A 57,671-nucleotide genomic window follows, 5' to 3' on the forward strand; every position below is an offset into this window, starting at 1 on the left:
ATCGTAAGAGCCAATTGCTCGACAAACTCCATAGTCAGCAGAAGCAACTCACAGATGCGGGCGAATTACCGATTGCCCACATACTCTTGTTAGAACGCGAACTGGTGGATATTGCACTGGAGCGGGTCGATCTTAATCAGCAACAGGCTGAGGCGCTTGCCCTCTATCAACAGCTGACAGGACAAGAGCAAATACCGCAGGACATAACCGAAACGGCACGGCCGCTTTCAGCCAGCAGCCAACCCAATGACATTCTCGCGCAGCATCCATTATGGCAATTATTAAGCCTACAGAAGCAGCAACAGCTAATGATCATCCAGAGTCAGCAAGCGGGGGATAAAGACCCTTGGACAGTGTCACTCACGGCCAAAAATACCGCCGATAACCAAGTTGATGATCAACAGCTTGGCATCGCCGTTTCTGTGCCACTGACTTTGGGTTCGGCCCTATCGCAAACCGAATTATCCCAATGGCAACAAGCCAATACCGAGCACACGCTCAACCTCGACCGTACTTATATCGAGCTAAAAACCCAGCTTAAAAAGCTAGAGCAACAGCAACAAAACTTACTCGACCAACAGACATTGCTAACCCAAGCCTTACACCTTAGCCGCACCATTACTGAAGAGCTGGCCAAGGTCAAAGACCAAAATCAAGTTAGCTACGAAGTCTGGCTGCGCCGCTATATGGATGCACTCGATACCGAATCCCGCTTGGCACTGAACCAAGTCGCGCAGCAACAACTGCACTCCCAACAACTGCAAGCCTTAGGAATTTCATTATGATGGCCAAGTACGGCGCATGCCTTTTCTGTTTATCCGCCAGTGTTGCCACCTTAGTGCAGGCTGAATCCCTAACGATAAGTTCCCTCGGTAATTTAGACCTGAGCTATGTGCAACCACAGAAAGTCGCCAGTTATGAGGGCAGCCCTTTGCCCGCACAGGTTGAAATCCTCCCCGGTAATGATTACTGGATCAGCACGCCGGAGAATATCCAGCAGATCAGCTTCCTCGTCGGCCAAGGCCAACTCGTTACTAAGGGCCAAGCGATAGTCAAACTGACAGGGCCAGAAGTGTCCCACTACCTCGCCCAAGTCGAAGCCGCAGGCAGCTTATATCAACTGGCAAAAAGCCGTTATGAGCGTAATAAACCCTTATTAAACAATGGCAGTATCAGCGCCGAAAAGTGGCGCGAGATCAGCCAAGACTACTTCAGCACTCACCTAGAATACGAGCACATGCAGCATTTTATGGAGATAGTCAAAAGCACAGATGCCACCACAGACTCGCTAGTGGTGGGCACGCCAGTGGCGGGGATCGTTAAACTCAACCAAGTAAATGGACCTTATATGGCGGGTTCACAGCTATTTTCACTGGTGCCTAGCGACAGTATTCGCGTCAAAGTCAGTGTGCCTATGAGCCAGTCACATTCGCTCTCGGCGGTAAACATCAATCAATGCCATATCGCCATTGAGTCCGTGTCGGCCATCGCCGAAGGTGCCTTCGTGACCGCTTGGTCATCACCCGTGCCGCAGGAATGTAACTTACTGTTAGGACAACAGATCACTGTGATACCCGAGTATCAAAAGGCGGTGTATTTATTGCCTAAAAATAGTGTTTTTAGTTGGGAGCAAGATAGCCAAGTCTTCACTAAAACCGCCGACACGCTCACCTCGATTACGATCGATATTCTCGGTTCAACCCCTGAGCAATATATCGTTGAAAGCGATCAAGATCTGAGCCAAATCGAAGTGTTATCCCAATCTGTTGCCGCAGTTAAAGGCATAATGCTTGGCCTAGGAGGCGAATAAGATGTTGACCTCAGTCATCCGCTTTTCGCTCACGCAGCGCCTATTTGTGCTGATTGTGGCGCTGATTATTATGTTAGCGGGAGCGCGAGCCTGGTTTTCCATTCCCTTGGATGCCTTTCCCGATATTTCGCCCACCCAAGTGAAGATCATCCTCAAGGCGCCCGGCATGACGCCGGAGGAAATTGAAGCGCAAATTACCGTGCCGATTGAAACCGAACTGTTAGGTATTCCCCATCAATCGATTCTGCGATCGACCACTAAATACGCCATCAGCGATATCACCCTCGATTTTGACGAAGGAACAGATATCTATTGGGCGCGCCAACAGGTGAGCGAGCGCATCGCCGCCGTGTGGGACAGTTTTCCTGAAGGCGTGACAGGTGGTGTTGCGCCAATGAGTACACCACTCAGCGAAATCTTTATGTTTTCACTCGAAAATCCCAATCTATCGCTGATGGAAAGACGGCAGTTACTCGAATGGGAAATCCGCCCACTGCTGCGCACCGTTGCGGGTGTCGCCGATGTGAATATCCTCGGTGGTTATGCTAAAAGCTTTAGTGTGACCCCTAAACCTGCGGCCATGGCAGCTGCAGGCGTGAGCTTTGCGGCGCTGCAACAGGCGATCGTTGAGAATAATCACAACGAAGGTGCAGGCAAGCTCACCATTGGCACAGATACCATCATAGTGCGCGCCGAAGGTCGCATCGATGACATCGACGAGCTAAAACAATTAGTGATCAAGGCCGATGATGCCAGAGTGTATCGACTGCAGGATTTGGCCGATATTCAAATTGGCCACTTAGCCCGTTATGGCGCAGTCACGAAAGACGGCAACGAAACCGCCGAAGCGTTAATCATCGCCCTGAAAGACGCTAATACCGCACAAGTGGTCAAAAATATTAAGGAAAAGCTCGATCAAATCAGCCTAACCTTGCCAGAAGGCAGTCAGATAAACACCTTTTACGACCGCGCAAATCTGATCAATACCGCGATTGATACCATCTCCAATGCCTTGTTCGAAGCTGTAGTGCTAGTGATCATCTTGCTGGCGTTGTTTTTAGGCAACGTGCGCGCCGCATTAGTCGTGTCACTCTCGCTGCCACTCGCCGCGCTGATGACGTTTTTGATGATGGATTACTTTAATCTTTCTGCGAACTTAATGAGCCTAGGCGGGCTAGTTATCGCCATAGGCATGTTAGTGGATTCATCTGTGGTCGTGGTCGAAAACATGGTGAATCTCATCGCGACTAAGCAGAGATTACCCCGGCTGCATTTGATTTTTCGCGCGACCAAGGACGTTGCCATTCCCGTGGTGTCGGGCACAGTGATCGTCATGATAGTGTTCTCGCCCTTGCTGACCTTGAGCGGGCTTGAAGGCAAACTCTTCACCCCAGTTGCGGTCACTATCGTGTTTGCCATGCTGTCGGCGCTGGTGTTGTCGTTAACTGTTATTCCGGTTATCGCCTCTTACCTCGTCAACGAAAAAGCCGCCAAGGAACCTAAGGCGATTGAAAAGCTTAAACAGCTTTATCTGGGCAGCCTCAAGGGCACGTTTAGCCATCAAAAACGCTTTATAGTGATCGCCTTTAGCTTGCTTATCGTCAGCTTAGGCTTGTTCGGGTTAGTGGGAAAAACCTTTATGCCGACCTTAGATGAGGGCGACATTATTCTGCAGCTAGAGAAATCCCCGTCGATTTCGCTCGAGGCTTCGATTGCCATCGACAAGCAGATTCAGCAAACTTTGCTGGCTAAAGTTCCTGAAATCAAACAGATGGTGGCGCGTACTGGCGCGGATGAAATCGGCTTAGATCCCATGGGACTCAATGAAACCGATGTGTTCTTAGAACTTTTGCCCCGCAGCGAATGGCGCTTTGCAAATAAAGAAGCGCTTATCGATGCGATCCGCACTGTGTTATTGGACTATCCCGGCGTTAATTTTAACTTCACTCAACCGATACAAATGCGCGTGTCGGAAATGCTCACCGGCAGCATTGGCGACGTGGCGATCAAGGTCTTTGGTAACGATATCGACACCTTAGGTCAGCTCACGAGCCAAATCCAACAGCTGGTTAATGCCACCAGCGGCAGCGTCGATGTGAAAATGGCGATGATCGAAGGCAGTCCTTTTATCAACCTCACCTTAGATAACGAGCTCGCCCGAGGCTTTGGCATGAGCACCATGGAGTTTGCCCGCTACCTGAAAAGCCAGCTCGAAGGCGTAATCGTGACCGAAGTGCTACAGGGTAAAAAGCGCACACCCGTGCTGATTGCTAACAATCAGAGCCACTTAAGTAGCATTAATGAACTTAAAAATCAGTTACTGGTGATGCCAGATCACTCCTTAAAACGCCTGAGTGATGTCGCCACCTTAAGTTATAAACAAGGCCCCATCCTGATCGAGCGTGAGCAAGGGAATCGCTTTTCAGTGATCACCACTAACGTGCAAGGCCGCGATATCGTGAGTTTTGTAGAAGAACTCAACGCTAAAATCACAAAGGAAATCAAACTCCCGAGCGGTTATAGCGTGAGTTTTGGTGGCGAGTTTGAAAACCAACAGCGGGCCACCAGCAATTTACTACTAGTGATCCCCATTGCTATCGCACTGATCACCCTGATTTTATTTACGACATTTGGCTCGCTTGCCAAAGCGGGCTTAATTCTCGCCAACGTTCCCTTCGCTATGATGGGCGGCATAGTTAGCCTGTATTTGTCAGGGGAATATTTGTCCGTGCCCGCCTCGGTTGGCTTTATCGCCCTACTCGGCGTCGCTGTACTCAATGGCGTGGTGATGGTCAGCTATTACGAACAAACCAAGCACATGTTCAGCAACCTGCGCGAACGGGTGGAACAAGGTGCGGTGCGGCGTTTACGCCCTATTTTGATGACGGCGACAACGGCGATGTTTGGTCTTATGCCGCTAGTGTTTGCCTCGGGCCCTGGGGCTGAAATTCAAAAACCTTTAGCGATTGTGGTGATTGGCGGTCTGCTCACTTCAACCATTACCACACTGTATTTACTGCCAATTCTGTATTTTTGGCTGGAGAAACGTAAATGAGCACAGAACAACTGTTAGTACTGATCGCCCAAAATGATATTAAGGACGACATAGTCGATACCTTGATAGAGCTGGAGTTTCTGTCGGGTTTTAGCCTAGGGAATATTTGTGGTTTTAGCCGTGAACACAGCCATTTTAATATCAAGGAACAAGTAGAAGGTTATCGGGAGTTTTGTAAATTCGAAATCATGCACCCCGCTGCGCAACAAGCGGCGCTGCTCGCAGCGCTGGCTTTGGTCTGCAAACATAATCCCTGCCGCTATTGGATTATGCCCATTTATCAAAATGGCACTTTGTCCTAACTCGCGGCGCCATTAACCGCGTTAAATCTCGGCATCCGGCCTTATCGCTAAGGTCGGCATGCTTGATAAACTCGCTACAAAATTGGCGTTGGACGACGCACTAAAAAACCACTCAAAATCGATAAAATACAGTAAGCGGTAAAAAAGTAAAAACCGTTTTCAAATTGCGCTTGGGTTTTTAGCATTTCACCCATACCGCCTGAGGCGTTCCCCGCCATAAAGGTGATGATCAGCGCCACCACAAACACATCGGCCATCGACCACTTCGCGAGTGCGTTGACGACGGCATTAATCCTCAGTTTCAGACCAATCGAGCTAACACATTGCTGTGCCAGCATTAAACTCAATTTTAATGCTGGCACTACTACACTGAATAACATGACTAATCCCGCGACGAGCCCGTTCCCAGAGTGATAAAGTTCGGTTACCGTTCCCCAAATACTGCGGGTTTTCTGTAGCACTTCAACTTCGCCCTTAAGGCTATTGAGCCCCAGCAAACCACTGACCATACTCAGCATGCCGCGAGCGCTGTCGCGCCCCGAGTCTTCATCGAAACGTTGAGCAACTTGCTCTATGCCTTGCTCGGTCAGCTTGGCCTTATCGATAGTGCCGCTGATACTCAAAATAGGTTGAGTCACCCCAGGGATTAATAAAGCCAAAGATAAGAGAATGATAAAAATAGAAAATAATGATTTCATAGCACTGTTCATCGCATTGCCAGACAGGAGAAGACATTCAGTTTACGGTTTTTAGCGCAGGCTCTGCAATCGTTCGCACCAGCCATCGACTTAGATGACCGGCATTAGAGACAAGATTTGAGGATTAATAGAAAGGCGTTGGATCAATATCCAATGAACTCGGTGACACGCCGCGCTCGATATACAGCTCAGATTTTAATAAATCCACCATAGCGACATCTGTGTAACGTTTTACTTTTAAAGAATAAAAGCACTTTACGATTGGATGCAGTGCATCTCTGTCCTTCGAGGCCCAGACAATACCAATTCGGCCGTCCGATAATTCAACTAAGGAACCCACAGGGTAAACACCAATACAACGAATAAACTCATAGACCAATCCTTGATCCAAGTGAAATGGCGTCAGACTGAGTAAAATTTTAAAGGCCGCGGCTGGGCTCATGGCCTCTTTGTAACAGCGCGTTGCAGTTAACGCATCGAAGATATCGACGATACAGCTCATACGACCGTGGCGAGGGATTTCATCACCCTTCAAGCCCCTTGGATAACCACGGCCATCTAACTTTTCGTGGTGCATCAAGCAGATATCTTTACTGATCTGCGACAGACCAGTAGTTTCGTTCATAATTTCAAGCGCATACACTTGATGCAGCTTCATATGTTCGAACTCTTCTGGTGTCAGTTTACCCGGCTTGTGCAGCACTTTATTGTCGACTTTAATCTTGCCAATATCGTGCAAAATCCCACCGACCGCCATTTGCCGCAGCATATCACGATCGAGCTGTAGGTATTTGCCAAAGGTTACCAGCAGAAAGGCGACATTCACTGAATGTTCGAGTAGATAGGCATCTTTTGAACGGAGCGCAGACATACATTTAAGCGCATCAGCATCTAACATGACAGACTCAATCATGGTATCGGCTAACGCTTCGAAGGGCGCTACTTCGATGGCTTTGCCTTCGAAGGTTTCGGATAACACTTTACGAATAAGATCTTTCGCTTCGGTCAGCATGACCTTAGCTTGAGCTTGTTGCTTATCGCGACTCACTGGCGCTTTTCGATTGTCGGTTTGACTATCGTTAGTGGCTTTTTTCTTTAAACCGCAATGCTCTGCCGAACGCTCGGCGTCTACCCAAACAAATTTAATACCGCTTTTGGCCAGTTTTAAAATCGCATCCTTGTGCTTAATTTGTCCAGCATTTGCAATAGCAAGTTGACCTTTATCATTTTTGTCTATGGCACTGACAAACATACCTAATGTCAATTGCGACACAGGTAATTTGATAAGCTCAACTGATTCTGCCGACTCACTCATATCTACAACCCCAAGGATGATGTGCCCGAATAAAATATCAACTTAACCATACGACATAAAAGCGACCTACGCTCAAATGTTCTGTTGTTATTCTTGATTATTATAGAACAGACGTGAGGGGCATTCTAAGCCGCGCATTAGAAAATCACCATAGACTTTATTGGTAAACAAAATGCCCTAAACAGGATGCGATGGAATAAGGGCCTAAGGCTCAAGCAAGACCCTTTCACACTCTCACTTTTTCAATAAATGCTTAAGGGCTAGGCATTCAAAACCGGCGACCATCCAGCGGCGATATTGGCAGTTGTAACAGGAGCGGAGCTCATCGTCGATCTGCTCGTCTTCATCATCTGGGATAAAACGAGTGCACAGTTTGGCAACTTGCCTCGCCCGTGGATATTGAGCTAATCCCGCCTTAAAAATCCAGCGGTCATCCTTTAATTCAAATGCATGTTCGACCAAGTTGAGATTCATTTAGCACTCTCTTTTTAAACTCTTTCACTAAACTTGCTCTAGTAGGCTTGCAGGGCTTGCTTACCCGCATTGCGCCATTGTTCTGTCTCTTGATGAACGAGCAATACAAACTGGTGATCAAGGTATACGGCTTTCACTTTGCCCTTCAGCTGCACTCGCTCATCAAGCGCAAGTCGATACTTGTCCATGCTCATCACAGCATCAAGTCCGGTTTGTTCGAGGATATCGGCAACGCTGAGTTCGAGTGAAACATCCTCAAATTGGCCAAGTTTAATCTGGCCTTTTACCCGACCGTCGCAGCCCATCAAACGTAGCCCTAATCCCGCTAACGCACCAATCACACCTTGGCCTGTGCCGCCATGTTCGGTCAGCTGAATATTAAGTTGTTCAGCCAAATCATAGGCCGCCGCTTTCGTGATCACTTCAACCTTGGCTCTGCGACCAAAATCCATTAAAGCCGCGGCATCATAGCGAGAGTCAACATCGAGTATGGCGATGCCAGGATCGGCAGCGGGAGCCGATTCCGCAACCAAGTGCGCAACGGCATATTGGTGGATCTCGGCCTGCGTCAGTGGCGAGCGCAGCGCAAAACACATGGCACTATTATGTGAGGTATAAGGAATATCAGGGTGCACAAACAATTGATGCCGCGTCACAAAGGAAGCATGGCCGCCCGACATATTCGCGAGCAGATGGGCGATTTCCTCGGCAATTTCGCCCGTGCCCTTAGTGCCTATATCATCGGTATCGTCGATACAAATCAGCCAATTTTTCATCTGCATTTCCTAAAGCTTTAAAAAGGTTTTTAAAATTTGTCACGGTGTAACAGGTCGTGGGCTTTTAATCGCGTCAACACAGGCGGTACAAGCAAGGCGCCCAGAGTGGCAAAAAAGCCGCCTTTTAATACACTCAAGCCCCATTGAATCATCACTACATCCAGCGCCATGCCCGCGAGCATATTGGTGAGTGCCACTTTACCTGCCCAAGCGATACAGCCTGCAATGCCTAAGATCACGCAGCGCCAATGCAAGTTCATACTGAGCGGCAAGAGTAAGGCGACGAGATCCATTGCTATGGCAGGCAAGGCAAACTTCAGTAAAATCATAGGCCCGCCTTTACCTACGCCTAAAGCCATAGCCACTATGCCCGCGATAGCACCGCATGCCGTCATACTGCCGAAACGACCTAACACGCCGTAACAGATCAGATAAAAGAAGCTCATCAGGAACATGCTGTGTCCAGACAAGCCCAACTTAAGCCTTAACATGCCCGTTAATGCCACCAGCAAGGTGGCGCAAAAGCCGACAAATAAGGAGTCTTGTAGACTCAGCGGGATTTTTTTAGTCATTTTTGTCTCTCGGTGAATGCCAATGTGTTGGCCGTTGCGCTAAACCAAAGTGACGGCTCTGCGCTGCAACGGCCATTTGGCGAGATAATTTAAGCAATTGGATTAAAACGGGAAACAACACGCAATACACCAACTCGGACCAATTTTTAGGGTTACGCAGCGCCTTAGGTGTAATGCGTGCCCCGCGCAGACACTGGATCTGATATATCTCGCGAATTTCATCTGCCATATAGGGCAATAAACTTAAGGATGCCGCGACCACAAAGGCCCACTTGGTCGGTAAAAACGCACTTAACACTTCACCAATCCGCTCGGGAGCCGCCGTAATACACAACCACCAACCGGGAATGGTCGCCAAAATAATACGCGCAACCACCACGGCGCCTTGGGCTAAATGTTCAACGCCATAGAGGATTAAATACAGACTCAAAGTAATGCTCAATTGCACTAAACCTAGCTTTAGCACGCCCCAAATACTGCCGCGCCGCAGCAAACCGTGGATAACAAGCAGTCCATTAAGCCCTGCTAATGGCAAGAGTAAAGCAGCAGGCAATACAAAAGCACAGGCTGAGAGCACGCACACCAATAGCAGCGACAACGCACAAAGTGCCGTTTCCCGCCGCTCATAACTCCAATGCCGCAGCGCGCGTAGGCGCCGACAACTAGCCCACATAACGCTCTCCTGTTTCAATCAATTCCTCCACCAATAAACCATTACGCAAACTCAATTGCCGTGATACAGCGCTGTGTTCAATGCTTCTGTGACTGCTGAGCAAAATAGCGCAACCTTGCGAGCTTAACCGCTTCAGCAAGTACCACACTTTGCCGTAGTAATGCTTATCCATCCCCGCCAATGGATCGTCCAAAAGCAATACTTTAGGGCGTAAACAGGCGAGTGACGCTAAGGCAATCAAGTGCTGTTGACCGTAGGATAATTTGTGTGGCGACAGCTGAGCTAAGCTAAATAAATCCAATTCATCCAACATCTGCGCCGCGCGTTCTTTGGGAAGTTCAAAACGCCTAAGGCTAAACTGCATTTCGGCCAGCACGCTGGTCTCGAATAATTGTCGACTCGGCCTTTGCATCAGCAGACCCAGCTCAGCGCCATAAATCCCCAGCTTAGGTCTTCGCCCGAGCACTTTAAGCGGAAGACGCTGTCTTGAACTAAGTACGCCAGCTATGGTTTTCAACAAACTAGTTTTACCTGAGCCGTTATCTCCCACTAAGGTCACTATCTCACCCGCCTGCAATTGGAATCCGTGCGGACACGCAAATAATGTAGGACAAGCATCGAACCCAAAATCAAAGGCTTCGGCGCTGACCAAGACTTTACCTAAGTGCTCAAACTTAGGCTGATTACGCCACGCAGGCGCCTCAGTTTGCGGCGCATCGGTCACGGTATAGACGCCTTCGGATAGCTTGCCGGCCTCTAACTGCCAGTAATGCTGAATAATCTCAGCGAAGGCCGAGGCGTTATGTTCAACCAACACTAGCGCCATGCCATCTTGGATAAGATTGCGGAGCACGACCAGCAGCTCACTCACACCGTGATCATCGAGTTGTGCCCAAGGCTCATCAAGCAGCAGTAAATGCGGCTCGCACACCAGTTGAGCGGCTATCATTAAACGATATTTTTGACCAAGGGAAAGCGTGCTGACTTGGGTATCGAGACGCAGATACAAGCCCACGCGTCGCAGAGCCAATTGCACTTTAGGTAGCATTTGCTCAGCGGGAATGCTGAGATTTTCTAAGGCGAAAGCCACTTCGGCGCCAACGGTTTGCCGAAGGAGCTGAGTTTGCGGGTCCTGCATCACCAGACCCGTAACCAGTTGTGGGTAACGCCAGATGTCACCTTCATGCGGGCGATTTAACACGCCCGCCAGTAGGTTTAGCAGACTCGATTTCCCAGAGCCCGTAGGACCGCTCACGCAATGGCATTGGCCGGTGCCAATCGCCAAGTTAACCTCCTGCAATACAGTCGGTAACTGGCTGCCATAGTTGAAGCTAACGCCTTCGAGCGCTAGGAGTTTCATCTTAGATCTGCCAGTTCACACCGATGAAGATCTGTCGTCCCGCCTGTGGCAGGGCTTCACTCTGGTAGTAGTTTTCATCCAGCAAGTTAGTCGCACGTAGGTAAACATCTAACTTGTCACGAATTAATGGTTGTACCAGATTTACGTCCACTAAGGTGTAGTTGTCTAACGACTGCTGTTGATATTGGGTCTGACCGCCAACCTTCACCTGCGTCGCATAGACTTGGTCTAAAATACGCTCCACGTTGAGGTGAACTTGAGTCTCGAAGGGAAACTCGTAACTCATCTGCCAACGTAACTGGTGACGTGGACGATATTGCAAAGCATCTAAGGTATCGTCGCCGTCTATCTCTTCTGAATCGAGAAAACTATAAGAGAAGCTCAGATCTAAGTGCTCAATCGCATGGTTATTGATTTGAAAATCCACCCCTTTGAACTTATAACGCCCCATATTTTGGTAGAAACCATCGACATCCTTGGCGATGTAATTTTTCGCATCCGTGTAATAACCATAAAGGGAGAAATCGTTACTCGCTGGCAGATTCTGCTCTAAACCCAGCTCCACATGCTTAGACTCTTCGGCTTCTAAATCACGATTACCAGATAGCTGCGAATACAAGTTCACCATAGAGGGGAAGCGCACTTTACGTGCCACACTTAAACTTAAGCGAGAATCCTGCGCCGCCTGCCAATAACTGGAGGCCATGGCCGAATAGTTACCATCGGTACTATCTGTGGTGTCGAGTGAATGGTAAGCGCCACCTAAGGTAAAGCCGTACTGCAGCTCAGATTGGTACTGATACTCAGCCGCGGCTGTATATAACCAGGCAGAATCATTTAAGTTCTCGGCGCCACCTGTACCTGTTCCACCACCTGTACCTGTTCCACCACCTGTACCTGTTCCACCACCTGTGCCTGTTCCACCGCCTGTGCCAGTTCCACCGCCTGTGCCAGTTCCACCACCTGTGCCTGTTCCACCACCTGTGCCTGTTCCACCACCTATGCCTGTTCCACCACCTATGCCTGTTCCACCACCTATGCCTGTTCCGCCGCCAGAACCTGTAGTGCCACCATTATTGCTGCCTGTATTAGGCGTATAAGTATCGACGACTGACTTCCAGCTTTGTTTCTCGGCAATGACTGAGGTCGTGAATAAACCCGCGGTATGCAAGTCTGTGATTAACTGCAGATTGACGCCTTGCACAACCGAGCGCCCATCTTGCGACAGCGTCACTGCCTGATAGGTTTCATCGGCATAGGAGGCTTCTAAGGTATCGCTTTGATTGTGATAGCCAAAGCCACGTAGGGTGAAAGTGTCATCAAATTGATGCGCTAACCCCAGTTGGAAAGTATGCGCGTCATAGTCATCGGTACGTTCGAATTTCAACTTGCCGCTCCCAGTACCGTCACGGGCAGGTTTTCCCCATTCGCCACTGCGCAGCGCCATATTGGCAATCAATTGTGTCTTGTCGGATAACCAGTAACTGCCTTGGGCATAAACGTTAGTGACTTCTTTATCCGAGTTAACGCGCAACTCACCATCTTGGTATTGTGTCGGCTCAAAGTCATTCGACATAGGGAAACCGTCGGTTTGCTGCCGACTGACACTGACCAAACCTTGCCAGTCGTCACCCGAACCTGCGGCGCTGATATCGCCATTAAATGTATTGTCTTTGCCCGCTTCGAGGCGCCCAGCCAGTGCTGGCGCCGTACTGCCCTGCTTGGTAATAATGTTGATCACGCCGCCCGCACCACTTGGGCCATAGAGCACAGATGTGGGGCCGACAGACACTTCTACCGAGGCAATTTGGCTTGTGGGAATGATACTTGGGTCGAACTGACCATCGTCGGCGCTGCTCATAGGCACACCATTGACCAACAAGGTCACATGGCGAGTTTTAAAACCACGAATATCGACCCTTGGCGTTCCGTCGCCACCGACGCGAATGTACACACCCGGCACATTCTTTAAGACTTGATCTAGGCTTTGCGCTCCGGTTGCGCGGATCTCTTCTTCACTAATGCTCCAATGGGTCGTCGCCATTTCACTGGCTTCTCCGCCGTCACCATGCACGACGATCACTTCATTGATATTGAGTCGCGGATCACGGGCGATTTCATCGGCTTGAACAGTAAAACTAAGACCAATAGCTAAGGCTAAAGATGACACTCTAAAGAGGGTATTCGTGGTAATCATATTATTGTTGTCACGTCGAAAATTTAAGATGTGCCCGCTATTGTGAACCGCGATGATTCTGTCTCAACCGGAAAACGTTTAAAAACCAACCCAGATCGACAAATTGAAACAAAGGGAAAGCGCATGGCGTAACCAAGAGACAAAATGTCCACCAAGGGTGACTTATCCGACAAAAAGACCCACTCAAGTCACATTTTTTAGCAGCGTAAAATGAGACTATGGCGAAAGTCACACGCTGGGGGCTTACATCTTGACACTCTAGACCTTGGCCTTTAATTTGAGCGAAAGATTCTTATTTACAGGCTGAATCAACTAAAGGTAATGACTTGAAAAAGAGTACATTAACCTGAGTCGAATTCATTGACGCTGACAGAGTGACCTTCAGCTTTCGCCTTCATCCCTTATCTTTACTTTGGAGTTCTATTTGCCCGTTCATGCCCTGTCTGAAGACCTTAAGTCTCTCATCGACAAACTCATTCAATTAAAGCAAGTTCCGCCGACGGAGCCGATAGTGCAGTTGTCGCTTAATACTGTCGCTATGCCTTTAATTTCATGGTTGGCATCGCAGACGCAATTTCCGCGTATCTACTGGCATGGGCGCGACAGAATCGAAGAAGTCGCGGCGATTGGGGCATGTAAAGACTTCAGATTTGAAACCGGCATTAACGATCAACAACTGGCCATGGCCTACCAAGAGCAGCGAGCCTTATCGACGAATCAAAATATTCGTTACTACGGCGGCGTTGCCTTCGATCGCACCATAGAATCTTGGCCAGAGTTCGGTAATAGTCGCTTTATCCTGCCGCGCATTGAATTTAGACGCAGCGGTAGCAAGTTTAGTCTGTTGGTGAATCTTAATTTTGCCGAGAATGATCACCATAGCGAAATCGACAAGGCCATTGCCGCTATCGAAGCTGTGATGCCCGCGAAACCACTCTCGCCGCCGAAGAAAATCGTTCCTCTTGGCCGTAGTGACAAGCCCGATTTTGAACGCTGGAAGACCTTAGTGGAGCAAGTGGTCGAGCCAAAGTTCAATCAAGACACCCCAAAAGTGGTGTTATCCCGCTTAACTCAGCTTGAAGTGAACGAACCTATCGATCCTTGGATGGTACTGGCGTGCTGGCAGGGACGTAATCCCAACAGCTTCCAATTTGGCTTTCAATTCAGCCCAGAACGCACTTTTATCTCTTGCTCACCGGAGCGTTTATTCCGCCGCCGTCAGCAAGAATTATTCACTGAGGCGCTAGCAGGCACAACGGTACGCGGTCTGAGCCAAGAAGAAGATATTGCGCTGGCGAATGCCTTGTTAGAAGACAACAAGAATAGCGTTGAGAACCAACTCGTTCGTAGCCACATAGTAAATATGCTCACGCCGCTGAGCAATTATGTCGGCGCCGATGAATTAGCGACCATCTTTAAACTGAATCATATTCAACATTTGCACCGCGCGATTCGAGCCGAGTTAAAGCCGGGCGTAAATGATTTTCAACTGTTGCAAGCTCTGCATCCAACCCCTGCGGTGGGTGGCTTACCGCGGCATTCGGCATTGAACTTTATTCGTCAGCGTGAAGGTTATACTCGCGGTTGGTACGCTGGTGCCTGCGGTTACTTCAATAAGTATGAGAGTGAGTTTTCGGTGGCTATCCGCAGTGCGTTGATCGAACCGGGTCGGATTAACCTATTTGCGGGGGCGGGAATTATTGCAGGTTCTGAGCCCGAAGCTGAGTGGCAAGAGCTTGAAAATAAACTCGCGACTATCATGTCGATTCTGTTCGAAATGTAATAAGCCTAAGGTCTATTTTTCACCATCACCCCTGCGTTTTTCAAGCGTTTCAAGGTAAAGCCTGTCCTGTTCACCCGAATCGATTAAACGCTTATGTACAAGGTCAAAGTGTTGTTTCAGCATCTGACCTTTTTCAGTATTAGCAAAGGCGAAATAGGTTTCGGCCTTGAGTACGCCTTGAATAATCACAAAATTTTGTGGCGCCTTCAGCTTAGGCACATACATAAGCAAATTAGATTTATAATCCAGCACGGCATCTATGCGCCCTGCATTTAAGCTATTGAGCATAGTCAGCATATCGCTACTTTCTTCGTAGTACATGGGCACGGGAGTCAACATATTGTATCGATAGGCCAACATGGCCTGAACCCTCTTATGGGATAGACTCTCAAGTCCTGTCCAAGTCGCCGCTAACTCGGCGGTCACCGCTACATCGATAGAATCCACTTCAACCGTATTCTCAGTTAACAGCGCCTTTTTAGTATCTCCCTTATAAACGCTGAGGGTGATATCGGTACGATTATGCTCAACCAGATAAAGGCTGCGGGCAAAGGGCATAAACTGCACTTTGAGTTGCCATTCTGGCTCAGGGAAAACCCGCTGAAGTAACTCGAAGTAATAGCCCGTTTCATCACGATTGGCAAAATCATCCCACGATGCCGTCGCTACATTGACGACAATCGGCTGGGCGGCGCAAATGGATACAGGTAACACGGCTAAAAGTAAGCAAAAAATAGCAAAGAATCGTCTCATGGCTATCCTCCTTCGACGTACACAAAGTGTAGAAGAGTTTTCATTCTATGCGTACATTTAAACAGCAGGCTTGCATCTTAAAACTCGACCACTATAATGGCGACCCGATTTCGCCTCGCTGCGATCGGTAATGTTCGGTGATATTGTCGTAAACATAATAAATTGAAAATTAGCGGGTTCCCTCACCCCGCCCTACACAACTAAAAAGGCCACATATGTTAATGTTAACCACAGCGCAGCTTCGCCGCGCCTTATTCCTATTAGTAGGATTCCATATACTGATTATTTGCGTCAGCAACTACTTAGTACAATTGCCATTTCAGCTATTTGGTTACCACACAACCTGGGGCGCATTTAGCTTTCCATTCGTGTACTTAGCCACAGATCTCACTGTCCGTATTTTTGGCCAACAAGCCGCACGTAGCATCATACTCAAAGCTATGGTTCCCGCTTTGATGATTTCCTACGTGATGGGAGTCGTGTTCCATCAAGGTAGCTTCCAAGGCGCTGACTCACTTGCAGAGTGGAATACCTTTGTGTTCCGAATCGCTTTTGCCAGCTTTGCTGCTTATTTGATTGGTCAGTTAATGGATATTAAGGTTTTTGCCCGTCTTCGAATGAGCCGCTCTTGGTGGGTCGCGCCTGCAGCATCGACCTTAGTGGGTAATCTGGTCGATACCTTAGTGTTTTTCAGTATCGCCTTTTACGCCTCTTCCGATAGCTTTATGGCGGCCAATTGGCCCGAAATCGCCACTGTCGATTACGGTTTTAAGCTGATCGTGAGCTTAGGTCTTTTCCTGCCTGCCTACGGGGTTTTGCTAAAAGTCTTACAAGACAAGATTTTGCGCACCAATCCGCAAGAATCAATTTCCTGATTAACTCAACTGGCCAGACCTGTTATAATTTGACCAGTTAATAGTTCAGCCCCGCTCCTGTTAACGCGCGAGTGGGGCTGATTTTTTATGAGAGCAAGCAATGTATTCTATCGAAATTAAAGCAGAGTCAGGTTTGACTCCCGAGTTAGCCACTCAGCTTATCGAACTTAGTCAACAAATCCCTGAACTCGATCGCCCTCTCACCAGCGAAGTGTTAAATCAGCGCTTACGGGGCAAGAAGTGTTTGATTTTAGTTGCGTATGTGGAAGGTGAACTGGCGGGATTTAAACTGGGTTACGAGCAAGAAGAGGCTATATTTTATAGCTGGTTAGGTGGCGTTGCCTCCGACTTTAGACGTTTAGGCTTAGCGCAGAGTCTACTCGAATACCAAGAAACCTGGGCACGCCGTCAAGGCTATAACCATATTCAGGTGAAAACGATGAACCGTTTCCCTGCGATGCTTAATTTGTTGATCAGTAATCAATATTTAATTACCGAGCTCAAGGCCGATCCAAAAAGCTTAGTCGATCATAAACTGCATCTACGTAAGTCGATCTAAACAGTTAATAGATAAGAGCGAAACGATATTTGTAAAGATGTGCACTTTTTTCAATAAATAGCTTGCAAACACGATTGAGAATGATTATCGTTAACGCGCGTTCCAAAACTCATCTTTAACAACGATGACTGGTAATCGACGTTGTTACGGAGCTCCTGAGTTTGCAAGCACGACATTGCTCACACACACTCTTTGTGGCCGGATTCATCATCCGGCTTTTTTTTGCCTAAAATTCGGTGATGCAAAGCCACATAAAGTAGAACTAACAACTGCAGCCATATTTAAATGTCACGTTATCAATCGAATACAACAAACAGCCATATCTCACTTGGCAAAACTAAACCGCTAAGCTAATCGGCAGACATGTCGCTGTAGTTGCCCGCAATATGCAAGCCCTCGTAGGGATTATTTTGCTGATCTTCCTTCGCCTCATGGTACAAGCCTATGGTAAATAATGTGCCTTTACCTAAGGTTGAGCTCACTTCTATCGTGCCACCAATCCGCTTAATAATGCCGTAACTGAGCGAAAGCCCTAAACCAGTGCCATCCTTACGCGTGGTGTAAAAGGGGTCGAAAATTCGCCCTAGCTGCTCTGGTGCAATTCCAGAACCTTCATCTTCCACTTCGATTTTGACGCCAATCGGCATATCTTGCTGCACCCAGTCATAGGTTCGCACCCAAATCCGTCCTTTACCGTCCATCGCATGCGCCGCGTTTACTACCAGATTAATCAAGACTTGCAGCAACTGCGGTCGATTGACCTGCACTGGACAACTGGCGTTTAACTCAGTGATCAAAACTACTTCTTGTTTCTGAATCGAATGCCGCACTAACACCAGCATCTCTTCAATAATGGGGGTAATCGGATGCATTTCTAACGGGGCGTTAAATTCGCCCGGACGACTGTACTGCAACAGGCTGCGGATAATGGTGCTGATCCGTCCCACCTGTTGAATCACGAGATCAATTTCTTCTTTTACCACTTCAGCATTATCGCCAAGCTCGTAGCGCAGTAACTCCATGTTGCCGAGGATAACGGCGGTCGGATTATTGATTTCATGGGCAATACCTGCGGTCAATTCACCGAGTGCGGTGAGCTTCTCGTTAGTGACGAGCTGTTGACGCGTTTCATTCAGTAACGCCACGTTACGTTGCAGTTCTAAGGTTTTGTCCTGCAAGCTGCGGGTACGCTCTTCGACCTTCATCTCAAGCTGCTCTGCCGCCGCTTGGATCTGGGCATTTCGGCGCTGCAGCAGATCGAGCATACTGTCGAACTGCTCGGCCAAGTTCGATAACTCGTTATCCCTATCTAACCCTAAAGCGCCGATACGAATATTGCGCCCCGACTGCACCGCTTGAACAACATGGTGGATACGCTCGATCGGCTGCAACAAGCTATAGGCGCCGCGATAAACCAGCAAGCCTGACACCAACAGAACCAACATTAGAATCGTGCCCAGCTCTATGATATTTAATAAATAATTATGGATAAAAGGCGACTCAGAAAATCCCGTATAAATCATACCAACACGCTGGCCGCGAATATCTTCCAAGGGAGCATAAGCGGATATAAACCAATCGTTAAACACGAAGGCACGATCGACCCATTGCTCGCCTTGGGTTAACACTTTTTCTTTCACTTCCTCCGACACTAAACTGCCCAGCGCGCGACCTTGCGTCTCGTTGCCCGTGGGATAAAAGTGCAGTGGCACGTTAGTGGAGATACGGATGTTATCTAAGAAGATGGTCACAGTGCCGATGGAGCGCTCGGGCAAGGTGCCCTTGTCGTACACCAGATCACGAATGTGGTCGACAATCCGAATGTCACGATTGAATAGAATCCCGCCATCCAGATACCACGCCACTTTACCTTGCATATCAGGCACGGGCAGTAGACTACGGCTCAATAAACCGCGTTCTTCAACGGTTTTTGTCGGGCTCTGCGCCCGCAAAGTCGCGACTATCGGGATGCTCGCAGTGACCGCTAATTCTGGGTCGATGCGAGATAAGCGTTCGGGCGGCAACACCATCAAGCCGGAATAAGGTAATAAACCGTTTATCTTTGGGAGGATCTGCCGTAAATCAGGGTCAGCGGCCGCTTCGGCGACAGTGACGAGACGAAGATAATCGAGGTTAAGTTGTTTTTTCTGTTCGAGGAGAAATGCGTCGAGACTGGCTCTGTGGATGACTTCACCAGTTAATTCTTTACCACTGAAAAGTGGCCTAAAATCATTTTGAAAGGTCCAAGACGTTACCACACGTTCGAGTTGTTTTTCTTGGCGAACTTGCACTTGCTGCAAGGTATTCTCGGCAACAGATAAGTCAGCTTTAACCTTCATAAACAGCTGCTTACCTGTATAACTGATATTCCAGTAAATAGTGATAAACACTAAACTCACCAGTGTCAGCAGAATAGGCAGTAATGTCAGAATTAATATGCGATAGCGAACCTTGGCCTGCATTTGCTGCCAACTGACACCAAAAAAGTGAGTGAAGAATGACACCCTATGACTCCTGCTCGCCGCTGAAATCAAACCACTCTTTATACTTACGATCTAAGGTCTTACGCGAAACGCCTAAATCCCTCGCCGCGGCAGACTTATTGCCAGAATGTAAGTCCACAACGCTGGTCACATGGTGTTTTTCGACTTCTTTTAATGGCCAATCCAATGGATAACCCGAAGTCGATAAAGACTCACTCTTCAGCTGTTGTTTCCAATATTCCGCCGGTGGTTTACCCAGCAAAATACAGCGCTCAATCATATTGCGCAGCTCGCGAATATTGCCTGGCCACTCGTGTTGTTGCAACTTCACCATGTCCTCATGGCTCCACACTACTTCTCTAACCCCTAATTCGGCGGCGAGTTGACGGGTAAAGTGATGGGTTAACTCGACCACATCTTCGGGTCTGTCACGTAATGGCGGGATTAAAATATCGAGCACATTCAGTCGATAATATAAGTCACGGCGGAAATTCCCCGCATCTACTTCATCAATCAGAGTGCGGTTGGTGGCCGCGATCACTCGCACATCGATGTTCACTTCTTTCTCGCTGCCCACTGGGCGAATCGCTTTTTGCTCTAATACTCTGAGCAATGCCGTTTGCATTTTCAGTGGCATTTCGCCAATTTCATCGAGGAAAATCGTCCCGCCCGAGGCAAAACTGAATAAACCTTCTCGATTACCTTTGGCACCCGTAAATGCACCTGCGGTATGACCAAACAGTTCACTTTCGAGTAATTCAGGGGCGATAGAGCCACAGTTGACAGGGACAAAAGGTCCCTGACGTCCACTGAGCAAATGCAATTGGCGTGCAACTAATTCCTTACCCGTGCCCGACTCACCTTGGATCAACACCACGGCATTGGTCGGCGCCACACGTTCGATAATGTGTTTCACCGACTTCATGGCCTCACTGCTGCCAATTATGGTCGATGAGTAACCGATTGAAACCTCACGGCGCAGCATCAAGTTTTCACGTTTAAGCAGGCGACGTTCGATACAACGATCGACCGCTGTCATCATCTGCTCAAGGTGGAAAGGTTTCATGATGAAGTCAGATGCACCCGCGCGCAGCGCAGTAATCGCCACTTCCATGTCGGCATAGCCGGTCATAAAAATGATGTCCGAACGACGACCCTGCTCATCCAACGCTTCATGCCATTCGATACCTGAGCGCCCAGGGAGGCGAATGTCGACGATCAGCAAATCGAAATGGCAGCGGCTACGTAGCTGCTCCGCATCTTCGATACTGCCCGCTGTTTCGACTAAGGCGAATTTCTTCGAGAGTGCCTTATTTAAAAAACTGCGCATTCCGGGTTCATCATCAACAATCAGTACCGATACTGCCGATGGAAGAGGCTTGAGGTTATTATCTATCTGGCTCATATTGTCTGCTTCTGGACATTTTGACTCATTTGCGACCAATTCTAGCACTGAAAATAGATGAATAGGTCACTATGAACCACAGGAAGTAGGTGCTGAGACAATTTGTCTGTAGAGTATTTGTTAAGCTTGGGATCAAGCTCACAAATTAGGTTAAGCTGTGAAGAAAATGACCGCATTCTCAGCTTGGCATCTAATTTGCTTTCAACCGAACGTATTACAATTTACGAGACCTTCCACTCAGTAGGCATTTGAGTTGGAATCCTATTTTTCGCCAAGGAGTACCCATGCTAAACATGAAATCTCATATTAAGTCACTACTGGGCCTGGTTGTTGCAGCCAGTATGTTCACCGTTTTACCCGCTCACTCGACTGAAGTTATCAAGTTAGCCACGACCACCAGCACTGAAAACTCAGGCCTATTAAAAGAACTGTTACCTAAGTTTGAAAGTGAATCTGGCTACAAGGTTCAAGTTATCGCCACTGGTACAGGTAAAGCCCTGAAACTGGGTGAGCAAGGTGACGTGGATTTAGTTATGACTCATGCGCCAAGTGCCGAAGCTAAATTCGTCGCCGACGGTTTTGGTGTTGAGCCCCGTGGCATCATGGAAAATGATTTCGTAGTACTGGGCCCTAAAAATGACCCCGCAAAAATCCGTGACAGCAAAAATGCCGAAGAAGCTTTCGCGAAAATTGCCAAATCAGGCGTACCTTTTATCTCTCGTGGTGACAATTCAGGCACTCACATCAAAGAATTAGAAGTATGGAAAGCGGCAAGTGTGACACCCGATTTCAAAGGTTACACTTCAGTAGGTCAAGGCATGGGCAAAACCCTGCTAATGGCAAACGAAATGCAAGGTTACACTCTGTCTGACCGTGGTACTTTTGTAGCTTACAAAACTAAGCTAGATCTTGGTGTTGATTTCGATGGCGGCAAAACCTTAGCCAACCCATACCAAGTTATCCTGATCAACTCTGCTAAGTACCCAGATCTAAACCACAAAGGCGCTAAAGCGTTCAGTGACTGGTTGATCAGCAAAGAAGGTCAAAGCATGATCAATAACTTCAAAGTTGATGGCGAGCAATTGTTCAAGGCAACTTATAGCGAATGAGCGACGGCTGGCTAGCACTATTACAGCAGGCGTTAAGCCTGCTGTTTTCTTTAGACCCCGACGTTTGGTCCATCATTTCGATCTCGTTTTCGGTATCTTTCGCGGCGCTGCTCATCACGCTGGTGCCTTCTATGGTACTCGGCTTTGTGCTGGCGTTTGCGCCATTTCGCGGCAAATGGATAGTCACTAACTTAGTTCAAACTCTGCAATCAATCCCCACTGTGGTTATCGGTCTGCTGGTCTATTTACTGCTCACCCGCAATGGTCCTCTTGGCGATCTAAAATGGTTATTCACCCAAGAAGGTATGATCCTCGGGCAAATGTTGATCTGCGCGCCCGTACTGATTGCGATGAGCCAAGCCGCCTTTACTAGCGTTGACCGTAGAGCATGGGAAACCTCACGCACTTTAGGTGCCTCTTGGTGCCGCGCCGTATGGACAGTCTGCCGCGAGCTACGTATGCCCTTACTGCTGGCAATTGTCGCGGCGTTTAGTCGTATTCTGACCGAAGTGGGTTGTTCTATGATGGTCGGCGGTAATATTTTAAACGTAACCCGTAACATACCCACAGCTATCGCACTCGAAACCAGCAAAGGCGACTTCGCCCAAGCTATCGCCCTCGGGCTAGTGCTGCTAATCTTGGCCTTGATCCTCAACTTTGCCCTCGGTGGTTTACGCGGCAAAGCCATGCCAAGGAGCCATTAAGCAATGACTAAGGTCAAACTGATCGCCCGTGACTTAGAGATGTCCTTTGGCGCGCGCCTGTTATTCAAAGCCGACGCATTATCGCTCTGCCAAGGGGATGTGATTTATCTGCAAGGCGACAACGGCACAGGTAAATCGACATTGATGAAAATTCTTGCGGGCTTGATGGCGCCAACTAAGGGTAAAATTGAGACTGTGGGTTTTGCCAAAAATGCTTGGTGGCGACGCAATCCCTTATTAGGCAAAGCCGTTTATTTGCATCAACATCCTTATTTGTTCGACGGCACAGTGGAATATAATCTCACCTATGGGCTGAATTTCAGTTCAGAAACAAAAGTCAAGGCGAAACAACGTATTACTCAAGCGATTGAGATGGCGCAGCTAGGGTCGCTGCTACACGCCAGAGCCAGTAATCTCTCTGGCGGCGAAAGACAACGGCTCGCCATTGCGCGCGCTTGGATCCTACAACCTAAACTGTTAATGCTCGACGAACCGACCTCCAATATGGACAAGGATTCCCAAGAGCTAGTATTAAAAATGATCCAACAACTCAAACACGAAGGCACAGGTATGTTGTTGAGTAGTCATCAGAATTGCGCGTTAACCTCCATCTGCGAACAGCAGTGGCACATAGAAGGCGAACGAGTGACGACCTCTTATCAACACCCTGAATCTTTGCCAGCACAGGAGTCTTTATATGTCATCGCAAATTGATGCCGTTATTCTCGCCGGTGGTATGGCGCGTCGCATGGGCGGCGACGATAAAGGTCTCGTCGAATTAAACGGCGAAGCCATGATTAAGCACACAATAGACAGAATAAAACCTCAGGTTAAGGAGATCCTGATCAACGCAAATCGCAACCAAACACGTTATGCTGAGTTCGGTTTTAAGGTGATAAGCGATGAACATACTGGTTTCCTCGGCCCCTTGGCGGGAATGATCACCGCAATGGGCCAAACGGATGCAGACTACTTATTGGTGGTGCCCTGCGACTGCCCACTGCTACCAACCGACCTTGTGCCGCGTATGCTGGCAGCGATTAAGGCTGAAGATGCGGAGATCGCCGTCGCCAGTGACGGTGAATATGAACAACCCGTCGTCTTACTGTTAAAACCCAGCTTACGTGACTCGATGAAAGCGTTTCTTGAGGCAGGTGAGCGTAAAGTGGACTTTTGGTATGCCAAGCATCACTTCGTTGTGGAGTCTTTCGCCGACCAGCCCAATGCCTTTGTAAATGTGAATACGCCAGAACAAAAACAACGACTGGCCATGGAAATTACCAAATAGCTAAGGCTCCAATAACCCAAATTAGAGGTGCAAATGAGTAACCCCTTCGTCAATCCGCTCGCTATTCCCGTTCTCGGATTTTGTGCCTACAGTGGCACGGGGAAAACCACCTTACTCAAGCAATTGATCCCCGAACTAAATCAACGTGGTCTGCGCTTAGCCGTGATCAAACATGCGCACCATAATTTCGACGTGGATATTCCCGGCAAAGACAGTTACGAAATGCGTAAAGCGGGTGCGCGGCAAATGCTGGTCGCTTCCCATGTGCGCTGGGCGCTAATGACAGAAGATGCGCGCGATGGCGATCCTGAGTTAGTCCATTTGCTCAAGCAAATCGAAGCCGACAAAGTCGATATCGTCCTCGTCGAAGGCTTTAAAAAACTCGCTTTACCTAAAATTGAATTGCACCGCGCCGCCCACGGCAAACCTTTTATCTACACCCAAGATGAAAATATCCTCGCCATCGCCTGTTGCGATGATACTCAGTTGCCAAGCGACGCACTTCCAAATGAGCTGCGCCGACTCGATCTCAACAATGTCAGCCAAATTGCCGACTTTGTCATTGAGTATGCCCAAAACTGGGAAGCGCCACTCCAATACCCGATTTCAGCCGTGGATGCCTGCACCATAGGCGACAACAAAAACCTCAGCGTCAGCCAAGGTTTAGCGCAAATTTTATCCCATGTTTCACCCGTTGCAGAAGTCGAAGAGATTGACTTAGACGCCTTAGATAACCGCGTACTGGCCAGCGACAGTATTTCTCCCGTCGACGTGCCGCAACAAACCAATTCGGCGATGGATGGCTACGCCTTTTTCTATCAAGACCCCATGCCTGCTACCTTAAAACGGGTGGGAGAGGTCCTTGCCGGTCATCAATATTCGGGCACGCTTAACGTCGGCGAAACCGTGCGAATCATGACGGGCGCGACTGTACCCGTGGGTGCCGATACAGTGCAGCCCCGTGAACTAGCGAAAGAAGTCGACGGCAATGTTAGCTTCGACGGTCGTATACTGGCGGGGCAACACGTTCGCCTCGCGGGGGAAGATATCGCCCAAGGCCAAGTTGCCCTCGCAAAAGCCACTCGCCTTAGCGCCGCCGAACAAGGTTTACTGGCTTCACTCGGGCTCAATCGTTTGAATGTTTATCGCCGCCCAACCGTTGCCGTCTTCTCCACCGGCGATGAAGTGAGCCAACCTGGCGAAGCACTCAAGGCCAACTGCATCTATGACTCAAACCGCTTTACCATCAAAGCGATGGCGAAACGTCTTGGTTGTGATGTTATCGATTTAGGCATTATCGAAGATTCTGAAACCGCACTCGAAGCGACGCTCGCTAAAGCCGCCACCCTTGCCGATGTCGTCATTAGCTCTGGCGGTGTATCGGTCGGTGATGCAGATTACATTAAAACCGTACTGGCCCGCTTAGGCAAAATCGATTTTTGGCGGATTAGCATGCGTCCGGGTCGACCCCTCGCCTTTGGTAAAATCGGAGATAGCTTATTCTTCGGATTACCGGGCAACCCTGTGGCGGTAATGGTCACTTTTCTGCAATTTGTGCAGCCCGCTTTACGTAAATTGGCGGGTGAAGTGAACTGGCAAGCACAGCTATTCCCCGCAATAAGTGATGAAACACTACGAAGCCGCCAAGGCCGCACCGAATTTATTCGCGGGATTTATCAGCTTGGCAAAGATGGACGCCTGCACGTGAGCAGCACAGGCAACCAAGGTTCCGGAATGTTAAGTTCAATGGTCAAAGGGAATTGTCTCATCATCATAGGCGATGATGCAGAAGCCGTGAATGCAGGTGAAACTGTGTTTATTCAACCCTTTGCGGATCTGCTTTAAGATCCAGTGAGTTTTTATGAGTCTAATGGTGGATTCCTTTGGCCGTAAGGTCGAATATTTACGGCTCTCGGTCACCGACCGCTGCGACTTTCGCTGTGTCTATTGCATGACGGAAGATCCCTGTTTTCTGCCAAAGGACCACGTACTCCACCTCGAAGAATTAGCTTGGATTGCCCAAGCTTTTACCGAGCTTGGTGTGACTAAAATTCGCCTGACTGGCGGCGAGCCCTTAGTTCGCAACGATTGCGATCAGCTAGTGAGTCTGCTTGGCAAACTGCCTGGGCTAACAGATTTGTCCATGACCACCAATGGTTCAAGGCTGACAAAGTTCGCTAAGCCCATGTTTGCTGCAGGATTAAAGCGCCTCAATATCAGCCTAGATACTTTAAACCCCACATTGTTTACCCAGTTAACACGTAACGGCAAGTTAGACAGAGTCATCGACGGTATCGATGCCGCCATTGCGGCGGGCTTTGAACGTATCAAGATTAATGCGGTAATTTTAAAACAGCAGAACGATAATGAAGTCATTGATTTAGTTGATTTCTGCCGTGGTCGCCGTTTAGACATCGCCTTTATCGAAGAGATGCCACTTGGCGAAATGGATGAGCGTAAACGCGCCCGTCATTGCAGCAGCGATGAAGTCAAAGCCATCATAGAAAGCCACTATCCGCTGCAGCTATCGAGCAAACGCACTGGCGGTCCAGCGCGGTATTACACTATGGCCGACAGCCCAATCCATATCGGCTTTATCTCGCCCCACAGTCACAACTTCTGCCACGAATGTAATCGAGTGCGCGTCACAGTCGAAGGCCAATTATTGCTGTGTTTAGGCAATGAGCATGCCGTTGATCTCAAAAGCATAGTCAGGGAATTTCCAGCAGATATTGAGAGACTTAAAGCTGCTATTCTCGCGGGCATTAACCTCAAGCCTAAGCAACACGACTTTGGCAATAATCAGGTACAAATCCTACGCTTTATGAACGCCACTGGTGGTTAAGCATCCCCCCCTCAATCGCTTAAGGGCTAGCATCTCAATTTGGCCGTGATAAACTCGAAGCATCACCCCATACTTAGCGTCACACATTTCTATGGCCTTAACTCGTAAGCAATGGAATAACGTCATTATTGTCGCCTGCGTCTTTATGGTCGCCGTGCTGACTTTTATGGATAACAAGACCAATAATGTTCCGAGTGATGCTCAGCTGCTATTTGACGATAATGCGCCGCTTTCACAGCTGCAACTCAATGGGATGTGGCTGCACAAGCAAGCATCACAATGGGAGTGCGACACTACAGTCCTCAACTGTGATGAATGGGCAAAGGCGTGGCAAACCATACGGGTGTCTCCTTTAACGGCTGCACCAGAAACCACAGATAATCCACAAGAATTAGTCATCCAGATAGCAGATATCCGCGATGCTCAGCTGTGGATCTATTTCCCCAATGAAGGCGCCTTAAAGTCTCCCGCAGGCAATTGGTATTTAGTGCCTCCGAGTTTACGAGCTAAACTGCAACCGATCCTCGATGCGAAACCCGCAGCTTAATGCCGCCCCATTTTACTTAAGATAAGAAAGAATCCATGCCGGAATTACCAGAAGTTGAAGTCACCCGTCAGGGTATTGCCCCCTTCCTTGTCGAGCAAACCGTGGTTGATCTTGTGATCCGCAATGGTTCGCTGCGCTGGCCAGTGCCTGACATCGCCAAACAAATTATCGGCCAAGTCATACGCCAAGTGCGACGCCGTGCTAAATATCTTTTAATCGACACTGATGCGGGCACTAGCATAGTGCATTTAGGCATGTCGGGGAGTTTACGGATTTTGCCCCACGATACCCCAGTGGAAAAGCATGACCATATCGACTTAGTGCTCGCCAATGGCCGCATTTTACGTTTTAACGATCCGAGACGATTCGGTGCTTGGCTATGGTGTGAACTCCCAGAAGAAGCCCATCCATTACTCGCCAAACTGGGGCCAGAGCCACTGACCCATGCTTTTAATGTCGCACAATTAGCGGCAGCTTTAGCGGGCAAGAAAAAGGCCATCAAGCTCTGCCTGATGGATAATCATATCGTGGTGGGAGTGGGTAATATTTACGCCAATGAAGCCCTGTTTGCGGCGGGCATTCATCCAGAAGCCGAAGCAGGTAAAATCGATATCGAGCGCTTGACCGTTTTAGTTGCCGAAGTGAAGCAAATCTTAGCCCACGCCATTAAGCAAGGCGGCACTACGTTGAAAGACTTTACCAATGCCGATGGCAAGCCGGGCTACTTCGCCCAAAAACTGCATGTCTACGGTCGCGGCGGTGAAACCTGCACCAGCTGCGGTAACTTATTAAGTGAAATCCGTTTAGGTCAACGCACCACAGTATTCTGTGGCATTTGCCAGACACGCTAACTATCACTCGCTAATCGCCGTAAAAATGCCTGCAATTGCAGGCATTTTATTCTTTATATTGGTTACTCTTTTAACCAGCTCCCAGGATGATCGGTAAAGTAACGATATTCGCGTTTAGGCTTTTCGCACTGCGGCTTTAGCTCAGTGGCCGATAACAAAATCCACTCATCACGATGGGCCATTCCCATGCTCTTGCCGCCTTTAATATCGAAACAACTCAGCTCAGCCCCGCTCGGCACTAATAAATAACGTTGTTTATTTTCCTGCATCCATTGCCATGCATTACGCTCTTGTTCCTCAACCGAAGCAAGATAACTAAAGTGCGTCACACTCATGGGAGAGAACAAAATAAACTGCTCTTTAAAGTTCACTAGGCCTAGCTCAGCGTCCTCGCCAATCATCTCCGCCGTATGCAGCATCAAGCTTCTAGGAGTGCGCATTTCATCGAGCCTAGAATACCCCCAAGTACTGATCAGCACCCAGCCTAAGGCAGAGACAATCCCCATCTTAACGAGAGCAAACTGTTTACGGGCGAGCCAAAGCAGCAGGAACCAGAGCAGACCAAGCAGGATAAATAGTTAGCCAATACCAGTTAAATCATCAGTATAGTCGGCAAGCGCTTTAACCAATGCAGGATAATGAATAAGCGCAAGCACACCCGCCAGCAAGACTACTCCACCTAAAAACCACAGTAATCCGCTGACGAGTTTTTCAAACCACACTTTAGGCGCAACACCCGTTAACACCGCTGAGGCCGCCAGCGCCAACATAGGCAAAGCCGGCAGAATATACACATTACGCTTACCCGGACTGATACTGAAAAACAGCACCACAAGTGCCACCCAAATCAACAGAATTGCAATAGTAGGATCGGCCTTCACCTTCTGCACCCATTGTTTCCAGTAAGCAACCACCAGCAGCGAAATAGGGAACCACATCCAAGGAATGACACTTAAGACAAAGAAATACCAAGGCTTAATATGATGCCAAGCGTTGACATAACGCTCACTGGTTTGCTTAAACAAGATGTTGTTTTGATAAGCAACAAGTTCGGGCGTGCCATGGGCTTGCACTGTCAGCACCATCGGCACCAACCAGCAGGCAATCACGGCAAGCATAACCAAAGGCCCAGCAAGACATAACCAAGTTAAACGACCTTGAAAACGGCTTTTGTCTTTAACGGCATAAATACCAATAGGGATCAGCATTAATAAAGGCAAAAAGCCGACGCCCTTAGTGATCACCCCTAGCCCCATAAATGCCCAGCCAACAAAATACCAACGCCAATGGGGACCGAGCATAAAGTGGCGGATCAAGCCGTAGCATCCCACAGTGATCCAACACATCACCATAGCATCGATCTGGGCATTTTTAGCCTGCATTAAAAACTGCGGCACAATTAACAGTAACAGGGCGGCATTTCGGCCAACACGTACATTCCACAATCTGGCGCCAAGATCGTAAACCAGGAAAACAGTCAACAGGCCGCACAAGGCGTTAGGGAGGAGGAAAGCGAGCTTAAGGGAACCCGTCAGCTGGTAAAATAGCGCGATAGCCCACATGAATACCGGCGGTTTATCAGGGTAGTACTCGCCGCCACGGGTAGGAAATAACCATTGCCCCGAAGACACCATTTCCCGTGCGACTTCCACAAACCGCGGCTCATCTGCAGGCCAAGGGGATCGAAAACCCACTCCCACCAGCAAAATCAACAAGCTTATCAAGAGCAAAAGCCAGAGTACTTGGTAGTAATCCTGACTATTGAAACGGCGACTAAGAGCTTCCATCCTGAATCCTTATGCTTCGATTTCCAATTCATCGACCTGTTTACGCAGGCTGGAACGGTACAAATACGCGCCAATCACGCTTGATAGGATAAATAATCCGATACTGATCCCTAGCTGATGATGATCCGATAAACCTATACCCGCGCCCGCAAAGCTAAAAATCAACATCTGCGGTAAATAGCCTAATACGCTGCCCAGCATAAAGCCACGCGCAGGAACATGAGTTGCACCAGCAAACAGATTGGTGAGTAAATTACTGCCGACGGGCAGTAAGCGTATCATCAGCACTTTCAACCAGGTTTTGTCGCTGATAAGAGCTTCAAACTTTTGCAACCTACGGCCAAAGCGGCGCTGTAAACTACTGCGGATAGTTAATCTCGCCACATAAAAGGCCATTACACAGCCCAGTAAGGCAGCTAGGGTCGAAAACAGCCCACCATAGATGCCACCCAAAGCAAAACCAAAAACAAAGGCGATGACTTGTCTTGGACCACCCACAGCGGTAAACAAGGCTCCAATAGCTAACAACACTAAAAATGCAAACCTGCCTTTATCAGCAATAAAATGCGCGACCCAGTTGCTATCGGTAACGTGCTCGAATAATCCCTGTTGGGCGGCAAGCATCAACACCAACAAAATACAGACGATAAATATCGCCTTATAGAGTCGCTTCATCTTAGTCGCGCCAGTTCGATTCACTGCGTGCAACCTTGGCGACTTTGGCTCTGCGCCCAAGCCAGATCACGCCCATAATATCGACGATACCAACCCAGACACGATTCCAAGCCGTGTACTTAGAGATACCCACTTGACGATCTCTATGATTCACCACCGAAATAAAAATCTCACCACCCATACGCCGCACTAAAGCAGGAATATACCTGTGCATATGGTCGAAATAGGGCAAGCGAAGGAAGGTTTCACGGGGAATTAACTTAAGGCCGCAGCCCGTATCAGGCACGCCATCGTGCAGAAGCGCATCGCAAAGCGAGACTGGAATCGCTTCCAAGCGGTGTCTTTACGATTTTTACGGTAGCCCGCAATACAGAAGTGCTCGGCTTGGATCTGAGGCAACTGGACAAACATGGCAGGAATATCGGCGGGATCATTTTGACCATCGGCATCTAAGGTCACAATATATTTGCCGCGTGCGTGCAAAACGCCAGTCGAAATGGCGGTACTCTGCCCTGTGCTACGCTCATGGCGAATCGCTTTCGCATCACATTGCTGTTCAGCTGCGATACGCATCACTTCACCAAAGGTATCATCTTGACTGCCATCATCGACGACAAGGATTTCAAACTCAGTCAAACCTTGGAGGGCTTGGCATATCTCTTCGATCAGGGGGCCAATATTGCCCACCTCATCTTTAGCGGGGATCACAATAGAGATCAATTCAACGCTCCACAACTTTATGACAAAAAATACGGTACCACATAATTATTGCAAAATTAAAATCTGGGAAAATAGGGATAACGACTCAAACAGAATACCAACTCAGAATTGTAAACTAGTGAAAAGATAAAAAAGAGCACTTAATTTGGAACTGTCGTTTTCAATGAATTACGCCTTTTTCAGATAGAATTATGTTATTTTATCAAAGCATATAGATATGACATCCGAGCCATTTATGAATATTGTTGTTGTGGGGATGGGCTATGTGGGCCTGTCAAATGCCGTCTTATTGGCGCAGCAAAATCGAGTCACCGCAATTGATTTAGTTCCTGAGCGGGTAAAGCAAGTTAACGAGCGTAAATCCACTGTGGTCGATGAATTAATCGAAGATTACCTGCAAAACAAACCGTTGAATTTAACTGCGACAACGGAAAATGTAGCCTTGCAATCGGCTGACTTTGTGATTATTGCGACTCCAACAGACTACGATCCTCAGACTAATTATTTTAATACCCATTCGGTTGAAAGCGTCATTCGTGATGTACTCGCAGTTAATCCTGATACGACTATTATCATCAAATCGACTGTACCCGTCGGCTATACCGCTGCATTAAGGCACAAGTTTAAGAGCGACAACATACTCTTTTCTCCAGAGTTTTTACGCGAAGGGAAAGCCTTGTATGACAACCTTTATCCCTCACGGATTGTCGTCGGTGAACGCTCGGCGCGTGCCCAAGTCTTTGCTGACCTTTTAGCTAAGGCGGCAATCAAGCAAGATATTCCTATTTTGCTGACCGATAGCACCGAAGCCGAAGCGATTAAGTTATTTGCTAATACATTTCTCGCCATGCGGGTAGCCTACTTTAACGAGCTCGATACCTATGCAGAGAGTCGAGGATTAAATACTCGCCAGATTATTGAGGGGGTTAGCCTCGATCCGCGTATTGGTGATTATTACAACAATCCCTCTTTTGGCTATGGCGGATACTGTCTTCCGAAAGACACTAAGCAATTACTGGCGAACTACAATGACGTACCAAACAATTTAATCAGTGCCATTGTCGACTCAAACACCACACGCAAAGACTTTATCGCCGACGCAATTATCCGTAAGCAGCCAAAATGTGTAGGAATTTATCGTTTGATCATGAAAGCCGATTCAGACAATTTCCGCGCCTCTGCAGTGCAAGGTGTGATGAAGCGCATTAAAGCGAAGGGCATTGAAGTCGTCGTGTTTGAGCCTGTGCTTAAGGAAGATTATTTTTTCAAATCTCGCGTGGTTAGAGACTTAACTGAATTTAAGTCAATGTGCGATGTGATCGTCTCCAACCGTATGGTTGATGAACTCAATGATGTTGCGGATAAAGTCTATACCCGAGATCTATTTCACCACGATTAATATACTTTCTAATCCAATAATAAAGGTTCTAAATGAAATACTTAGTCACAGGCTCCGCGGGTTTTATCGGCGCCAAAGTCAGTGAACGCCTTTGCTTGCTTGGCCATGAAGTTATCGGCATTGATAACCTCAATGACTATTACGACGTCAATCTCAAATTGGCACGTTTAGACCTTTTACAAACTTTAGATAATTTCCATTTTATTCAACTCGATCTTGCAGACAGAGAAGGTATTGGTGCGCTTTTTGCGCGGCATGCATTCCAACGTGTTATCCATCTTGCGGCTCAAGCTGGCGTACGTTACTCGCTCGACAATCCGTTAGCCTATGCCGACAGTAATTTAATTGGCCATCTCACTATTTTAGAAGGGTGTCGCCACCATAAAATTGAGCATCTCGTGTATGCCTCATCTTCGTCTGTATATGGGTTAAATCAGAAAATGCCCTTCTCCACTGAAGACAGCATAGATCATCCCATTTCGCTCTATGCCGCCACGAAGAAAGCCAATGAATTGATGTCGCACACTTACTCACATTTATATCAATTACCGACGACAGGTCTGCGCTTTTTTACTGTCTACGGCCCTTGGGGCCGTCCCGATATGGCTTTATTTAAATTCACCAAAGCCATACTCGCAGGTGAAGTGATCGATGTGTATAACCGTGGCGACCTCAGTCGAGACTTTACCTATATTGATGATATTGTTGAGGGAATTATTCGGGTACAAGCCAAACCACCTAGCCCAAATACGGACTGGACAGTAGAAGCTGGCACGCCGGCCACCAGCAGCGCGCCATATCGCGTCTTTAATATTGGCAATGGTAGCCCAGTGCAGTTACTCGACTTTATTACAGCGCTAGAAGATGCCTTAGGCATTAAAGCGAACAAGAACTTCCTACCGATGCAGCCGGGCGATGTGCATTCGACATGGGCCGACACAAGTGACCTATTTGATGCCGTTGGCTATAAGCCATTAATGGATATTAATACTGGGGTCGCACAATTTGTGGACTGGTATCGCCAGTTCTATAACAAATAATTTTGTGTCCAAAAGCCAAACAAAAAGGCCTGCAAGAATGCAGGCCTTTGCTTTAATCATGAATGTTAGAAGCGATACTCAAAACTACTGAAGAGCGTAGCATTAGTATCGTTTTCTTGAACATCAAATTCCGATCTCGATACTGTTCCGCCCAAATTTAACATACCTTGCCACAGTGGCATGCGGTAAGAAAACTCTAACATCAACAAATCTTCCTTCGGTGGTTGCGGCGCCCAAGTGTTGGCCACATTTGAACCATCTTTATTCAGCTGGGCATAACGCAATAAAGAAGTAAAACCACGGCTGTTACTAAACTGGCCGACTAATCCCACCACAAACGTTTGAGCATCGCTATCATAGGTTGAGCCTAAAGCACGGCCATAATAACGAGAACCACTTAGATAGACAGGATCTTCATAGAAGCAATTGGCACTATCGCCATCGCATTTTACATAGGTATCTGAATATTCCATAAACAGCTTAAACTGCTTACCCGATGTGCCAAAATGGGTATCAATCCCCCAAAGTGAGCCGCAGTCACTACCATTCTCACAACTATGTTCGAGATATAATCCCACAGGAATATCCTGCAAAGAGCTGGTATAGCGCATATCGATACTTTGGGTTCTATGGCCTGCATCGCGGCGCTCATCTGGCGTGCAATTACTTGTACCATCGAGGCAAACTGAATTACTGGCAACCGAATCCCACCAAGAATTGAAGTTGCAATCTTGGCCCTCTCCGCAAAACAATGTCGACCACGACAGACCCACTTCTAGCTGCTTAATCGGTCTTGCACTTAAGCGCATATCCCACTCAGCCGTTTTAGGCACAGCACGATCAACTTCCGTTAAGCTAAATCCGGTTTTAAATGTCCAAGGACCAATCCAAGATAACCAAGGCGTTTCAAAGGCTGCGGCATTATTGCGGCTCAGCGTTAGCGACTGCATAGGGCGAGCGTTATTAGAACGGTGCAATGCAGAGTCAAATCCAGGCCCCCACCACTGTTCAACCGAACCTAAGGTCGCAATCCAATTACCTAAAATGATGGCAAAATATGACTCATCGAGGCGAAAATTTTTATTATCTTGCGGATCATAGGTTTCTGCCACCGTCGCCTTATAGGCAACACGTGACCCTAAATACTCGTAGGAGCCCAGCACTTCACCTTTCTCGCGATAGTCGGAACCATAATGTTGAAAGCGAGCAGGATCAGACGCTGCCGACACTTTTATCCGCGCATTACCGCGATTATCGACGGCACTTTGATAATAAAAGTTAACCCGAGCATAAGCTTGTACTAAAGAAGGCGACAGCAGTTCAGGCTCAACTTTCGCTAGATCACCGCCAATTCCTGACCACATCAAGGGGTAAGTATTCACAGGAACAGTGATCACTCCCGCATCGGCCAACGCTTGAATATCCGCTCTAAGATAAATATCAGAGGCATCAACCCAAGGTGCAGCGGCAAGTATTGAAGAAAAAAATAGGCCAGAGGCAATGCTAGTAGCAAGGATCGTGGGGGTTAAAAAAGCCTTCATAACATCCTTTTAAGTATCATCGCGAGGCCACAATGCCTCAAAGTTAACACAAAACGCCTACATAAAAACCATCAGGTACGCAGGTAAAATCTAAGGTTTAGCCAGCTTAAGCTTTGCTGCTAATGCTGTCGCCACTTCTGAGTGAACAAATTGGTTCACATCGCCACCATGCAAAGCGACTTCCTTTACTAAGGTTGAGGAGATAAAGGAATTTTCCTCGGCAGGCGTTAAAAACACGCTTTCCAGATCTGGGCTCAATCTACGATTCATATTTGCTAGCTGGAATTCATATTCGAAGTCAGATACCGCACGTAACCCACGCACCAGCACGCTGGCCTTTTGCTCCTTGGCAAAATCCACCAGCAGGCCGGAAAATCCCACCACCTCGACATTATCCAAATGAGCGGTGACACGGTTTACCAGTTCAACCCGCTCTTCTAAGGTGAATCTTGGCTGCTTAGAAGGATTAGCCGCAATGCCAATGATCACATGCTTGAATAACTTAGCGGCACGCTCGATTAAATCGGCATGACCATTGGTAATAGGATCAAAGGTTCCTGGATAAATAGCTCTTGTATGCACTTTACTGACTCAACTCACATGGATGCCAAAAATCATTGCTCGTCAGTCTACTCGTTTTAGCCAAGCGAGTGAATAATCGCAGCAAAATCGGCTTTAAATAGCCACAAAAAGCCTCAAAATTGGCAAGAATCCAAGTGAGTAAGCCCCTATAAAGGCGCAAACTGATATAATGTTTAACCTAATTGAAACCGACCAAATACGATGTCGCTCACCCATTCAACGCTATTACGCTGAGCCAAAGCTAAGTTGAAACCACGACGTTTAAAGACACGCAGAAGAGCACTTATATGAAGAAAATCGCGATTTTTTGCCATAACTTTTTCTCCAACGGCACGGTAAAAATAGCCTTATCGCAGGCAGAAGTGTTGCAGGAAGCAGGTCAGGATGTGCATTTGTTTGTGTTTCACAAGGAAGGCGATTTTATACCGCCACAAAATGTAACCATTCATTATCTGTTTGAAGCGGGTCAAAAACCTTCGCTTCAGGAGCAAAGACAACAACTTATAACGAAAGTGAACGAAGCAGAAAAAACGGGGGAATTCTCACTATTTTTAAGCAATTCAACCGACTGCGACGTTGTTGTTTCCGGCTGTCATTTCGATCCTTGCTACTACTTCTGTCATTGCGCCTTAAAGCAAGAATTATTGATGGAGTTAAAACGCGGTCCAGTGCACTTCTGGCGCAGATGGAAAAAAGCCAAAGCTCTGATCGGCAAAAAAATCATCACAGTTTCAAATGGTATTGCCGACGAGCTAAGAGCCACGTCGTGGTTGAAACCTCAGAGCGTGCAAACCATCTACAATCCTTTTCGCCTCGAAGAAATAAAAAATAAAACTCAAGAAGTCATTGCCGAAATTCCCAACGAACCTTACATGATCCATGTGGGTAGAGTGACTCGTCAAAAACGCCATGACATTCTCTTCAAAGCATTGGGGGATATGCCGACAGCACCTAAACTAGTTCTTCTCTGTAATCGGCCAAATAAGGCGCGTAAATTAGCCAAAAAATACGGCGTAGAGCACCGAATTATCACACCTGGTTTTCAACATAATCCCTATGCTTGGATTGCTAACGCAGAATTGATGCTACTGAGTTCCGACTTTGAAGGCTTGCCCACTGTGGTCATTGAATCATTAGCCTGCGGCACGCCAGTTGTCAGCACAGACTGTCCTCACGGCCCAAATGAAATCCTTACAGGGCACTTAGCAAAATACTTAGTCCCCGTTCGTCAACCAGCACTGCTGGCACAGAAGGCTCTAGAATGTCTAGCATCGCCCCCATCACTTGAAGATCTTGCGATTCTTAAAGCCGTAGACAGCCAATATATTGCTCAGCAATATTTGAATTTGGCAGAATAAATATCCTTATCAGTAGTAAATAGGAGCTCTATGGCTAATATAAATAGAGTTTCTATTTAATCTCGCTGAAAAGTTACACTCTGATACAATATGCAAGCCCATTAAATCGCTCGCAAGCGCTCATCAAACTTAACACCTGTATCATTTTTAGCGTAAAAGACACAAAGATATAATACCTTTGGTTTATATAATCACGATTACAGAACATATGTAATACAGTTATTTATAAGGTCATCCATTCTGTATTTATGAATAAATAATTTCATTGATAGTCTATTTGAAAAATATCAAAATACTCCCATCAAATAATTCTGCCTAAGTAGAATTAGCAATAAATGATTTTTTTGGGGTAGTAATGAGTAAGCTTAAAGTGGCTTTATTAGTTGATGAGTACTTTGGTGGCACAGGCACAGTGTACGGTGGGTACGGTTTTCTAGCACGTCACTTAATCGCCAAACACTTACCCAATGAGAATATTGAAGTAGAAGTGCTCATAAAAAAAGATTGCAGCAAGCAAAGATTAATACCTCGTCGCTATATGATCGATGGCATTAAAGTTTATCGCTTAGCGGCTAAATTTATGGATTTTCTTAATATTAGATTTTTGAAAAAGAAAAATTACGATATATTTTTGTCAATAGAAATGACAACCCACTCCTATCGTATTCTGAAAACTATCCCTAATATTGATAAAAAGCTCCTCTTTTGGGTTCAAGATCCAAGACCTGATTATGAATGGGATGAAATAAATACCGTCAAACTTTTCCCAGAAAAAAGTTATTGGGACAGTAATATTTATCAGTTTGTTCATGACCTTTGGGCAGCAGGGAAAGTCTCATTTATTTCTCAGGCACGCTTTTTAGATCGTAAAGCCAGAGATCTCTATAATCTCGATGATAAAACAGAAATCAAATATTTACCCAATCCTATCGAGATCGATCATAGTTTCGATGTAGAAGCACACCCGAAGAAAAATCACATTATCTTTCTGGGACGAATTGAGTCCGTCAAACGTGGTTGGTTGTTCTGCGAAATAGCTAAACTGATGCCTGAATATGAATTTTTCATGCTAGGTCAGTCATTTAGGCAGTCAAAGAAAAATCAGTCCATCATGAATGACTACCTAAATATTCCCAACCTACATTTTGTCGGCCATGTAGAAGGCGAGAAAAAGGCGCAATTAATCAAAGATGCTAAAATATTGGTTAACACTTCAATCCATGAAGCTCTACCTATCTCTTTCTTAGAAGCCTTATCTTATGGCACTCTTCTCGTCAGTTGTCGTGATCCTGACGAGCTGACTAGCCAATTTGGCGTATTCACAGGTACAGTGATCGGGGATGGTTTTGACAAAGTCGATTTATTTGTCGATGGTATACGCCATCTCATGGAAAACGAACCACTCAGGCAAGAGCTCGCGATTAAGGCGGTTAACTACATCAAAGCCAACCACAGTATTGAAGATTTCCAGAAAAATATGCAAGAAATCATCTTTAAACTGGTGGAAGAAACGAAACTACAAGGCTAACAAAATGGGTCGATATTAAAATATCGGCCCATAAGTAACAACAGCTAGCTAAAACAACTTCCAATAACCTAGCTTGCGACGCATTTTAAAATGGCGCAGCAAGTTTAATGGTTTAGGCTTAAGCCAATCGGTGCCTTTATCAATCAAAGCATCTGTTGCGGCTAAAACTCGCTGGCTAGATTGGCCATCCCCCGTAGGGTGAATTTGATTACAATAATCATGGATATACGCCATCAAATCATCTGGACGACTCAGTGCTCGCGTTAATGCAGACTCAATATCCTCAACCTGACTGATATCGATTAAATGATCTTTAGGTGACTGATTTTTAAAGGTCACCACGGGTTTTCGCTGCATTAAAAACATCAGCAGAATCGATGAGGTGTCACACAACATTACATCACCCGCCTGCAGCAAAGGGATCACATTATCGGTTTCAACAAACTGTAAATTCTCGTTTTCTAAAGCCCTGTACTGCTCAACAATCTTAGGGTTCATCTTAGGATGAAATTGTACTAACCAGCGCCATTGACCTTTTTGCGACAGGATTTTGATCTGCTCAAATACCACAGGTGCGCAGGTCAAACTAGGAGAAAATGTCGAGCAAAAAAGTACCACAGGTCTTGGGTCATCCGCTTTGATATAGGGATTATCTTTATTCTCAAGAAATAGGGGGTCGAGCGCAGGCCATCCCGTTTCAACTACAGTAAAAGTACCAAACTTTTTCTCAAGCTTAAGGAAAGGCAAAGTTGTCGCTGGGCCTTGGGTACAATACAAGTCAAAACAATCACGGATTTCGAAGTGATCTTCACGGCCCTTATGATTCATTTTACCTGCATTAAAGCCATGAAATACCCCGACTTTAACCCCAGGAATAAAACGAGGGACAACATTCCCAGGAACAAATACCGCATCGGGTTTCCACGCCTTAACGGCATCAATGCTCAACAAACGCGACTCATCAGCCTTTAGAAACTTAGCGTCGACTTCATTTCCCTCTAAAAACCAGCAAACCTCATCGCCTCTAGCCCAAATGACTTGTTGAAGAGGCCTTAACATCGCATAGGAATAGTTTTGCGCTATGTAAAATAAGTAACGTCTTTTGGCTTGTTTGACTTCTTCCACCCGCATCCTCCTACAATAAATTGTTAAATTATTTGGCCAACGCTAAATATTGTTCAGCAATTAAGGTGGCATCCACTTTGGCCAAAATATCCACCTGTTCAAGGGATGGCGGTTGGCTGACAACCTCATCTATCATTTTTGCTAACGCCGCAGGATCGCGACGCGGCACAAGATACGGTGCTAAATTCCCAGTTAAAATCTCACTAGGACCATGGGGACAATCAGTACTCACCACAGGCGTCCCACACGCTAACGATTCAATCAAGACTGTCGGCAGACCTTCAAAATCGGAGCTAAGCACTAATGCCTTAGCCTGCTTAATCCAAGGAAAAGGATTGCTTTGGAAACCGGGAATAATTAATCGCTTTTCAATACCAAACTTTTTCGCCGCTTTTATCGCTTTCTTGTGGTTGTGGCACAAGAGCACCACGGGAAGCTGATTTTGCGTGAGCTTGAGGGCTTCAAACAGCACATCATGGCGTTTTTGCTTAGCAAAGCGACCGACATGAATAAGATAATCACCCTGAGGAATTTGCGGATTATCTTGCTGTGATTGAGATGTGATGTCATTAAACTCAAATGGATTATAGATAGTCTGCATCGATGCTGGATGCAAACGACCTTTATCTTTGATCTCATTTGCTATGCCATTTGAGACGGTAATCAAATGCTGGCCATTGAGCGCTTTTTTGGCTCTGAGCTTTTTAAAGTACGCGAACGGCCCCAATTTAAATTGGCGGCTCAACTCTTCTTCCACTGAGGAATGGACTATGACATAAAGCGGTGAAACGCCCGTTTTGGTCATCATCAAATTAGTTTTATCTAAGTTAGATAAAAACAAATCGAACTTGCCCACTTTAGATTCAATTTCAGCGATTTTTGCGCTGAGCTTGTGAACCGAAGCATTCAATCGCACAAAATGGTCGAAATCTTTATCCTTAGGGGCAAAACATTGATGAACGGGTAAGTCCTCAGGGGTTTCATAATAGCGATTATCCTCCATGACTAAAAAATGCGGCTCATGCCCTAAGCGAATAAATTGCTTGGCTAAGGTAATCATGACCTTTTCGGCTCCGCCACCCGCTAAACTATCAATGGCAATAGCTATCCGCATGATTTATCTCCTAAACGATATTCTGAATACCCACCGCTAATGCAGCGATATTTCAAGAGTGCTGAACAAGAATGCACGATACTAACAAGCCTTAACTGAGTGTCTGCTGAACCACTAACTCAAACTTCTCAATCACGGCTTCAACACTGATCAACGCCATCAAATGCTCGCCTTTGGCGCGAGTACCCCACTTAACTTCACCTCTATGTTGGGATGCTATCGCCTCATCATAGGCGCTCACCACATATTGCTGCGATAGATAAGGACCTGTGCGCCCAGGATTTGAATGGGCATATAAACCAATGACTGGCGTGTCTTGGGTCACCGCCATATGCGCAGGGCCCGTATCAGGCGCTAACACTAAACTAGCGCGTTTTAGCAGGGCTAATAGTTGAGCCAGACTGGTTTTGCCCACTAAATTATCGATTTTAGAGGGACAAGCCTGCAAAATTTGCTCTGCTAAATCCTTCTCAAGTTGAGTTGGGCCACCGCACAGCATGACTCTAAATCCTTTCGCAATTGCATGGCTCGCGACGGCGGCATAACGCTCGGGCAACCAGTTACGTTCAGCCTTACTGGCTGCGGCGCAGATGATAAAGACTTTTTCATTGTCCTTAATCTGCGTCTGGGCAAATTCAGTATCCGCAATTGGTACAGGGATATGCCATTGAGGAGTGAGATCCTTGACGCCAATCGCCTTAGCGAATCCCATAAATCCTTCGAGCACATGGGGCTTGGCCAAGGGCTCAACCCTACGATTCGTCACTAGCCACTGACCTTCTTTGGCGCGGGCACGATCAAAACCTATGCGCACTTTTGCCGAGATGGCTAATGAAGCCAAAGTTGCACGTAGCGCAACCTGCATATGCAGCAGCACATCAAAACGTCGGCCTTTTAATGCCTTACGTAAATTAAAATAGCTACGCCATCCTTGAGATTTATCAAAAATAACAAACTCAATGCAGGGTAAATGCTTCAACAATTGATATTCGAGTTTACCGATCACCCATGTGATTTTGAGCTCGGGGTATTGCCGCTGAATCGCCTGCACCATAGCCACGGCATGACAGACGTCACCGATTGCGGATAAGCGAAGCAAACAAAGGGAATTCATGGTATTGGGATTTAAACTCATTGGGATTGAAGCTAATTAGCTCTTAAGGTTATTTGGCGCAAGCTAAGGATCTTAATGTAGAATGGCCCTAGGTGCCACGCTTAAGTCAACAAATCTCCCATGAATGCTCAGATACAGCTCATAAAAACCGCCCAAGGTTACATGGCAGTTTGCCAAGATACACCAACAGATATCGCTCCAACTTGGTTTGCGGTGGATTTTTGGCGTGCTAAAAATGCTGTCGTCGGCTCATCCAAAGGCCGCTACACCACTTGGTTTGTGGCATTTGAACACAGCCATTGGGTATTGCGGCATTATTGGCGTGGCGGCTTAATGGAGAAATTCAGCAAAGATGCTTACGTTTATACCGGCCTTGAAAATACCCGCGCTATGGGCGAGTTACGCTTATTAAACATTTTGTATCACGAGGATTTTGCTGTACCTAAGCCGATTGCCGCCAACATAGTACGCGATGGATTATTTTACCGCGCCGATATCATTATCGAACGGGTCGAAGGCGCCGAAGATTTAGTCGCTAAACTCAGCAAAGGGCTTATGAACACTGAGCAATGGCAGGCGTTGGGAGCAACTATCGCCCAATTCCACCTGCGCGGTGTATACCACGCCGATCTCAATGCCAAAAATATTCTGTTCCAGCCTGCGCAAACTGCACCAATAACGCCAGAGCGCTTTTATCTTATCGATTTCGACCGCGGTGAGTTAAAAACACCGAGCCCGCAATGGCACCAATCGAATCTAGACAGACTGTTACGCTCTTTCAATAAAGAACAAGGCAAACTGCCAAGTCTTGCCTTCACCGCCGATAACTGGTCATCACTGATGATGGGCTACCAAGCAGCGATGCAAAGCGCCTGATCCACTTTAAAAATTATCCTTTTTAATTAAGCCTTTATGAGGGATTGTGCTAAAGCAAATTGTCGTTGCAAGGCACCGCGATTTGCCTCAACCACTGCTAATCCCGCGTTTGCCGCCTGCTGGCGCAATTCAGGTTTCGCAAAATAGGCAATCAAATTAGCCGCCAGTTCATCCGCCGAAGCGACAATCCTTAGCCCACCAGCGTCCGCCAACATCTGCGTAATTTGGGCAAAGTCCCAATGGTTCGGCCCCACCATAACAGGTACGCCCATAGCGACTGGCTCCAAGGGATTATGACCACCGTTAGCGATCAGCGTACCACCGACAAAAGCTTGATCCGCGGCGCCATAAAAGGTCAAAAGTTCACCCATAGTATCGCCCACCAGCACTTGTGTCGTAGCCGTCACGGGAAAATTACCGCTGCGACGAACAGATTCAAAACCTTGGCTGGCAACAACCTCAGCAACGGCAGAAAACTGCTCAGGATGACGCGGTGCAATAATCATCAAGGCATCGGGCCACTGAGCCAATAATTGCCTATGCGCGGTGAGCATGGCGTCAAATTCTCCAGGATGCACACTGCCTGCAACCCAAATAGGCGATGTTTCACGCCCCCAAGCCTGACGCAACTGCTTGGCATTAGCTAAGCGCTCGGGCGTAATACTGAGATCAAACTTCAAGCTACCGCATACTGTCACTCTGTCTGGCGATACACCTAACTCGATAAAACGCTGCGCTTCCACTTGAGTTTGCACCGCAATAACATCAAGTCGTTGCAACATAGGCCGATTGAGTGTTGGATGCTTAGCATATTGCGCCGCCGACTTGGCCGACAGGCGGGCATTCGCTAACATCAAGCGCACACCGCGTTTGGCAGCAACAGCAACTAAGTTAGGCCACAACTCAGTTTCCATAATCACACACCACTTGGGCGAGACTTGGCGCAAGAAACGCCGCACACACCAAGGTAAGTCAAAGGGCAAATAACAATGCTGCACTGAGTCACCAAAGGCTTTGCGCACTTCGGCAGATCCCGTTGGACTGGTTGTGGTAACCGTAATGCTTAGCTCAGGGTGTGATAGCATAATCAAACGGATCAAGGGAATTGCCGCGAGCGTTTCCCCCATAGACACAGAATGGATCAGTAAATCCGTCGATTTAAGTCGGGTTAATCCAAAACGCTCCCCCCAACGACCGCGGTAATCAGGGCTTTTAATAGCACGAAATGCTAAATAGACGATTAGCAAAGGGGATAATAAATATAAGATCGTGGAATAGAGAAAACGATTCATTAAAAACGTGCTTATGAGTTTTGCCTGATGAATGGCGGCAATGTTAGCATATGCACCAAATTAGGGATAATTTACCAGCAGTATGGCGGTCGTTGGTTAACTCTATCTATGATGTGGCGTTCACTAGCAATTTGGATAACTTATGAAAACCCGCGACAAAATAATCTATGCCAGTCTTGAACTGTTCAACGAGCATGGCGAAAGAAACATCACCACCAATCACATTGCCGCTCACTTAAATATGAGTCCCGGGAATCTTTATTACCATTTTCGCAATAAAGAAGACATTATCCGCTGTATTTTCAGCTTATATGAGAATCATCTCGAATCGGGTTTCCAACCCTATGAAGATAAGCAAGTGGATGTGGAACTGTTAATCGGCTACTTCGATGCTATGTTCTATACCCTGTGGCAATTCCGCTTTATGTACGCCAACCTTGCGGATATTCTCGCCCGCGATGAAGAACTAAAAAAACGTTATTTGCATGCACAGCAACAAGTTTTAACGCGTTCGAGCCACGTACTGCATAAACTTAAGCAAGATGGCTTTTTACACTTAGAGAGCGACAAAATCACGCCACTGGCGGATACCATCAAGATGATCGTCAGCTTTTGGATCGGCTACCAACTCACGCAATCCAGCACGTCGACCATCACTAAAGCGACGCTCTATGAAGGTGTATTGAGGGTACTGATGATTTTCAAAGCCTATGCAACCCCGACATCCGTCGCGACGTTTACTCGCCTAGAGCAGCATTATCACGCGTTAGCGAATCAAGAATCCCTCTAGCATCATCCCAAACACCTATGTTGGGAACTCGCATTCGGTACTAGACTAAAAGCAATTATAGTGCTGAGTGCGAGCCTGTTTTTCGCTCTACATCCCTTAAAAGAAGACTCAGCAAAACAGTGATAAACTTATGTTGCGCATTAGTTTTTATAATGTAAAAACAACTTTAGCCCTAAACTAGTTTATCTTGCGAACCTGCATGAAAAAAAGGCTGTAGGCCGATTAGGTTTAGAGTTAGAATGCCGCCACTCCCAAAATCAGAATAAAGTTAACTAAGGAGATATCAGGTGGCCTCTACCTCATTCTACGCACAGATTAATCAACAGCTTGCAGACATCAAAGCCGAAGGCTTATATAAAAGCGAGCGTGTTATTGCCTCACCGCAACAGACTGCCATTCAAGTTAATCAGCAAGAAGTTATTAACTTTTGCGCGAATAATTACTTAGGCTTAGCGAATCACCCAGAGCTAATCAAAGCCGCCCAACAGGGCTTAGACAGCCACGGCTTTGGTATGGCGTCGGTGCGCTTTATTTGCGGCACGCAAGATATCCATAAAAAGCTAGAAGCTAGCCTAAGCGAATTCCTCGGCACCGAAGACACCATTCTTTACTCTTCATGTTTTGATGCAAACGCCGGCCTGTTCGAAACCCTGTTAGATGCAGAAGACGCGATTATTTCCGACGCGTTAAACCATGCTTCTATCATCGACGGTGTACGTTTATGTAAAGCCAAGCGTTTCCGTTATGCCAACAACGACATGGCCGATTTAGAAACTCAGCTGATCGCCGCTAAAGAAGCAGGCGCCCGTAACATCTTGATCGCCACCGACGGCGTATTCTCCATGGACGGCGTGATTGCTAATCTGCAAGGCGTATGTGATTTAGCCGATAAATACGGCGCACTGGTGATGGTCGATGACTCTCACGCGGTAGGCTTTATTGGCGCAAATGGTCGTGGCACCCACGAATATTGCAATGTGATGGACAGAGTCGACATCATCACAGGCACCTTAGGCAAAGCCTTAGGCGGCGCATCGGGCGGTTTCACTTCGGGTAAAAAAGAAGTCATCGACTGGTTACGCCAGCGTTCACGTCCTTACCTGTTCTCTAACTCATTAGCGCCGTCAATCGTGACTGCATCTATCCATGTGTTAGAAATGCTCAAATCAGGCCAAGCCCTGCGCGAAGCCGTATGGGAAAACAGCCGTTATTTCCGTGAGCAAATGTCAGCAGCAGGCTTTACTTTGGGCGGCGCCGACCACGCGATTATCCCTGTGATGATTGGCGATGCGAAACTGGCGGGCGACTTTGCTAACCGCTTATTAGCAGAACATATTTATGTTATTGGCTTCTCGTTCCCTGTGGTTCCTAAGGGACAAGCCCGTATCCGTACGCAAATGTCAGCGGCACATACCCGTGAGCAACTCGACAAAGCGATCACCGCCTTTACACGTATTGCCAAAGAAATGGGCATTATTTAGGACTCAAGACAATGAAAGCACTAAGCAAGTTAAAAGCCGAAAAAGGTATTTGGTTAGTCGATGCGCCTAAGCCAGTAATGGGCCACAACGATCTGCTGATCAAAATTAAAAAAACGGCGATTTGTGGCACCGACATGCACATCTACAACTGGGACGAGTGGTCACAAAAAACCATTCCCGTTCCTATGGTTGTTGGCCATGAATATGTAGGCGAAGTGGTTGATATCGGCCAAGAAGTGCGTGGTTTTAAGATTGGCGACCGCGTATCTGGCGAAGGTCATATTACCTGCGGCCACTGCCGTAACTGTCGCGCTGGCCGCACCCATTTATGCCGCAACACCTCTGGTGTCGGTGTAAACCGTGAAGGTTCATTCGCGGAATACTTAGTGATTCCCGCCTTTAACGCCTTTAAAATCCCTGATGACATCAGCGATGATTTAGCGTCAATCTTCGACCCGTTTGGTAACGCTGTGCACACAGCATTATCCTTCGATTTAGTCGGTGAAGACGTGTTGATCACAGGCGCAGGTCCCATCGGCATAATGGCTGCGGCAGTGTGTCGTCATGTAGGTGCGCGCCATGTGGTGATCACAGACGTTAACGAATACCGCTTAGAGCTGGCCCGTAAAATGGGTGCAACTCGCGCAGTCAACGTGTCTAAAGAAAGCCTGAAAGACGTGATGAAAGAACTGGGCATGACCGAAGGTTTCGACGTCGGCTTAGAAATGTCTGGCGTACCATCAGCCTTCCACGCCATGTTAGATACCATGAACCACGGCGGCAAAGTCGCTATGCTGGGTATTCCAGGTGGCGAAATGGCGATTGATTGGAGCAAAGTGATCTTCAAAGGTTTGGTCATTAAAGGCATCTACGGCCGCGAAATGTTCGAAACTTGGTACAAAATGGCGAGCCTTATCCAATCTGGCTTAGATATTTCGCCTATCATCACTCACCACTTCAAGATTGATGATTTCCAACAAGGTTTCGACGCCATGGGCTCAGGCCAATCGGGTAAAGTGATCCTCAGCTGGGATTAATCCTGCAGAGCATTACTTAGATAGGGGCTGTACACTCGCAGCCCCTTGTTGCACACTTATCCCATCTTGATTTCCATCTCTTAGCTTTGTCAGGTTTTATTATGTCTTCCTTTAAACACTTAAGCGTTAATCAATTGCTGCAAATGACCGAAGCACAGCCAGTGCAAATCGTCGATATCCGCGATGGCAATAGCTTCACCAACGGCCATATTGCAGGTGCAACTAACCTGAATAACGAAAACCTAGCGCAATTTATTAGCCAAGCCGATATGGACAGCCCACTGGTAGTGGTTTGTTACCACGGTATGAGCAGCCAAAATGCGGCGCAGTATTTATGCGAGCAAGGGTTTGATGACGTTTACAGTCTAGACGGCGGCTATAGCGCCTGGCATGAGGCAAATGCATGATAGAAATTGGCCGACTCCCCAACAGTAGAGCCGCGCAGGCATTTGTCGATTACCTCAAAGGTGAACACATTGACTGCCAAATTGAGCCGCTGGAGCAAGGTGTCGCCATTCTCGTCATCCATGACAAAGATCTGGAGCAAGCGCGCACAGAGTTTGCCCATTTCATGGCTCATCCCTACGACAGTAAATATCTGCAAGCCTCGTGGGAACACGGCGATACCCAAACTAAGATAGATTACGGTGCGCCTTCGCTGCAGCTATTTACCCAATTCATTACCGGCGCAGGCCCAGTCACGTTGATCGTTTTTGCAGTTTGCGTACTCATTTTTGCGGCGATGAACTTAGGGTTCGCCAACCAAACCTACGCAGCACTGTCCTATTTTGGCGCGGTACCAAGTTCAGAGTTCAGCCAGTTCTGGCGTGTTTTTACCCCAAGCCTGCTGCATTTTTCAGCCATGCACGTCATCTTTAACTTGCTCTGGTGGTGGTATTTAGGCGGTAAAATCGAAACCCGTATCGGCACAGCACCATTGCTAATCTTGCTGTTTGTGGCGGGAACACTGCCAAACGTCATCCAATATTATGTCGGTGGACCTAACTTCGGCGGGCTATCCGGCGTTGTGTATGCCGTGGTGGGTTACACTTGGGTCATGGGGATACGTAAACCTGCTGCTGGAATAGACTTTCCACCATCATATATGGCCTTTATGATGATTTGGTTGGCATTGGGATTCACGGATATTCTAGGGGTTGCCGTTGCGAACGGTGCCCACATTGGTGGCTTACTCATAGGGTTAGCCCAAGGTTTATTCGATAGCCGCAAGTCCTCAAGCTCAGTCTAATCCCGCTATACCAAGATAAATCCTGAAGAGCGCATGGGGATTTATCTTGGTTCAATGACGCGCTCTTACACTTCTACAAACCTAACGCGCGTCAGTCATCTCCAGTACCTTAGCAACCAGCTTCTCGATGCCTGAATGCGCTTCAGCAATACTTCCAGCCAACATATATGCGGGAGTGCTGACAATTCGATTCGCTTCATCTACGACGATCTCATGCACAGTCGCGACTTGATGCTCTCCACCCATCAAATTGAACGCCGCAACAGTATCGCTATCATTACCAATAGTGCCTTTTACGCCATGGGGATATAAACGTGGGATCATCATAGGTGCGATACAGATAAAGCCAACGGGCTTTTTCGCCAGAATGAACTCATTGATAAAATCTGTGACCAGCGGATCTACTTCACACTCGCTGCCGTTCGTCGCAAAATTACACAGATTTTTCGCCGCACCAAAACCACCGGGAATGATCAAGGCATCAAATTCGGCGATAGCTAATTCTGTGGTCGCTTTAACTTCGCCACGGGCAATGCGCGCCGACTCCACCAGCACATTACGACTTGCTGTCGCATCGACCTCGCCAGTGAGGTGATCGACCACATGCATCTGTTTGATATCAGGTGCAAAACATTGGTAGTGAGCCCCCGCTTTGGATAAGCATAAAAGCGTTAAAACCGATTCATGGATCTCTGTTCCATCGAAAACACCGCATCCACTCAGTAACACTGCGACTTTTTTCATTAAAAATATCCTTCTTATGTCATTAAGTTTTAACAAACTACAAACAAACTAGTTGATCTGATTAAAAATCGTGCTAACTTAATTCGTCGAATCTGACGGGTGCCGAAAATTAAGCCAATCCTTAGATGTATTTTACGGAGTCAATAAAAAATCCACAAATTGGGAAGATTTTTTACGAAACAGTATTGAACTCACACAAATCTTTTATAAATATAAAAAACAACAACTTAAAAATATCGCACTAAGCCGTAATCATCGCCATTATTCTCAGTTGACTTTTTCACTCACAGACTTATCCACAGGCTGAGAGTCATTTTGCCGTGGCTGAAATAGCGCTTATGTGGCATGCTTAGCGCCATCTAAGTCATCGATAAACGAAAAATACTTATGCCAACCGTCGCTAAAAACCCACTTGTGCTTGTGGATGGATCTTCTTATTTATATCGCGCTTATTATGCGCCTCCTCACCTGACAAACTCAAAGGGCGAAGCAACCGGTGCCGTTTATGGCGTAGTGAATATGTTACGCAGCTTGCTGACTCGCTATCAGCCGAGCCATATCGCAGTCGTGTTCGATGCCAAGGGCAAAACCTTCCGCAATGACATGTACAGCGAGTACAAAGCACAGCGCCCACCAATGCCTGATGACCTACGTTCGCAAATCGAACCTTTACACCGCATTATTCGCGCACTGGGTTTACCACTGATTTCGATTTCCGGCGTCGAAGCCGATGACGTGATCGGCACTATTGCTCGCCAAGCCAGTTTAGAAAACCGTGCAGTGCTTATCAGCACTGGCGATAAAGACATGGCGCAGTTAGTCGATGAGAACGTCACGCTAATCAACACCATGACAGACACCATAATGGGCCCAGAAGAAGTCGCGATTAAATTTGGTGTTGGTCCAGACCGTATCATAGATTTGCTAGCGCTGATGGGCGACAAGGCCGACAACATTCCCGGCTTACCCGGCGTTGGTGAGAAAACTGCGCTCGCTATGCTCACAGGAGCCGGCAGCGTGAGTAATTTATTAGCGGAACCCGAAAAAGTCGCCGAGCTCGGCTTTAGGGGTTCTAAAACCATGGCGGCGAAGATCATTGAAAATGCCGATATGCTCAAGCTTTCTTACGAACTCGCCACCATTAAAACCGATGTCGAACTTGAGCAAGACTGGCACGAACTCACCATCAAGCCCGCGGACAAAGATGAACTGATCAAATGCTACGGCGAGATGGAGTTTAAGCGTTGGTTAGCCGAAGTCTTAGATAACAAAATCACTGCAAATACCTCAATTGATGCGGCATCCGAGACACAGGAAGACTCAACTCCAGTCGAAGCGATTGCAACGCAGTACGACTGCATTCTCACGGAAGCCGAATTAGACGCTTGGATTGCTAAGCTTAAAAAAGCCGACTTGATGGCGGTAGATACCGAGACCACCAGCTTAGATTACATGGTGGCTGAATTAGTCGGGATCTCCTTCGCCGTTGAGGCAGGAAAAGCGGCTTATCTGCCTTTGACCCATGATTATGTTGGCGCACCGACTCAAATCGATAAAACCGTCGCGCTAGAAAAACTGCGTCCACTGCTTGAAGATCCAAAACTTAAGAAAGTCGGTCAAAATCTTAAGTACGACATAAGTATCTTAGCCAATGCGGGTATCAAACTGCAGGGCGTCGCTTTCGACACCATGCTCGAATCCTATGTCTTCAACTCAGTGGCTTCGCGCCATGATATGGATGGCTTAGCGCTCAAGTACTTAGGCCATAAGAATATCAGCTTCGAAGAAATCGCCGGCAAAGGTGCAAAACAGCTGACCTTCAACCAAATTCCACTAGAAACGGCTGCGCCTTATGCGGCCGAAGATGCCGACATCACCCTACGTTTACACCAACATTTGTGGCCAAGACTCGAAAAAGAAGCGGAACTGGCCGCTATGTTTACCGAAGTCGAATTGCCGCTGATCCAAGTATTGTCGGATATTGAACGCCAAGGGGTATTAATCGACAGCATGTTACTCGGCCAACAAAGCGACGAGCTGGCGCGTAAAATCGATACCTTGGAAGAGAAAGCCTACGACATTGCCGGTGAGAAATTTAACCTTGGCTCGCCTAAGCAACTGCAAGTATTGTTTTTTGAAAAGCTAGGTTATCCGATCACCAAAAAGACCCCCAAGGGCGCTCCATCGACGGCAGAAGAAGTATTAGTTGAATTGGCATTAGATTTCCCTTTGCCAAAGGTGATCCTCGAACATCGCAGCCTATCTAAATTAAAGAGCACTTACACAGATAAACTGCCACTAATGGTCAATGCTAAAACGGGTCGTGTGCACACTAGCTATCATCAGGCCAATGCGGCAACAGGACGCTTATCATCGAGCGAACCTAATCTGCAGAATATTCCTATCCGCACCGAAGAAGGTCGCCGTATTCGCCAAGCCTTTATCGCACCTGATGGTCGTAAAATTTTGGCAGCCGACTACTCGCAAATCGAACTACGGATCATGGCGCATTTATCCCAAGATGCTGGCTTACTCAAAGCCTTCGCCGAGGGCAAAGACATTCACAGAGCTACGGCTGCCGAAGTGTTTGGCACTAACTTTGATGAAGTAACCACAGAACAGCGTCGCCGCGCCAAAGCGGTTAACTTCGGCTTAATTTACGGCATGTCAGCCTTTGGTTTAGCGCGTCAGCTCGATATCCCGCGCCATGAAGCACAAACCTATATCGACACCTACTTTGCCCGTTATCCAGGCGTATTACGTTATATGGAAGAGACGCGTGCGGGGGCTGCCGACCTAGGTTATGTATCGACTCTGTTTGGTCGTCGCCTCTACTTGCCCGAAATCCGTGATCGTAACGCGATGCGCCGCCAAGGTGCTGAACGTGCTGCGATTAATGCCCCAATGCAAGGCACGGCTGCCGACATCATCAAAAAGGCCATGATCAATATCGCCCAGTGGATAAAGACAGAAACCCAAGGCGAAATCACTATGATCATGCAGGTTCACGATGAATTGGTGTTTGAAGTCGATGCGGATAAAGCAGAAGCGCTTAAAAAGACAATCTGCACTTTAATGGCACAAGCCGCCGATCTCGATGTTGAACTACTTGCCGAAGCGGGCATTGGTAATAACTGGGATGAAGCCCACTAACCTTAGTGACATTAAAATCAAAACTAGCACTATCAATATGATTTAAAGTAAATAAAGCTAACCTGAATTCAATATTTTGAACTCAGGTTAGCTCTCTCCCGTCTTAATCATCTCTAAGCACATCAATACTGAGTCCCTTTCATCACTGTGCGCAAATTATCTTTTCACAATACAAATCAGATCGTTAAGTTAGGCAAAACTTCATCGGCAGCACAATACCTAACTCGCAACCAAACAATCTCTACTCCGCACGCTTTAGAGCGTTAAGTTCGGCGCAACTTAACAGACGACACAAACCATGACTCACAACTAAACATTCCTTTCCCCACAAACACTAGAGCCTTAAGTACGATGCAACTTCATCGGCAGCAATATGCATAACTCACTACCACACAATCTTTACCTGATACATTTAGCAGTAGAGCTCATCGATACACTGCCGCAGCAGATGGAGACTCAAGGTTGTGATTACGCGAATCGAAACGGCGTTAAAGCCAGCTATATATGCTCAAAAGTGTCATAACGGTTGTTCTCTCACGCGTACACTAAAACATTAAGCCAGATTTAGAGTAAAAACATTAAATCTCAAATATTGATCTCTTTTGTATATAAATTTCGGATTACCCCGCTAAATCAGCCGATTAAGCATTTTTAATGAAATTTTAAGATCAATTTAAGATGCTTTTTCACTCAAAACCTGAGATCAAGCGCACATAATTACCTCTTTTTTGAAAAAACTGTTTTCCATTTAAAGATAAATAGAGTACTATTCTCTGCGTAGGGTACAGAGGTTAAGATGTTCTATCTTTCAGACCTTTATTTCACTTATAGTGATGAGCCAAATTCTGGCGCCTCAGCAACTTGTTTGCTGAGGCTTTTTTTTGCTCTTTTTTCAGACTTTAGGTAAATTTTAGAGTATTTACTTTAATAAAAAGTAAATTGGCTGTATGCTAGTTTCATTGAGAACCATTGAAGCTAATTTGGTGGTGCTTGAGTCTTGTTGAATTTAGCTTCTCCCCAAAAGAGCTAATATTTTTGGCCGATGACACTTTCATCGGCTATTTTTTTGCCTGAAATTGACGAAAAGTGAATAGGGATAAAAGCTTAACAAGAGGGAAAGATAAGGAAAAATTACAGGAAAAAACAGAGGGGCGGCATACACAGTCAAACTCGACCATGTATGCCAAAACAGGCAATATTATTCGGCGTTGTTCGCCGCATCTAACTCATCGGTCAACCATTGCGGATGGCACCATTCATTTAGAATAGCCAACACTTTAGGCTTACCGGTTCCTTTAAGCGATGAGAAAGGCTCAACTTGTACCCAGTCGCCAAACTCACTCAACGCCAGACGCACTTCATTTACCGTTTTCATCTTAGCGCTTTGAGCTAATTTGTCTGACTTGGTCAGCAAAGCTAACACAGGGATTTCACTAGCAACCGCCCACTCGATCATCTGCATATCGAGATCTTTTAGTGGATGACGTATATCCATCAAGACAACCACGCCACTTAAACAAGCGCGTTTTTGCAAATATTCACCTAATGCCTGCTGCCATTTATTTTTCAACGCAAGCGGGACTTGTGCAAAACCATAGCCAGGTAAGTCAACTAAACGACGCTGAGCATCTAACTCAAATACGTTAATTAATTGAGTTCGGCCAGGGGTTTTACTGGTTCTTGCTAAACTTTTTTGCTCAGTTAATGCATTGAGTGCACTAGACTTTCCAGCATTAGAGCGGCCAGCAAATGCAATCTCAACTCCAACATCGCCGGGCAGATATTGATCCAAATGTGCAATGTCAGGTGCACTGATTAAAAACTTTGCCCTACGAAAATCTATACGAGATTCAGTCACTATTTACTCCGAAATTTTTCTACGCAATACCATAATTTATGAAGAATTACTTACTTTTCCACGTTTTCGTGTAAAATATTACTCCGATCACATTAATCATATTTTACCACGCTTGCGGGTCACCCTAGTAAGCTCAGGATAATAATCTTAACCAGAAGTTGGAACGCCATGAAAAAGCTAGCTCTTGCGCTGTCTGTTGTAATTGCCGCCATATCTTCACCTGCGATTGCTGAAGGTAATGCTGAAGCGGGAAAAACGAAAATCATTGTCTGTTCAGCCTGCCATGGTATGGACGGTAACAGTATGATCGATATGTACCCTAAACTTGCGGGCCAACACGCCACTTACCTCCAAAAGCAACTACATGATTTCCGTAGTGCAGCGCAAACTGGCGGTAAAGACGGTCGTATGGATCCTATCATGAGTGGCATGGCAATGCCTCTAAGCGATCAGGATATTCTCGACATTACTGCATATTTTTCTAGCCAAGCAATCCAAGTAGCTGAAGCGAAAGATGTCCCTGAGTTAGGCGCTAAACTTTACAAAGGTGGCGATGTTTCACGTGGCATTACCGCTTGTATGGCATGTCATGGCCCAGATGGTAAAGGCGCAGAACTTGCAGGCTTCCCAACATTGGCTGGCCAACACGCCAACTACATCAAGATCCAACTGACAAAATTCCGTGAAGCGGGTCGTCATAATGACCTGAACGGCATGATGCAAGATGTGGCTAAAAAGCTAAGCGATAGCGATATCGACGCACTATCTAAGTATCTTTCTAGCCTGAAGTAATCTTAGTCAGTTAAGAAAGGGGTGTATTATCACCCTTTTTTTACACCACCAAGTTGACGTGAACGTAAACTGCATAAGATTCGTGCTTGACATAGATCACAGATTTGGGTTTAATAAGCCCCGTACCGAGATAAACCCATCTGTTTGTACAAAAAGATTAATAATAACTTACAGGTTTCGGTATAATTAACATTCAAGATATAAGAATAAAGACACTCAATAACAATAATATACTTAAGACCACTCTCTAATAATAACAAGAGTCGTGATTTCCACTTGAAATCCAGGTCAGCACAATTTTGTAAGGGATGGCCGATAACGCCAATTTGCTTCTAGCAAAACGCCTTACACTCAGGGTAACTTGCCCCATCAGGACACAGTTTACATGATGTAAACTGTAGCAAAGGAAGCGATAAGCTTAGGATGCACTGGCTGGATGCTTGTTATCACTGGAAGGTACTTAAGTAACATGGATGGTTAACTAAACGTCAATGATGACGATGCTATACAATGATGTGTCGCGAGACCATCTACGGAAACTGTGGTCAGGATGGCGACAGAAAAAAATAAAGTGTCTGGAAGATCGTTAACAAAAATAATGCAGGGAAAGCAGTAAAAAAAAGAAGGATACCGACCGGGAAAGTCGCATAGCAAGTATGGATACTTGGAATCAGGATAAGGTGCTAAAGCACCCTTTGTAAGGCGGCAGTTTAACTGCCGCCTTTTTTCTTTGGTGTAAATACACCACCAGTGTCTAAAATGTGCACTCGACCAATATAATTGGTACAATCAAAGCCTTAATAACCACTTCAGCAGACTCAATGCCCAGATGCCCTCTTTGTCATAACAGTCAGACACAACTCCTTCATCAAGATAAAAAACGAAGTTTTTATGTTTGCAAGACATGTGAGTTAACCTTTGCGGATGCCAATAGCCATTTACCACCCGCGGCAGAGAAACAAAGATACGGTCGTTCACGCATAGCGTTGAAGCAAAAGCAGCTATCGCAATTTATTTTGCCGCTGTTAGCGCAATTAGAGCAGCAGCTAGCAGGTAGTTTATTAGGATTGAATTTTGGACGCATACTCGATAATGAGAGTTTGGCGACCATAGAAAATGCGGGCCACAAGTTAAACCAATACGATCCCTTTTTTGCCCCGAATCATGATGTGTTAAAGCAAGAATATGATTTTATCTGCTGTTATCGCGTTTTTGAGCATTTTCAGTACCCAATAAAAGAGTGGGCCTTACTCTCTCGACTACTTCATTCTGGTGGTTGGTTAGCGATAAGCACACCGTTACTGACTGAATTAGATGGTTTTGCTAAGTGGCATTACAAGAACAACCTCACCCATGTGAGCTTTTACCAGCGACAAACCTTCGAGTACCTAGCAAACAATAGCGATTTTGAACTATTATTTGCCGCAAAGGACCTCGTTTTGATGCAAAAAACATCATAATCTGGTATAACACTCGGCCTAATTTCGCACCTTGTAGACAAGCTCAACCTTAGTCTACGGGGCCATACGTTGTAAACAATTGAGAAGACCATGTCTCGTAGCAAGAAAACACGCAAGGGCGGCGAGAACAGCCCTAAGTTACAGCCAAGAGTGAAGAAGCAAGATCGCGCTGTAGCGACTGGCAAACGTAAAGATTCTGGCAATAAATCAGGCAGTCGTCATAACGAAAGCTTAATTTTAGCGCAAGCGCCGCAACAGCAGGCCGCGAAGAAAAAAGACCCGCGTCATGGCAGCAAAAAGCCTATTGCTTTAGCGATTCCTGCGGCAGTGGTAACAGATAAAGCCGCTCAGCCAAAAGTGAAACAAGCTAAGCTGACTGACGAACAAAAACTGCTGAAATTGGAAGAAGATCCAAGACTAAATCAGCTGTTAGATATGCTGGAAGAAGGCCGTGATCTCAACGATGTGGATCAAAAATGGTTAGATCAACAGCTGAATAAGATTGAAGCTCTGATGGTTAAA

At 46.8% G+C, this 57,671-nt stretch carries 48 protein-coding genes and 3 pseudogenes (1 of these 51 only partly in view); 29 read left to right on the plus strand and 22 right to left on the minus strand.

Annotation, left to right across the window (positions count from 1 at the left end; all coding sequences use genetic code 11):
* The 4 genes and pseudogenes from BM607_RS22190 to BM607_RS16555 form a co-directional block, all read left to right on the plus strand.
* Nucleotides 1-785: pseudogene (locus BM607_RS22190) on the plus strand (metal transporter); the annotation flags it as partial.
* Nucleotides 782-1,810 carry a membrane fusion-like protein gene (locus BM607_RS16545; RefSeq protein WP_071940256.1) on the plus strand — a complete coding sequence of 343 codons (1,029 nt, stop codon included), beginning with the start codon at nt 782-784 and terminating at the stop codon, nt 1,808-1,810. The pseudogene BM607_RS22190 and the gene BM607_RS16545, both read left to right, overlap by 4 nt.
* A gap of 1 nt (nt 1,811) precedes the next feature.
* On the plus strand, nt 1,812-4,865 hold the full coding sequence (locus BM607_RS16550) for a CusA/CzcA family heavy metal efflux RND transporter (RefSeq protein ID WP_071940255.1): 3,054 nt from the start codon (nt 1,812-1,814) through the stop codon (nt 4,863-4,865).
* Nucleotides 4,862-5,167: a DUF3240 family protein gene (locus BM607_RS16555; protein ID WP_006079422.1), complete on the plus strand. Its 306-nt coding sequence runs from the start codon at nt 4,862-4,864 to the stop codon at nt 5,165-5,167. The genes BM607_RS16550 and BM607_RS16555 overlap by 4 nt, the downstream gene beginning before the upstream one ends.
* A 74-nt stretch (nt 5,168-5,241) precedes the next feature.
* On the opposite strand, the gene BM607_RS16560 is transcribed toward BM607_RS16555, so the two are convergent.
* The 8 genes from BM607_RS16560 to BM607_RS16595 all read right to left on the minus strand — a co-directional run bounded on the left by BM607_RS16560 (nt 5,242) and on the right by BM607_RS16595 (nt 13,232).
* Complete coding sequence (locus BM607_RS16560) at nt 5,242-5,877, minus strand: paraquat-inducible protein A (RefSeq protein ID WP_071940254.1); 636 nt, start codon at nt 5,875-5,877, stop codon at nt 5,242-5,244.
* Between the two features lie 112 nt (nt 5,878-5,989).
* Nucleotides 5,990-7,180 carry an HD-GYP domain-containing protein gene (locus BM607_RS16565; RefSeq protein ID WP_071940253.1) on the minus strand — a complete coding sequence of 397 codons (1,191 nt, stop codon included), beginning with the start codon at nt 7,178-7,180 and terminating at the stop codon, nt 5,990-5,992.
* A gap of 234 nt (nt 7,181-7,414) precedes the next feature.
* Complete coding sequence (locus BM607_RS16570) at nt 7,415-7,654, minus strand: hypothetical protein (RefSeq protein ID WP_071940252.1); 240 nt, start codon at nt 7,652-7,654, stop codon at nt 7,415-7,417.
* A 38-nt stretch (nt 7,655-7,692) separates the two neighbouring features.
* Nucleotides 7,693-8,430, minus strand: a complete 738-nt coding sequence (locus BM607_RS16575; RefSeq protein ID WP_071940251.1) for a DNA-binding protein — start codon at nt 8,428-8,430, stop codon at nt 7,693-7,695.
* A 29-nt stretch (nt 8,431-8,459) separates the two neighbouring features.
* Nucleotides 8,460-9,002 (minus strand): hypothetical protein, encoded by a 543-nt coding sequence (locus BM607_RS16580; protein WP_006079416.1) that lies wholly within the window; start codon nt 9,000-9,002, stop codon nt 8,460-8,462.
* Nucleotides 8,995-9,675, minus strand: a complete 681-nt coding sequence (locus tag BM607_RS16585; protein ID WP_006079414.1) for an energy-coupling factor transporter transmembrane component T — start codon at nt 9,673-9,675, stop codon at nt 8,995-8,997. The genes BM607_RS16580 and BM607_RS16585 overlap by 8 nt, the downstream gene beginning before the upstream one ends.
* Complete coding sequence (locus BM607_RS16590; protein WP_071940250.1) at nt 9,665-11,035, minus strand: ABC transporter ATP-binding protein; 1,371 nt, start codon at nt 11,033-11,035, stop codon at nt 9,665-9,667. Before BM607_RS16590 ends, BM607_RS16585 begins: the two co-directional genes overlap by 11 nt.
* A gap of 1 nt (nt 11,036) precedes the next feature.
* Entirely contained in the window at nt 11,037-13,232 is a 2,196-nt protein-coding gene (locus BM607_RS16595) for a TonB-dependent receptor plug domain-containing protein (RefSeq protein ID WP_071940249.1), read from the minus strand.
* 424 nt (nt 13,233-13,656) lie between these two features.
* Between BM607_RS16595 and BM607_RS16600 the strand changes: the two genes are divergently transcribed.
* Nucleotides 13,657-15,015, plus strand: a complete 1,359-nt coding sequence (locus BM607_RS16600; RefSeq protein ID WP_006079408.1) for an isochorismate synthase — start codon at nt 13,657-13,659, stop codon at nt 15,013-15,015.
* A 12-nt stretch (nt 15,016-15,027) separates the two neighbouring features.
* Here BM607_RS16600 and BM607_RS16605 read toward each other — a convergent pair whose 3' ends face one another.
* The gene (locus tag BM607_RS16605) at nt 15,028-15,768 is read right to left on the minus strand and encodes a transporter substrate-binding domain-containing protein (RefSeq protein ID WP_071940248.1); all 741 of its coding nucleotides are present in this window, start codon (nt 15,766-15,768) and stop codon (nt 15,028-15,030) included.
* A 215-nt stretch (nt 15,769-15,983) separates the two neighbouring features.
* Between BM607_RS16605 and BM607_RS16610 the strand changes: the two genes are divergently transcribed.
* Nucleotides 15,984-16,643 (plus strand): 7-cyano-7-deazaguanine/7-aminomethyl-7-deazaguanine transporter, encoded by a 660-nt coding sequence (locus BM607_RS16610; protein ID WP_006079405.1) that lies wholly within the window; start codon nt 15,984-15,986, stop codon nt 16,641-16,643.
* A gap of 100 nt (nt 16,644-16,743) precedes the next feature.
* Nucleotides 16,744-17,202: a GNAT family N-acetyltransferase gene (locus BM607_RS16615; protein WP_071940247.1), complete on the plus strand. Its 459-nt coding sequence runs from the start codon at nt 16,744-16,746 to the stop codon at nt 17,200-17,202.
* A 350-nt stretch (nt 17,203-17,552) separates the two neighbouring features.
* Here BM607_RS16615 and BM607_RS16620 read toward each other — a convergent pair whose 3' ends face one another.
* The gene (locus BM607_RS16620) at nt 17,553-19,706 is read right to left on the minus strand and encodes a cache domain-containing protein (protein ID WP_006079401.1); all 2,154 of its coding nucleotides are present in this window, start codon (nt 19,704-19,706) and stop codon (nt 17,553-17,555) included.
* Nucleotide 19,707: 1 nt separating this feature from the next.
* Nucleotides 19,708-21,090, minus strand: a complete 1,383-nt coding sequence (locus tag BM607_RS16625) for a sigma-54 dependent transcriptional regulator (protein ID WP_071940246.1) — start codon at nt 21,088-21,090, stop codon at nt 19,708-19,710.
* Nucleotides 21,091-21,374: 284 nt separating this feature from the next.
* Here BM607_RS16625 and BM607_RS16630 point away from each other — a divergent pair, with 284 nt between their 5' ends.
* The 8 genes from BM607_RS16630 (at nt 21,375) to mutM (ending at nt 28,434) form a co-directional block, all read left to right on the plus strand.
* Nucleotides 21,375-22,199, plus strand: coding sequence for a substrate-binding domain-containing protein (locus BM607_RS16630; protein ID WP_006079399.1), 825 nt, complete (start codon nt 21,375-21,377; stop codon nt 22,197-22,199).
* Nucleotides 22,196-22,903 carry an ABC transporter permease gene (locus BM607_RS16635; protein ID WP_006079398.1) on the plus strand — a complete coding sequence of 236 codons (708 nt, stop codon included), beginning with the start codon at nt 22,196-22,198 and terminating at the stop codon, nt 22,901-22,903. Before BM607_RS16630 ends, BM607_RS16635 begins: the two co-directional genes overlap by 4 nt.
* Before the next feature lie 3 nt (nt 22,904-22,906).
* Nucleotides 22,907-23,617, plus strand: a complete 711-nt coding sequence (locus BM607_RS16640; RefSeq protein ID WP_071940245.1) for an energy-coupling factor ABC transporter ATP-binding protein — start codon at nt 22,907-22,909, stop codon at nt 23,615-23,617.
* Nucleotides 23,601-24,191 carry a molybdenum cofactor guanylyltransferase MobA gene (gene mobA, locus BM607_RS16645; RefSeq protein WP_071940244.1) on the plus strand — a complete coding sequence of 197 codons (591 nt, stop codon included), beginning with the start codon at nt 23,601-23,603 and terminating at the stop codon, nt 24,189-24,191. Before BM607_RS16640 ends, mobA begins: the two co-directional genes overlap by 17 nt.
* A gap of 33 nt (nt 24,192-24,224) precedes the next feature.
* On the plus strand, nt 24,225-26,036 hold the full coding sequence (locus BM607_RS16650; protein WP_071940243.1) for a bifunctional molybdopterin-guanine dinucleotide biosynthesis adaptor protein MobB/molybdopterin molybdotransferase MoeA: 1,812 nt from the start codon (nt 24,225-24,227) through the stop codon (nt 26,034-26,036).
* Nucleotides 26,037-26,052: 16 nt separating this feature from the next.
* Nucleotides 26,053-27,036 carry a GTP 3',8-cyclase MoaA gene (moaA, locus tag BM607_RS16655; RefSeq protein WP_071940242.1) on the plus strand — a complete coding sequence of 328 codons (984 nt, stop codon included), beginning with the start codon at nt 26,053-26,055 and terminating at the stop codon, nt 27,034-27,036.
* Nucleotides 27,037-27,127: 91 nt separating this feature from the next.
* On the plus strand, nt 27,128-27,583 hold the full coding sequence (locus BM607_RS16660; RefSeq protein WP_006084727.1) for a hypothetical protein: 456 nt from the start codon (nt 27,128-27,130) through the stop codon (nt 27,581-27,583).
* Nucleotides 27,584-27,618: 35 nt separating this feature from the next.
* The gene (mutM, locus tag BM607_RS16665) at nt 27,619-28,434 is read left to right on the plus strand and encodes a bifunctional DNA-formamidopyrimidine glycosylase/DNA-(apurinic or apyrimidinic site) lyase (protein ID WP_071940241.1); all 816 of its coding nucleotides are present in this window, start codon (nt 27,619-27,621) and stop codon (nt 28,432-28,434) included.
* Between the two features lie 62 nt (nt 28,435-28,496).
* Here mutM and BM607_RS16670 read toward each other — a convergent pair.
* The 3 genes and pseudogenes from BM607_RS16670 to BM607_RS16680 all read right to left on the minus strand — a co-directional run bounded on the left by BM607_RS16670 (nt 28,497) and on the right by BM607_RS16680 (nt 31,616).
* Nucleotides 28,497-30,221: pseudogene (locus BM607_RS16670) on the minus strand (glycosyltransferase family 39 protein).
* Nucleotides 30,222-30,230: 9 nt separating this feature from the next.
* Complete coding sequence (locus BM607_RS16675) at nt 30,231-30,896, minus strand: VTT domain-containing protein (protein WP_071940240.1); 666 nt, start codon at nt 30,894-30,896, stop codon at nt 30,231-30,233.
* A 1-nt stretch (nt 30,897) separates the two neighbouring features.
* Nucleotides 30,898-31,616 (minus strand): annotated as a pseudogene (locus tag BM607_RS16680) (glycosyltransferase family 2 protein).
* 235 nt (nt 31,617-31,851) lie between these two features.
* Here BM607_RS16680 and BM607_RS16685 point away from each other — a divergent pair.
* Nucleotides 31,852-33,015: a nucleotide sugar dehydrogenase gene (locus tag BM607_RS16685; RefSeq protein ID WP_071940380.1), complete on the plus strand. Its 1,164-nt coding sequence runs from the start codon at nt 31,852-31,854 to the stop codon at nt 33,013-33,015.
* A gap of 32 nt (nt 33,016-33,047) precedes the next feature.
* Nucleotides 33,048-34,055, plus strand: coding sequence for an NAD-dependent epimerase (locus BM607_RS16690; protein WP_071940239.1), 1,008 nt, complete (start codon nt 33,048-33,050; stop codon nt 34,053-34,055).
* 65 nt (nt 34,056-34,120) lie between these two features.
* On the opposite strand, the gene BM607_RS16695 is transcribed toward BM607_RS16690, so the two are convergent.
* Entirely contained in the window at nt 34,121-35,596 is a 1,476-nt protein-coding gene (locus BM607_RS16695) for a capsule assembly Wzi family protein (protein ID WP_071940238.1), read from the minus strand.
* A 90-nt stretch (nt 35,597-35,686) separates the two neighbouring features.
* A complete protein-coding gene (gene coaD / locus BM607_RS16700) occupies nt 35,687-36,178 on the minus strand; it encodes a pantetheine-phosphate adenylyltransferase (protein ID WP_012090652.1) in 492 nt (163 codons plus the stop codon).
* Between the two features lie 287 nt (nt 36,179-36,465).
* Here coaD and BM607_RS16705 point away from each other — a divergent pair, with 287 nt between their 5' ends.
* Nucleotides 36,466-37,536: a glycosyltransferase gene (locus BM607_RS16705; RefSeq protein ID WP_071940237.1), complete on the plus strand. Its 1,071-nt coding sequence runs from the start codon at nt 36,466-36,468 to the stop codon at nt 37,534-37,536.
* Nucleotides 37,537-37,891: 355 nt separating this feature from the next.
* Nucleotides 37,892-39,064, plus strand: a complete 1,173-nt coding sequence (locus BM607_RS16710) for a glycosyltransferase family 4 protein (protein ID WP_041408555.1) — start codon at nt 37,892-37,894, stop codon at nt 39,062-39,064.
* 48 nt (nt 39,065-39,112) lie between these two features.
* Here the strand turns inward: BM607_RS16710 and BM607_RS16715 are convergent, their stop codons facing one another.
* The 3 genes from BM607_RS16715 to BM607_RS16725 all read right to left on the minus strand — a co-directional run bounded on the left by BM607_RS16715 (nt 39,113) and on the right by BM607_RS16725 (nt 42,438).
* The gene (locus BM607_RS16715; protein WP_071940236.1) at nt 39,113-40,189 is read right to left on the minus strand and encodes a CDP-glycerol glycerophosphotransferase family protein; all 1,077 of its coding nucleotides are present in this window, start codon (nt 40,187-40,189) and stop codon (nt 39,113-39,115) included.
* Nucleotides 40,190-40,217: 28 nt separating this feature from the next.
* A complete protein-coding gene (locus BM607_RS16720; RefSeq protein WP_012588953.1) occupies nt 40,218-41,303 on the minus strand; it encodes a glycosyltransferase in 1,086 nt (361 codons plus the stop codon).
* Between the two features lie 91 nt (nt 41,304-41,394).
* Nucleotides 41,395-42,438 carry a glycosyltransferase family 9 protein gene (locus BM607_RS16725; protein WP_012588954.1) on the minus strand — a complete coding sequence of 348 codons (1,044 nt, stop codon included), beginning with the start codon at nt 42,436-42,438 and terminating at the stop codon, nt 41,395-41,397.
* Between the two features lie 99 nt (nt 42,439-42,537).
* On the opposite strand from BM607_RS16725, the gene BM607_RS16730 reads away from it, so the two are divergent.
* Nucleotides 42,538-43,293 carry a 3-deoxy-D-manno-octulosonic acid kinase gene (locus BM607_RS16730; RefSeq protein ID WP_012588955.1) on the plus strand — a complete coding sequence of 252 codons (756 nt, stop codon included), beginning with the start codon at nt 42,538-42,540 and terminating at the stop codon, nt 43,291-43,293.
* Between the two features lie 26 nt (nt 43,294-43,319).
* Here the strand turns inward: BM607_RS16730 and waaA are convergent, their stop codons facing one another.
* Entirely contained in the window at nt 43,320-44,585 is a 1,266-nt protein-coding gene (waaA, locus tag BM607_RS16735) for a lipid IV(A) 3-deoxy-D-manno-octulosonic acid transferase (protein ID WP_071940235.1), read from the minus strand.
* A 142-nt stretch (nt 44,586-44,727) separates the two neighbouring features.
* Between waaA and BM607_RS16740 the strand changes: the two genes are divergently transcribed.
* From BM607_RS16740 to glpG, 5 genes are all read left to right on the plus strand, one after another.
* The gene (locus BM607_RS16740) at nt 44,728-45,375 is read left to right on the plus strand and encodes a TetR/AcrR family transcriptional regulator (protein WP_011845372.1); all 648 of its coding nucleotides are present in this window, start codon (nt 44,728-44,730) and stop codon (nt 45,373-45,375) included.
* Nucleotides 45,376-45,662: 287 nt separating this feature from the next.
* The gene (locus BM607_RS16745; RefSeq protein ID WP_006079371.1) at nt 45,663-46,856 is read left to right on the plus strand and encodes a glycine C-acetyltransferase; all 1,194 of its coding nucleotides are present in this window, start codon (nt 45,663-45,665) and stop codon (nt 46,854-46,856) included.
* A gap of 11 nt (nt 46,857-46,867) precedes the next feature.
* Entirely contained in the window at nt 46,868-47,893 is a 1,026-nt protein-coding gene (tdh, locus tag BM607_RS16750; protein ID WP_006079369.1) for an L-threonine 3-dehydrogenase, read from the plus strand.
* 101 nt (nt 47,894-47,994) lie between these two features.
* Complete coding sequence (glpE, locus tag BM607_RS16755; RefSeq protein WP_006084745.1) at nt 47,995-48,300, plus strand: thiosulfate sulfurtransferase GlpE; 306 nt, start codon at nt 47,995-47,997, stop codon at nt 48,298-48,300.
* Nucleotides 48,297-49,142 (plus strand): rhomboid family intramembrane serine protease GlpG, encoded by an 846-nt coding sequence (gene glpG / locus BM607_RS16760; protein ID WP_006079366.1) that lies wholly within the window; start codon nt 48,297-48,299, stop codon nt 49,140-49,142. The genes glpE and glpG overlap by 4 nt, the downstream gene beginning before the upstream one ends.
* Before the next feature lie 81 nt (nt 49,143-49,223).
* Here glpG and elbB read toward each other — a convergent pair whose 3' ends face one another.
* Entirely contained in the window at nt 49,224-49,886 is a 663-nt protein-coding gene (gene elbB, locus BM607_RS16765; RefSeq protein WP_006084747.1) for an isoprenoid biosynthesis glyoxalase ElbB, read from the minus strand.
* Between the two features lie 387 nt (nt 49,887-50,273).
* Between elbB and polA the strand changes: the two genes are divergently transcribed.
* A complete protein-coding gene (polA, locus tag BM607_RS16770; RefSeq protein WP_071940234.1) occupies nt 50,274-53,039 on the plus strand; it encodes a DNA polymerase I in 2,766 nt (921 codons plus the stop codon).
* A gap of 1,198 nt (nt 53,040-54,237) precedes the next feature.
* On the opposite strand, the gene yihA is transcribed toward polA, so the two are convergent.
* Entirely contained in the window at nt 54,238-54,897 is a 660-nt protein-coding gene (gene yihA / locus BM607_RS16775; RefSeq protein WP_006079362.1) for a ribosome biogenesis GTP-binding protein YihA/YsxC, read from the minus strand.
* A gap of 168 nt (nt 54,898-55,065) precedes the next feature.
* On the opposite strand from yihA, the gene BM607_RS16780 reads away from it, so the two are divergent.
* The 3 genes from BM607_RS16780 to yihI all read left to right on the plus strand — a co-directional run.
* A complete protein-coding gene (locus BM607_RS16780; protein WP_006084749.1) occupies nt 55,066-55,689 on the plus strand; it encodes a c-type cytochrome in 624 nt (207 codons plus the stop codon).
* Nucleotides 55,690-56,510: 821 nt separating this feature from the next.
* On the plus strand, nt 56,511-57,149 hold the full coding sequence (locus BM607_RS16790; RefSeq protein ID WP_071940233.1) for a class I SAM-dependent methyltransferase: 639 nt from the start codon (nt 56,511-56,513) through the stop codon (nt 57,147-57,149).
* Between the two features lie 90 nt (nt 57,150-57,239).
* Nucleotides 57,240-57,671: the 5' portion of a Der GTPase-activating protein YihI gene (yihI, locus tag BM607_RS16795; protein WP_006079359.1), read on the plus strand. Its footprint extends 129 nt past the window's final position; 432 of the gene's 561 nt are visible here — the first part of the coding sequence; its start codon is at nt 57,240-57,242; its stop codon lies off the right edge, out of view.

The organism is Shewanella sp. SACH (genome assembly GCF_001887095.2).
Classification (GTDB): Bacteria; Pseudomonadota; Gammaproteobacteria; order Enterobacterales; family Shewanellaceae; genus Shewanella; species Shewanella baltica.

Excerpts from the sequence above, each read along its gene's own strand:
- BM607_RS16545 (WP_071940256.1), top strand. The coding sequence starts at position 782 with ATGATGGCCAAGTACGGCGCATGCCTTTTCTGTTTATCCGCCAGTGTT.
- BM607_RS16550 (WP_071940255.1), top strand. The coding sequence starts at position 1,812 with ATGTTGACCTCAGTCATCCGCTTTTCGCTCACGCAGCGCCTATTTGTG.
- BM607_RS16555 (WP_006079422.1), top strand. The coding sequence starts at position 4,862 with ATGAGCACAGAACAACTGTTAGTACTGATCGCCCAAAATGATATTAAG.
- BM607_RS16560 (WP_071940254.1), bottom strand. The coding sequence starts at position 5,877 with ATGAACAGTGCTATGAAATCATTATTTTCTATTTTTATCATTCTCTTA.
- BM607_RS16565 (WP_071940253.1), bottom strand. The coding sequence starts at position 7,180 with ATGAGTGAGTCGGCAGAATCAGTTGAGCTTATCAAATTACCTGTGTCG.
- BM607_RS16570 (WP_071940252.1), bottom strand. The coding sequence starts at position 7,654 with ATGAATCTCAACTTGGTCGAACATGCATTTGAATTAAAGGATGACCGC.
- BM607_RS16575 (WP_071940251.1), bottom strand. The coding sequence starts at position 8,430 with ATGAAAAATTGGCTGATTTGTATCGACGATACCGATGATATAGGCACT.
- BM607_RS16580 (WP_006079416.1), bottom strand. The coding sequence starts at position 9,002 with ATGACTAAAAAAATCCCGCTGAGTCTACAAGACTCCTTATTTGTCGGC.
- BM607_RS16585 (WP_006079414.1), bottom strand. The coding sequence starts at position 9,675 with ATGTGGGCTAGTTGTCGGCGCCTACGCGCGCTGCGGCATTGGAGTTAT.
- BM607_RS16590 (WP_071940250.1), bottom strand. The coding sequence starts at position 11,035 with ATGAAACTCCTAGCGCTCGAAGGCGTTAGCTTCAACTATGGCAGCCAG.
- BM607_RS16595 (WP_071940249.1), bottom strand. The coding sequence starts at position 13,232 with ATGATTACCACGAATACCCTCTTTAGAGTGTCATCTTTAGCCTTAGCT.
- BM607_RS16605 (WP_071940248.1), bottom strand. The coding sequence starts at position 15,768 with ATGAGACGATTCTTTGCTATTTTTTGCTTACTTTTAGCCGTGTTACCT.
- BM607_RS16610 (WP_006079405.1), top strand. The coding sequence starts at position 15,984 with ATGTTAATGTTAACCACAGCGCAGCTTCGCCGCGCCTTATTCCTATTA.
- BM607_RS16615 (WP_071940247.1), top strand. The coding sequence starts at position 16,744 with ATGTATTCTATCGAAATTAAAGCAGAGTCAGGTTTGACTCCCGAGTTA.
- BM607_RS16625 (WP_071940246.1), bottom strand. The coding sequence starts at position 21,090 with ATGAGCCAGATAGATAATAACCTCAAGCCTCTTCCATCGGCAGTATCG.
- BM607_RS16630 (WP_006079399.1), top strand. The coding sequence starts at position 21,375 with ATGCTAAACATGAAATCTCATATTAAGTCACTACTGGGCCTGGTTGTT.
- BM607_RS16635 (WP_006079398.1), top strand. The coding sequence starts at position 22,196 with ATGAGCGACGGCTGGCTAGCACTATTACAGCAGGCGTTAAGCCTGCTG.
- BM607_RS16640 (WP_071940245.1), top strand. The coding sequence starts at position 22,907 with ATGACTAAGGTCAAACTGATCGCCCGTGACTTAGAGATGTCCTTTGGC.
- mobA (WP_071940244.1), top strand. The coding sequence starts at position 23,601 with ATGTCATCGCAAATTGATGCCGTTATTCTCGCCGGTGGTATGGCGCGT.
- BM607_RS16650 (WP_071940243.1), top strand. The coding sequence starts at position 24,225 with ATGAGTAACCCCTTCGTCAATCCGCTCGCTATTCCCGTTCTCGGATTT.
- moaA (WP_071940242.1), top strand. The coding sequence starts at position 26,053 with ATGAGTCTAATGGTGGATTCCTTTGGCCGTAAGGTCGAATATTTACGG.
- BM607_RS16660 (WP_006084727.1), top strand. The coding sequence starts at position 27,128 with ATGGCCTTAACTCGTAAGCAATGGAATAACGTCATTATTGTCGCCTGC.
- mutM (WP_071940241.1), top strand. The coding sequence starts at position 27,619 with ATGCCGGAATTACCAGAAGTTGAAGTCACCCGTCAGGGTATTGCCCCC.
- BM607_RS16675 (WP_071940240.1), bottom strand. The coding sequence starts at position 30,896 with ATGAAGCGACTCTATAAGGCGATATTTATCGTCTGTATTTTGTTGGTG.
- BM607_RS16685 (WP_071940380.1), top strand. The coding sequence starts at position 31,852 with ATGAATATTGTTGTTGTGGGGATGGGCTATGTGGGCCTGTCAAATGCC.
- BM607_RS16690 (WP_071940239.1), top strand. The coding sequence starts at position 33,048 with ATGAAATACTTAGTCACAGGCTCCGCGGGTTTTATCGGCGCCAAAGTC.
- BM607_RS16695 (WP_071940238.1), bottom strand. The coding sequence starts at position 35,596 with ATGAAGGCTTTTTTAACCCCCACGATCCTTGCTACTAGCATTGCCTCT.
- BM607_RS16705 (WP_071940237.1), top strand. The coding sequence starts at position 36,466 with ATGAAGAAAATCGCGATTTTTTGCCATAACTTTTTCTCCAACGGCACG.
- BM607_RS16710 (WP_041408555.1), top strand. The coding sequence starts at position 37,892 with ATGAGTAAGCTTAAAGTGGCTTTATTAGTTGATGAGTACTTTGGTGGC.
- BM607_RS16720 (WP_012588953.1), bottom strand. The coding sequence starts at position 41,303 with ATGCGGATAGCTATTGCCATTGATAGTTTAGCGGGTGGCGGAGCCGAA.
- BM607_RS16725 (WP_012588954.1), bottom strand. The coding sequence starts at position 42,438 with ATGAGTTTAAATCCCAATACCATGAATTCCCTTTGTTTGCTTCGCTTA.
- BM607_RS16730 (WP_012588955.1), top strand. The coding sequence starts at position 42,538 with ATGAATGCTCAGATACAGCTCATAAAAACCGCCCAAGGTTACATGGCA.
- waaA (WP_071940235.1), bottom strand. The coding sequence starts at position 44,585 with ATGAATCGTTTTCTCTATTCCACGATCTTATATTTATTATCCCCTTTG.
- BM607_RS16740 (WP_011845372.1), top strand. The coding sequence starts at position 44,728 with ATGAAAACCCGCGACAAAATAATCTATGCCAGTCTTGAACTGTTCAAC.
- tdh (WP_006079369.1), top strand. The coding sequence starts at position 46,868 with ATGAAAGCACTAAGCAAGTTAAAAGCCGAAAAAGGTATTTGGTTAGTC.
- glpE (WP_006084745.1), top strand. The coding sequence starts at position 47,995 with ATGTCTTCCTTTAAACACTTAAGCGTTAATCAATTGCTGCAAATGACC.
- glpG (WP_006079366.1), top strand. The coding sequence starts at position 48,297 with ATGATAGAAATTGGCCGACTCCCCAACAGTAGAGCCGCGCAGGCATTT.
- elbB (WP_006084747.1), bottom strand. The coding sequence starts at position 49,886 with ATGAAAAAAGTCGCAGTGTTACTGAGTGGATGCGGTGTTTTCGATGGA.
- polA (WP_071940234.1), top strand. The coding sequence starts at position 50,274 with ATGCCAACCGTCGCTAAAAACCCACTTGTGCTTGTGGATGGATCTTCT.
- BM607_RS16780 (WP_006084749.1), top strand. The coding sequence starts at position 55,066 with ATGAAAAAGCTAGCTCTTGCGCTGTCTGTTGTAATTGCCGCCATATCT.
- BM607_RS16790 (WP_071940233.1), top strand. The coding sequence starts at position 56,511 with ATGCCCAGATGCCCTCTTTGTCATAACAGTCAGACACAACTCCTTCAT.